This is a genomic window from Spirillospora sp. NPDC047418, from assembly GCF_040643275.1.
Classification (GTDB): Bacteria; Actinomycetota; Actinomycetes; order Streptosporangiales; family Streptosporangiaceae; genus Spirillospora.
In genome coordinates this window covers 1-57671 of sequence record NZ_JBEYTW010000037.1, presented here as the reverse complement: position 1 = coordinate 57671, position 57671 = coordinate 1, and the positions used below count along the sequence as shown (strand labels likewise).

The 57671-nt window shown below is 73.5% G+C and carries 45 protein-coding genes, 1 tRNA gene and 1 pseudogene (1 of these 47 running past the window's edge); 27 read left to right on the top strand and 20 right to left on the bottom strand.

The window, feature by feature from the left end; all coding sequences use genetic code 11:
- On the top strand, positions 1-682 hold the 3' portion of the coding sequence (locus ABZ806_RS23095) for an amidase (protein ID WP_500219425.1). It extends 434 nt beyond the left edge of the window; the window shows 682 of its 1116 coding nt (coding positions 435-1116); its start codon lies off the left edge, out of view; the stop codon is at positions 680-682.
- Here the strand turns inward: ABZ806_RS23095 and ABZ806_RS23090 are convergent.
- Together ABZ806_RS23090 and ABZ806_RS23085 are read right to left on the bottom strand one after the other, a co-directional pair.
- Complete coding sequence (locus ABZ806_RS23090) at positions 679-1170, bottom strand: MarR family winged helix-turn-helix transcriptional regulator (protein WP_500219424.1); 492 nt, start codon at positions 1168-1170, stop codon at positions 679-681. The genes ABZ806_RS23095 and ABZ806_RS23090 overlap by 4 nt on opposite strands.
- Positions 1171-1194: 24 nt before the next feature.
- A complete protein-coding gene (locus ABZ806_RS23085) occupies positions 1195-2025 on the bottom strand; it encodes a patatin-like phospholipase family protein (RefSeq protein ID WP_500219423.1) in 831 nt (276 codons plus the stop codon).
- 126 nt (positions 2026-2151) lie between these two features.
- Here ABZ806_RS23085 and ABZ806_RS23080 point away from each other — a divergent pair, with 126 nt between their 5' ends.
- Entirely contained in the window at positions 2152-2958 is an 807-nt protein-coding gene (locus tag ABZ806_RS23080; protein ID WP_500219422.1) for a trans-aconitate 2-methyltransferase, read from the top strand.
- 157 nt (positions 2959-3115) lie between these two features.
- On the opposite strand, the gene ABZ806_RS23075 is transcribed toward ABZ806_RS23080, so the two are convergent.
- Positions 3116-3862, bottom strand: coding sequence for a TetR/AcrR family transcriptional regulator (locus tag ABZ806_RS23075; protein WP_500219421.1), 747 nt, complete (start codon positions 3860-3862; stop codon positions 3116-3118).
- A gap of 53 nt (positions 3863-3915) precedes the next feature.
- Positions 3916-4872, bottom strand: coding sequence for an acyl-CoA desaturase (locus ABZ806_RS23070; protein WP_500219420.1), 957 nt, complete (start codon positions 4870-4872; stop codon positions 3916-3918).
- Between the two features lie 155 nt (positions 4873-5027).
- Between ABZ806_RS23070 and ABZ806_RS23065 the strand changes: the two are divergent.
- From ABZ806_RS23065 to ABZ806_RS23010, 12 genes and pseudogenes are all read left to right on the top strand, one after another.
- Positions 5028-5799, top strand: a pseudogene (locus ABZ806_RS23065) (ADP-ribosylglycohydrolase family protein).
- Between the two features lie 104 nt (positions 5800-5903).
- Positions 5904-5975 (top strand) — tRNA-Gln (locus ABZ806_RS23060).
- Positions 5976-6141: 166 nt separating this feature from the next.
- Positions 6142-7611 carry a bifunctional UDP-N-acetylglucosamine diphosphorylase/glucosamine-1-phosphate N-acetyltransferase GlmU gene (glmU, locus tag ABZ806_RS23055; protein ID WP_500219419.1) on the top strand — a complete coding sequence of 490 codons (1470 nt, stop codon included), beginning with the start codon at positions 6142-6144 and terminating at the stop codon, positions 7609-7611.
- A gap of 165 nt (positions 7612-7776) precedes the next feature.
- Positions 7777-8757 carry a ribose-phosphate diphosphokinase gene (locus ABZ806_RS23050; RefSeq protein ID WP_500219418.1) on the top strand — a complete coding sequence of 327 codons (981 nt, stop codon included), beginning with the start codon at positions 7777-7779 and terminating at the stop codon, positions 8755-8757.
- Positions 8758-9004: 247 nt separating this feature from the next.
- Entirely contained in the window at positions 9005-9625 is a 621-nt protein-coding gene (locus tag ABZ806_RS23045) for a 50S ribosomal protein L25/general stress protein Ctc (protein ID WP_500219417.1), read from the top strand.
- Between the two features lie 147 nt (positions 9626-9772).
- A complete protein-coding gene (gene pth / locus ABZ806_RS23040) occupies positions 9773-10348 on the top strand; it encodes an aminoacyl-tRNA hydrolase (protein WP_500219416.1) in 576 nt (191 codons plus the stop codon).
- A 254-nt stretch (positions 10349-10602) separates the two neighbouring features.
- A complete protein-coding gene (locus tag ABZ806_RS23035) occupies positions 10603-12078 on the top strand; it encodes a sugar transferase (protein WP_500219415.1) in 1476 nt (491 codons plus the stop codon).
- Between the two features lie 83 nt (positions 12079-12161).
- Positions 12162-13136, top strand: a complete 975-nt coding sequence (locus tag ABZ806_RS23030) for an inositol monophosphatase family protein (RefSeq protein ID WP_500219414.1) — start codon at positions 12162-12164, stop codon at positions 13134-13136.
- Positions 13137-13239: 103 nt separating this feature from the next.
- Positions 13240-14157: a sulfate adenylyltransferase subunit CysD gene (gene cysD / locus ABZ806_RS23025; RefSeq protein WP_500219413.1), complete on the top strand. Its 918-nt coding sequence runs from the start codon at positions 13240-13242 to the stop codon at positions 14155-14157.
- A 32-nt stretch (positions 14158-14189) separates the two neighbouring features.
- Positions 14190-15452 (top strand): sulfate adenylyltransferase subunit 1, encoded by a 1263-nt coding sequence (locus ABZ806_RS23020; protein WP_500219441.1) that lies wholly within the window; start codon positions 14190-14192, stop codon positions 15450-15452.
- Positions 15453-15539: 87 nt separating this feature from the next.
- Complete coding sequence (locus ABZ806_RS23015; protein WP_500219412.1) at positions 15540-16436, top strand: glycosyltransferase family 2 protein; 897 nt, start codon at positions 15540-15542, stop codon at positions 16434-16436.
- 93 nt (positions 16437-16529) lie between these two features.
- A complete protein-coding gene (locus ABZ806_RS23010; protein ID WP_500219411.1) occupies positions 16530-17456 on the top strand; it encodes a hypothetical protein in 927 nt (308 codons plus the stop codon).
- A gap of 29 nt (positions 17457-17485) precedes the next feature.
- Here the strand turns inward: ABZ806_RS23010 and ABZ806_RS23005 are convergent, their stop codons facing one another.
- From ABZ806_RS23005 to ABZ806_RS22970, 8 genes are all read right to left on the bottom strand, one after another.
- On the bottom strand, positions 17486-18802 hold the full coding sequence (locus ABZ806_RS23005; protein ID WP_500219410.1) for an RCC1 domain-containing protein: 1317 nt from the start codon (positions 18800-18802) through the stop codon (positions 17486-17488).
- Positions 18799-20118, bottom strand: a complete 1320-nt coding sequence (locus ABZ806_RS23000; RefSeq protein WP_500219409.1) for a ParB N-terminal domain-containing protein — start codon at positions 20116-20118, stop codon at positions 18799-18801. Before ABZ806_RS23000 ends, ABZ806_RS23005 begins: the two co-directional genes overlap by 4 nt.
- Positions 20102-21799, bottom strand: coding sequence for a lipopolysaccharide biosynthesis protein (locus ABZ806_RS22995; RefSeq protein ID WP_500219408.1), 1698 nt, complete (start codon positions 21797-21799; stop codon positions 20102-20104). Before ABZ806_RS22995 ends, ABZ806_RS23000 begins: the two co-directional genes overlap by 17 nt.
- Positions 21786-23984, bottom strand: a complete 2199-nt coding sequence (locus tag ABZ806_RS22990; RefSeq protein ID WP_500219407.1) for a polysaccharide biosynthesis tyrosine autokinase — start codon at positions 23982-23984, stop codon at positions 21786-21788. Before ABZ806_RS22990 ends, ABZ806_RS22995 begins: the two co-directional genes overlap by 14 nt.
- A gap of 89 nt (positions 23985-24073) precedes the next feature.
- Complete coding sequence (locus ABZ806_RS22985; protein ID WP_500219406.1) at positions 24074-25519, bottom strand: hypothetical protein; 1446 nt, start codon at positions 25517-25519, stop codon at positions 24074-24076.
- Between the two features lie 41 nt (positions 25520-25560).
- Positions 25561-26478 carry a sulfotransferase domain-containing protein gene (locus tag ABZ806_RS22980; protein WP_500219405.1) on the bottom strand — a complete coding sequence of 306 codons (918 nt, stop codon included), beginning with the start codon at positions 26476-26478 and terminating at the stop codon, positions 25561-25563.
- Positions 26475-27671 carry a hypothetical protein gene (locus tag ABZ806_RS22975; RefSeq protein WP_500219404.1) on the bottom strand — a complete coding sequence of 399 codons (1197 nt, stop codon included), beginning with the start codon at positions 27669-27671 and terminating at the stop codon, positions 26475-26477. Before ABZ806_RS22975 ends, ABZ806_RS22980 begins: the two co-directional genes overlap by 4 nt.
- Positions 27668-29071: a hypothetical protein gene (locus ABZ806_RS22970; protein ID WP_500219440.1), complete on the bottom strand. Its 1404-nt coding sequence runs from the start codon at positions 29069-29071 to the stop codon at positions 27668-27670. Before ABZ806_RS22970 ends, ABZ806_RS22975 begins: the two co-directional genes overlap by 4 nt.
- A 430-nt stretch (positions 29072-29501) precedes the next feature.
- Here ABZ806_RS22970 and ABZ806_RS22965 point away from each other — a divergent pair, with 430 nt between their 5' ends.
- Positions 29502-33239: a PKD domain-containing protein gene (locus ABZ806_RS22965; RefSeq protein WP_500219403.1), complete on the top strand. Its 3738-nt coding sequence runs from the start codon at positions 29502-29504 to the stop codon at positions 33237-33239.
- A 244-nt stretch (positions 33240-33483) separates the two neighbouring features.
- Here the strand turns inward: ABZ806_RS22965 and ABZ806_RS22960 are convergent, their stop codons facing one another.
- From ABZ806_RS22960 to ABZ806_RS22935, 6 genes are all read right to left on the bottom strand, one after another.
- Positions 33484-35100, bottom strand: coding sequence for a CBM96 family carbohydrate-binding protein (locus ABZ806_RS22960; protein WP_500219402.1), 1617 nt, complete (start codon positions 35098-35100; stop codon positions 33484-33486).
- A 54-nt stretch (positions 35101-35154) separates the two neighbouring features.
- A complete protein-coding gene (locus tag ABZ806_RS22955; RefSeq protein WP_500219401.1) occupies positions 35155-36429 on the bottom strand; it encodes a hypothetical protein in 1275 nt (424 codons plus the stop codon).
- A 106-nt stretch (positions 36430-36535) separates the two neighbouring features.
- Positions 36536-37327 carry a WecB/TagA/CpsF family glycosyltransferase gene (locus ABZ806_RS22950; protein ID WP_500219400.1) on the bottom strand — a complete coding sequence of 264 codons (792 nt, stop codon included), beginning with the start codon at positions 37325-37327 and terminating at the stop codon, positions 36536-36538.
- Positions 37305-38270, bottom strand: coding sequence for a sulfite exporter TauE/SafE family protein (locus ABZ806_RS22945; protein ID WP_500219399.1), 966 nt, complete (start codon positions 38268-38270; stop codon positions 37305-37307). The genes ABZ806_RS22950 and ABZ806_RS22945 overlap by 23 nt, the downstream gene beginning before the upstream one ends.
- Positions 38271-38373: 103 nt before the next feature.
- Complete coding sequence (cysC, locus tag ABZ806_RS22940; RefSeq protein WP_500219398.1) at positions 38374-39906, bottom strand: adenylyl-sulfate kinase; 1533 nt, start codon at positions 39904-39906, stop codon at positions 38374-38376.
- 110 nt (positions 39907-40016) lie between these two features.
- Positions 40017-40958 (bottom strand): class I SAM-dependent methyltransferase, encoded by a 942-nt coding sequence (locus ABZ806_RS22935; protein WP_500219397.1) that lies wholly within the window; start codon positions 40956-40958, stop codon positions 40017-40019.
- 160 nt (positions 40959-41118) lie between these two features.
- Here ABZ806_RS22935 and mfd point away from each other — a divergent pair, with 160 nt between their 5' ends.
- The 7 genes from mfd (at position 41119) to ABZ806_RS22900 (ending at position 50752) form a co-directional block, all read left to right on the top strand.
- Complete coding sequence (gene mfd / locus ABZ806_RS22930) at positions 41119-44715, top strand: transcription-repair coupling factor (protein WP_500219396.1); 3597 nt, start codon at positions 41119-41121, stop codon at positions 44713-44715.
- Between the two features lie 47 nt (positions 44716-44762).
- On the top strand, positions 44763-45419 hold the full coding sequence (locus tag ABZ806_RS22925; RefSeq protein WP_500219395.1) for a hypothetical protein: 657 nt from the start codon (positions 44763-44765) through the stop codon (positions 45417-45419).
- A gap of 6 nt (positions 45420-45425) precedes the next feature.
- The gene (gene mazG / locus ABZ806_RS22920; RefSeq protein ID WP_500219394.1) at positions 45426-46403 is read left to right on the top strand and encodes a nucleoside triphosphate pyrophosphohydrolase; all 978 of its coding nucleotides are present in this window, start codon (positions 45426-45428) and stop codon (positions 46401-46403) included.
- A 79-nt stretch (positions 46404-46482) separates the two neighbouring features.
- The gene (locus ABZ806_RS22915; protein WP_500219393.1) at positions 46483-48948 is read left to right on the top strand and encodes a penicillin-binding protein; all 2466 of its coding nucleotides are present in this window, start codon (positions 46483-46485) and stop codon (positions 48946-48948) included.
- Positions 48949-49098: 150 nt separating this feature from the next.
- Complete coding sequence (locus ABZ806_RS22910; protein WP_500219392.1) at positions 49099-50043, top strand: NADP-dependent oxidoreductase; 945 nt, start codon at positions 49099-49101, stop codon at positions 50041-50043.
- Between the two features lie 68 nt (positions 50044-50111).
- Positions 50112-50324 carry a hypothetical protein gene (locus ABZ806_RS22905; RefSeq protein ID WP_500219391.1) on the top strand — a complete coding sequence of 71 codons (213 nt, stop codon included), beginning with the start codon at positions 50112-50114 and terminating at the stop codon, positions 50322-50324.
- 71 nt (positions 50325-50395) lie between these two features.
- Entirely contained in the window at positions 50396-50752 is a 357-nt protein-coding gene (locus ABZ806_RS22900) for a tetratricopeptide repeat protein (protein WP_500219390.1), read from the top strand.
- Between the two features lie 60 nt (positions 50753-50812).
- Here the strand turns inward: ABZ806_RS22900 and ABZ806_RS22895 are convergent, their stop codons facing one another.
- Positions 50813-52273, bottom strand: a complete 1461-nt coding sequence (locus ABZ806_RS22895; protein ID WP_500219389.1) for a sensor histidine kinase — start codon at positions 52271-52273, stop codon at positions 50813-50815.
- 189 nt (positions 52274-52462) lie between these two features.
- Between ABZ806_RS22895 and eno the strand changes: the two genes are divergently transcribed.
- The 4 genes from eno (at position 52463) to ABZ806_RS22875 (ending at position 55829) form a co-directional block, all read left to right on the top strand.
- Entirely contained in the window at positions 52463-53746 is a 1284-nt protein-coding gene (gene eno / locus ABZ806_RS22890; RefSeq protein WP_500219388.1) for a phosphopyruvate hydratase, read from the top strand.
- Between the two features lie 80 nt (positions 53747-53826).
- Entirely contained in the window at positions 53827-54300 is a 474-nt protein-coding gene (locus tag ABZ806_RS22885) for an FtsB family cell division protein (protein WP_500219387.1), read from the top strand.
- Between the two features lie 18 nt (positions 54301-54318).
- Entirely contained in the window at positions 54319-54885 is a 567-nt protein-coding gene (locus ABZ806_RS22880) for a DUF501 domain-containing protein (protein ID WP_500219386.1), read from the top strand.
- Positions 54882-55829: a Ppx/GppA phosphatase family protein gene (locus ABZ806_RS22875; RefSeq protein ID WP_500219385.1), complete on the top strand. Its 948-nt coding sequence runs from the start codon at positions 54882-54884 to the stop codon at positions 55827-55829. Before ABZ806_RS22880 ends, ABZ806_RS22875 begins: the two co-directional genes overlap by 4 nt.
- Positions 55830-55847: 18 nt before the next feature.
- Here ABZ806_RS22875 and ABZ806_RS22870 read toward each other — a convergent pair whose 3' ends face one another.
- Positions 55848-56624: a DUF2510 domain-containing protein gene (locus ABZ806_RS22870; protein ID WP_500219384.1), complete on the bottom strand. Its 777-nt coding sequence runs from the start codon at positions 56622-56624 to the stop codon at positions 55848-55850.
- A 149-nt stretch (positions 56625-56773) separates the two neighbouring features.
- On the opposite strand from ABZ806_RS22870, the gene ABZ806_RS22865 reads away from it, so the two are divergent.
- Positions 56774-57595: a uracil-DNA glycosylase gene (locus ABZ806_RS22865; RefSeq protein ID WP_500219383.1), complete on the top strand. Its 822-nt coding sequence runs from the start codon at positions 56774-56776 to the stop codon at positions 57593-57595.
- Positions 57596-57671: the final 76 nt, after the last annotated feature.

The following is a 57671-nucleotide window of genomic DNA, read 5'->3' as shown; positions in this document are numbered from 1 at the left end:
CGTGTACCCGCTGTCGCCGACCCTGGACGTCGTCGGCCCGATGGGACGCGACGTCGCCGCCGTCGTCCTCGGCATGGACCTGATCGAGCCCGGGTTCACGCCCGTCCCGTACGACGCCGCCCTGCCGATCGCGCGGCTCCGGGTGCCCGGCGTCGACCCGGCGATCGACGCCGCCGTGGACGACGCGCTGCGGCGCCTCGGGCCGTTCGGCGAGGTCACGTCCGCGCAGTACGAGGAGGCGGCCACGGTCAACGGCGTCATCGTCAGCGTCGAGGGCTGGGCGCAGAACGGCCACCTGCTCGACGACCCCGACAAGCTGAGCGGACGCATCCACCGCCGCATCCAGCAGATGCGGGACGTGGCGGAGGCCGGGATGCTCGACTGGGCCCTCCGCTTCCAGAAGTCGCTCAGGGCCGAACTGGACGCGATCCTCGCCCGGCACGCCGCGATCGCCCTGCCCGTGCTGACCTGCGTCGCCCCCGAACCCGGCGAGGCGGACGAATCCGACCTCCTGCTGACCACGCTCACCGGCCAGGTCAACGTCGCCGGGCTGCCCGCGTTCGCGCTGCCCGTGCCGCTGCCGGGCTCGCACCTGCCGGCGTCCGTCCAGCTCATCGGCCCGGCCGGGGGAGAGGAGCGGCTCTGCGGGCTGGCCGCCGCGCTGGAGGCCGCGCTCGCCTAGTCCCGGTCGAACGGGATGAGCAGGGTGCGGAGCAGGTCGGCCAGGACCGCCCCCTGCTCGGGGCTGAGGCCCTCCAGGATCCCCTGCTCCCGTTCGAGCAGGTCGGCGAACGCGGCGTCGACGCGCGTCAGGCCCGCCTCGGTGAGGCGGACCTGGACGCCGCGCTTGTCCTGCGGGTCCGGGTGGCGCTCGACCAGGCCGGCCGCCGCGAGCCGGTCGATGCGGTTCGTCATCGTGCCGGACGTCACCAGCGTCGCGCGCAGCAGCCGCCCCGGGCTCAGCTGGTAGGGCGCGCCCGCCCGGCGCAGCGCGGTGAGCACGTCGAACTCCCACGACTCCAGATCGTGCGCCACGAACACCGCGCGGCGGGCGCGGTCCAGGTGCCGGGCCAGCCGGGACACGCGGCTGAGGACCTGCAGCGGCCGCACGTCCAGGTCCGGACGTTCGGTGTTCCACGCCTCGACCAGCCTGTCGACCTCATCGCGCATCCCGCCAGCCTACCTGTCTCGACATCAAGACACACGCCCCGACCGAGGCGGGCTGATGGTCGAGGGCAGGGCCGCGGTGAGGAGCCTCGCCGCCGCCGGGGCCTGCCGGTGTCCCTCCCGGTAGACCGGCGTCCAGCGCGACATGTCGCCCACGTTGCCGCCGAACGCCTCCAGCGCCCGCTCATCCGGGACGATCCGGACATCGACCCCCGCGCCGTCCGACATGTGCGCGAGCGGCTCGACCACGACGACCGTTCCGGCGCCCTCCGCCAGCTCCGGGGCGGACCGGCCGCCGAACGCGCCGTCCATGTAGCGGCGGCCGCCGATCGTCACCGGCTCGGCGAACCCCGGCGCCGCGCTGCTCGCCGCGACCGCCGCCGACAGCGGGACGCCGCTCGCCGCGTCCCACACGACCGGTTCGCCCGCCGCGACGTCCACGCCGGTGATGAGCAGCCGGCCGGTCGGCCACGCGTCCGTCCCCACCAGGAAGCGCATGCTCGCGCGGTGCCGCTCCTCCGGGAGCGCCGCCGCCTCCAGCGCGAGCCGCCCGATGCGGCGCCGCACCTCGTCCGGGGAGAGGCCGGGATCGGCGCCGATCTCGAACGCGCGCGCCATCACCGACAGGTCCGCCGGCGGGCGGGGCCCGCCGCGCGGCGGCAGCTCCGCCAACTCGGCGAGGTCGCGTCCCGCCAGGATCGCCGCGCCCGCGATCGCGCCCGCCGACGTGCCGGCGACCACATCCGCGCCGGCCGGGTCCACGCCCGCCTCCCGCAACCCGGCCGCGAGGCCGAGCAGCCATGCCGTTCCCACCGGTCCGCCCGGCCCGAGCACCAGGGCCCATCCATGCGCGGTCATGACGGCGAGCCTAGGAACGCCCGGGGCCGCGGCGCATCGGCCATCGGGCCTAGGTCCCCCGGCGGTTCCCGCGACACGCCGCAGGATTCTTGACATCAAGATAAGAGCCGGGCATGCTGTGTCTTGATGTCGAGAGAAAAGCTGGCCGAGTGGGACCCCGCGCAGTACGCGCTCTTCGGGGGCGAACGCGCGCGGCCCTTCGCCGAGCTCGTCGCGCGCGTCGGCGTGCACCTCCGCGGCGCCGAACCCGCCCGCGTCGCCGACCTCGGCTGCGGCAGCGGCGAACTCACCGCCACCCTCGCCGCCCGCTGGCCCGGCGCCGTCATCGAGGCCCTCGACAGCTCACCGCAGATGATCGCCGAGGCCCGCGAGCACGAGATCCCCGGACGGCTCGCCTTCCGCGTCGGAGACGTCACCGCCTGGAAGCCCGACGGGCCCGTCGACCTCATCGTCTCCAACGCCGTCCTGCAGTGGGTCCCCGAGCACTCCGGCCTGCTGCTCCGGTGGGCGGACGCCCTCGCACCCGGCGGCCGCCTCGCCTTCCAGGTCCCCGGCAACTTCGGCGCGCCCAGCCACGTCCTGCTGCGCGAACTCTGCCGCTCCGACCGGTGGCGCGCCAGGCTCGGCCACCTCCAGCGGGACGCGCCCGTCCTCGACCCGGCCGGCTACCTCGACCTCCTCGCCCGGCACGGCTGCGCCGTCGACGCCTGGGAGACCACCTACGCGCAGGTCCTGCACGGCGACGACCCCGTCCTCGAATGGGTCAAGGGCACCGCGCTGCGGCCCGTCCTGTCCGCGCTCGACACCGGCGAGACCGCCGAATTCCTCACCGACTACCGGGACCGGCTCCGCCGGGCCTACCCCGCCGCCCCGCACGGCACCGTGTTCCCCTTCAGGCGGATCTTCGTGATCGCCACCCGGAACACCACCTAGACGGGATGCCGCCCGTCCGCCGTGGGAGGCGACTCGTTCCCCTGCGGTGTGCCGACTTCGGACGGGAGGGCGGCGTCCGCAACTCCCGGACTCGCGACCCGAGCCCGGCGACCCCTGGCCGGTGGCCGCCCGGACGAACTCCGGCGGCCACCGGTCGTCACGTCGACGGGTCGGCGATGCCGTCCAGCTCGCGGCGCGTCCGGCGCCGCTCCCGCTCCGCCCGCGCCGCCGCCTTCTCCTCGGCCTTCTCCGCCTTCGCCGCGGCCTTCTCCGCCGCCCGCTCCCGGCGCTCCTGCTCCTTGCGGCGCCGCCGCGGATCCAGCGACGGCTTCGGCTCCAGCGCCGCCAGGCCGTTCCAGGCGAGGTTCACCACGTGCGCGGCGACCTCCTCCCGGCGCGGCTTGCGGACGTCCAGCCACCACTGGCCCGTCATCGCGACCATGCCGACCAGCATCTGCGCGTACATCGGCGCGAACTTGTCGTCGTAGTCGTGCCGGTCGAACTCCTGCGCGAGGACGTACTCGACCTCGCCCGCTATCTCGCTGAGCAGGCTGGCGTAGCTGCCGGTGCCCGTCCCGCCGTGCGAGTCGCGGACGAGGATCCGGAACCCGTCCGGATGCCCCTCGATGTACTCCAGCAGCGCCAGCGCGGCCTTCTCCAGCTTCCCGCGGTAGTGGATCGCCGAGTTCAGCGCGTCGGTGACCAGCTTCAGCAGGCGCTCGAACTCGCGGTCGACGACGACCGCGTAGAGGCCCTCCTTGCCGCCGAAGTGCTCGTACACCACGGGCTTCGACACGCCGGCCGCCGAGGCGATCTCCTCCACCGACGTGCCGTCCAGGCCGCGCTCGGCGAACAGGGAGCGGCCGATGTCGAGGAGCTGCTCGCGGCGTTCCTTGCCGGTCATCCGCTTTCTGCGCGGTCTGGGAGCGGGTTCTGTCACGGGATCAATTGTGGCGGTCAAACCGCCTGCTTCGTGCGCTTCGCGGCCAGCCTGTCGCTGTTCGGCCACCGGACGTCGTAGGCCCAGCCCGCCTTCTCGAAGCCCTGGATGATCCGGGCGCTGATGTCGACCTGCCCCTTCAGCACCCCGTGCCGCGCGCAGGTCGGGTCCGAATGGTGCAGGTTGTGCCACGACTCGCCGAGCGACGGGATCGCCAGCCACCACACGTTCCGGGACTTGTCGCGCACCTCGAAGTCCTCGCTGCCGAAGGTGTGGCAGATCGAGTTGATCGACCACGTCACGTGGTGCACCAGCGTGATCCGGACGAAGCCCGCCCAGAACAGCGCGGTGAGGAAGCCCATCCACGACATCGTCACCAGCCCGCCGATCACCGCCGGCAGCAGGAACGACACCGCCACCAGCCCGGGGAACGCCAGATGGATGCGGCGGATGTCACGGTCGTTCAGCAGGTCCTTGGCGAACCGCTGCTTGGACGTCCGGTTGGCGTCGAACAGCCAGCCGTAGTGCGCCCACACCAGCCCCTTCGCCAGCGCCTTCCAGTCGTCGCCGAACCGCCACGGCGAGTGCGGGTCGAACTCCTTGTCCGAGTGCTTGTGGTGCCTCCGGTGGTCGGCGACCCACGTGATCACCGGCCCCTCGATCGCCATGCTCCCGGCCAGCGCCATGAAGATCTTCAGGCCCCGCTTGGCCTTGAACGACCCGTGCGTGAAGTACCGGTGGTACCCGACCGTGATGCCACCCGCGGACAGCAGGTAGAACACCGCCGTGAGCACGACGTCCGTCCAGCCGAGGAACCGGCCCCAGGCCAGCGGGACCACCGCGAACAGCGCCAGGAACGGCACGCCGGTGAACAGCGCGATGAGCACCCGTTCGGCGTTGCCGCGCGCGTCCGGATTGATCTCGGCCCGCGGTTGCCGTCGAGGAGGAGTATCCACGGTTGGAGCCGTTGCCATGCGTCACCACTTCCTGTGACTAGGGGAGCCTTACCTACGCCAACGTAACCTACGCCACCGTAAGTTGGACAGAGCCGAACGGTAAATTCGGTGAGAAACTGCCCCTCCAGCCACAAACCCCTCCACCGTCCCACCACCCGCGAGACAATGCCGAAGTGCCCCTCCCTCACCGCGAACGCCTGACCCGCGCCGGCTGCTCCCTCGCCGGCCTGTCGGTCGGGGACGCGTTCGGCGACCAGTTCTTCCTGCTCGCCAACCGGCACGTCTCCGCCGAAACGGGGGTACCGCCCGCGCCCTGGGCGTGGTCGGACGACACGGAGATGGCCTGCTCCGTAATGGACGTTCTAAACCAATTCCGACAAATCAACCAGGACGCACTGGCCGCGGCCTTCGCGGACCGCATGGACCTCCGCCGCGGGTACGGCGCCGGCGCGTTCGAGCTCCTGGAGCGGATCCGGGGCGGCCCTCTCCGCCGAGGTGACCCACGCCAACCCGGAGGGCATCGCCGGTGCCGTGGCGGTGGCCGTGGCCGCCGCCTACGTGAGCGGCCGCGCCGAGGTGGCCCCCGAGTCCGTGATCGAGGCGGCTCTCGACCTGATCACAACGGGCGAATACGTCCGCCGCGGCCTGGAGCGCGCCCGTCGCCTCCTCGGCAGGGCCCCGCGAGAAGCGGCCTGGGAACTGGGCAACGGCAGCCGCATCTCCGCCCAGGACACCGTCCCCTATGTCCTGTGGGCGGCGTCCACCCGCCTGGGCGACTATGAGGCCGCCGTCCGAGCCTGCGTAATGGTGGGCGGCGATATGGACACGACGTCCGCCATGGTCGGCGGCATCGTGGCGGCTCACCTGGGCCGCCCCGCGATCCCGGAACCGTGGCTGGAGGCGCGCGAGCCGCTCCCCGCGTGGCTGGAGATCGTCCCGGGGTGAGCGCGGGCGCTCGCGACACCCGGAATCGGGTGGGTCTCCCCGCGCGGGTGTCGGTATCGTTGAGGCCGGTCGGCTCGGGTCATTGCCCGAATCGTCCGCTTTGATCCGGCGTGGTGTAATTGGCAGCACAAGGGTTTTTGGTGCCCTTAGACAAGGTTCGAGTCCTTGCGCCGGAGCTGTCCGGGAGGTCCCCTGCCGGGTGGGCGGGGTGGGGGACGGGGTGACAGGTGGGGAGCGGGCGGTATCCTGCCCGTGTTGGGTGCGTTCCGGCCTGTCGTGGTGTGATCTCGCAGGTGGGCGCGTCCTAGACCGATCCCGTCCGCGATGCCGAGGAGCCTCCTTGTGAGTGCTGCGAGCCGACCGGCCGCCGTCATCGTTCTCGCCGCGGGCGAGGGCACCCGGATGAAGTCCCGCAAGTCGAAGGTCCTGCACGAGTTGTGCGGGCGCAGCATGCTGGGGCATGTGCTGGCCGCCGCGCGGCGGCTGGAGCCCGAGCGGCTCGTCGTCGTCGTCGGGCACCGGCGCGAGCAGGTCGTCGAGCATCTCGGCGCGCACGCGCCCGATGCCGAGGCCGTCGTCCAGGAGCACCAGGGCGGGACCGGGCACGCGGTCCGCATGGCGCTGGAGGAGACCGGGGCCCTGGAGGGGACCGTGGTCGTCACCAACGGCGACCACCCGCTGCTGCGGGGCGAGACGCTGCGGGAACTCGTGCGGGTCCACGAGGGCGAGGGCAACGCCGCCACCGTGCTGACCACCGAGATGCCGGACGCCACCGGGTACGGGCGGATGGTCCGGGCCGCGGACGGCAGCGTCGAGGCGATCGTCGAGCACAAGGACGCGACGGACGCGCAGCGGGCGATCAGCGAGATCAACGTCGGCATGTACGCGTTCGACGGCGCCCTGCTGGCGGACGCCCTGAAGCGGGTGACCACCGACAACGCCGGCGGCGAGGAGTACCTCACCGACGTGGTGGCGATCGTGCGCGAGGACGGCCACCGGGCCGGTGCGCACCTGGTCGCCGACTGGGTCGAGACCCAGGGCGTGAACGACAAGGTCCAGCTCGCGCAGGCGCGCAGGCAGCTGAACGACCGGATCCTCGAGGCGCACATGCGGGCCGGGGTGACGATCGTCGATCCCGCGTCCACGTGGATCGACGCCGATGTGACCGCCGAGCAGGACGCCGAGATCCACCCGGGCACGCAGCTGCACGGGAAGACGCATCTGGCCGAGGGGGCGCGGGTCGGGCCGGGGTGCACGCTGACCGACACGACGGTCGGCGAGGGCGCCTCGGTGATCAACGCCGTGTGCGTGGCGGCGGAGATCGGGGCCGAGGCCTCGGTCGGGCCCTACGCCTATCTGCGGCCGGGGACCAGGCTGGCACGGAAGGCCAAGGTCGGAACGTACGTCGAGACCAAGAACGCCGACATCGGCGAGGGCACGAAGGTGCCGCACCTGACCTACGTGGGCGACGCCGAGATCGGCGCGGGCTCCAACATCGGCGCGAGTTCGGTGTTCGTGAACTACGACGGTGTGGACAAGCACCGCAGCGTCATCGGGTCGCACGTGAAGGTGGGCAGCGACAACATGATCGTCGCTCCGGTGACGGTGGGCGACGGCGCCTACACCGCGGCCGGGTCGGTGATCGTCCAGGACGTCCCGCCTGGGGCGATGGCGGTCGCGCGGGCGCGGCAGCGCAACGTCGAGGGCTGGGTGGAGCGCAGGCGTCCGGGCACGCCGGCGGCCGACGCGGCCCGGCGGGCGAAGGACGACGCGGCCCGGCGGGCGAAGGGCGAGGACGAGGTCGCGCCCTAGCGCGGCCCGGTGCGGACTGCCCCGCCGCCGGGCGGGGACGCGGAGGACAGCGGCGTCCTCCGGCGACAACAGAGCATCCCGTGCGCCCGGTTCTTGTGGTGCGCGGGGGAGTGGGGACGACACCCCACGGGTAAGGCACGTTCCATTGAGGGGGAGTTGTCAGAGGTGAGTGGGATCAAAGCGAGCGGTCAGAAGAAGCTGATGCTCTTCACCGGCCGAGCCCACCCGGACCTGGCCAAGGAAGTCGCCGACAACCTCCACATCGAGTTGACTCCGACGTCGGCGTACGACTTCGCCAACGGTGAGACATTCGTGCGGTTCCTTGAGTCGGTGCGCGGTTCGGACGCGTTCGTGATCCAGAGCCACACGGCTCCCATCAACCAGTGGATCATGGAGCAGCTGATCATGGTGGACGCGCTGAAGCGCGCGTCCGCCAAGCGGATCACCGTGGTGGCGCCGTTCTTCGGGTACGCCCGGCAGGACAAGAAGCACCGCGGCCGCGAGCCGATCTCGGCGCGGCTGATGGCGGACCTGTTCAAGACGGCGGGCGCGGACCGGCTGATCACGGTCGATCTGCACACGGCGCAGATACAGGGGTTCTTCGACGGCCCGGTGGACCACCTGTTCGCGCTGGACCTGCTGGCCCGGCACTTCGAGAGCCGGCTGGACACCTCGCAGGTGACGGTGGTCGCGCCGGACGCGGGCCGGGTGCGGGTGACCGAGCGCTGGTCGGACCGGCTGGGCGGCGTGCCGATGGCGATCATCCACAAGAAGCGCGACCCGGACGTGGCGAACGAGGTGAAGGTCTTCGACGTCGTCGGCGAGGTCAAGGGCCGCACCTGCGTGGTGGTCGACGACATGATCGACACCGGCGGGACGATCGTGAAGGCGGCGGAGGCGCTGTTCGAGCAGGGCGCGGCGAAGGTCGTGGTCGCGGCGACGCACGGCGTGCTGTCGGGCCCGGCGGTCGACCGGCTGAAGAACTCGCGGATCTCCGAGGTGGTGCTGACGAACACGCTGCCGATCCCGGAGGACAAGCGGTTCGACAAGCTGACCGTGCTGCCGATCGCGCCGCTGCTCGCCCGTGCGATCAACGAGGTGTTCAGCGACGGTTCGGTGACGAGCCTCTTCGGCGGCCACAGCTAGACCTGCCGGGGTGGCGGGGGTCTCGGCGGGCTCTGGCATTTCGCGGCGCGGCGATCGGCTAGACTCTTTGAATCGCGCATGCCTCCGGGTCGTTCAGTGCGGTGCCGGCACAGGGGCCGCACTCCTCGGGGGACGCAACGAATCTTTGAGGCGCCCGCCCTTAGTCGGCGTGCGTGGATCGCCACTGTCCGTAGCGGACGTCCGACGCCGGACGGCCGTGGATCGCAACAAGCAGGGAGTTTTCGCCGTGTCCGAGGTACGCATTGCCGCCGAGCCGCGCACCGAGTTCGGTAAGGGTGCCGCGCGGCGCACCCGCCGGGCCGGCAAGGTGCCCGCCGTCCTCTACGGTCACGGCACCGACCCGCAGCACATCTCGCTGCCGGGGCACGCCCTGATGCTGGCGCTCAAGACCCCGAACGTGCTGCTGACCATCGATGGTCTCGGCAACGGTTCGGAGCTGGCGCTGCCGAAGGACGTGCAGCGCGACCCGATCAAGGGTTTCCTGGAGCACGTCGACCTGCTGCTGGTGAAGCGCGGCGAGAAGGTCGTCGTCGACCTGCCGGTCAACATCATCGGCGACGTGGTCCCGGGCGGCCAGGTGGCGCAGACGGTGGTGGAGATCTCCGTGGAGACGGAGGCGACCAACATTCCGGAGTCGGTCGACCTGGACATCGCCGGCCTGGAGGTCGACTCGCAGGTGCTGGCGAAGGACCTGAAGCTGCCGTCGGGGACGACGCTCGCGGCGGACGAGGACACGCTGATCCTGCAGATCCTCGACGCTACGGCGGCGACGGAGCCGGAGGCCGCCGAGACCGCGGAGGGCGAGGGCGCCGCCGCCGAGGGCGAGGGCGAGGCCGCCGCCGAGTAGGGCGGGCGGCGTCGCGCCGCATGGTTCTCTCATGGCCCCCGCGGGTGCGTGCGCACCGGCGGGGGCCGTGTCCATGCCTGGAGAGCGTCCGTGCATGGAGGACGTTCGTGCATGCCGGAGGAGGACGTTCGTGCGTGAGGAGTTCGGGTGAGCGCGGATCTCTGGCTGGTGGTGGGGCTGGGCAATCCGGGCCCCTCGTATGCGGGGAACCGGCACAACGCGGGGTTCATGGTGCTGGACGTGCTGGCGGCGCGGGCCGGCGGCCGGTTCAAGTCGCACCGGTCGCGCGCGGACGTGCTGGAGGGCCGGCTCGCGGGGACGCGGGCGGTGCTGGCGAAGCCGCGGTCGTTCATGAACGAGTCGGGCGGGCCGGTGAAGGGCCTGTGCGACTTCTACAAGGTGCCGGTGGAGCGGCTGGTCGTCGTCCATGACGAGCTGGACATCCCGTTCGGCGCGGTGCGGCTGAAGCGGGGCGGCGGTGACAACGGTCACAACGGCCTGCGGTCGGTGACGAAGTCGCTGGGGTCGAGGGAGTACCCGCGGGTGCGGTTCGGGGTGGGCCGGCCGCCGGGGCGGATGGACGCGGCGGCGTTCGTGCTGAAGGACTTCTCCGCGGCGGAGCGCAGGGACCTGGCCCTGGAGGTGGACCGGGCGGCGGACGCGGTGGAGGCGCTGATGCTGGACGGGCTCGCCGCGGCGCAGAACGTGTTCCACGCGGGTTGACCGGATCCGGCCACGATGGGGGCTGGACAGCGGTCGATCATGCCGCTGTGGTGTTCTTTTTGCTCGGCTTCCGGCCGGTTTGGTGGCGATGCCGGGGCTGAGTGGACGTTCCGCCCGTGACCAGGGCAATGTACCCCGTAAGATGCTGCTTCCAGTGAGGTTCGAGTTGCATGTGAACCTCGGGCGACGTATAGCCGTCTTCGGTGTGGACCGTGCTGTCGGGGCGCGCGTTACAGGGGATTGGTGAGTGTTCTATGGCCGTCGTTGACAAGGTCCAGGCCGCGTCATCGACCCGCCATGAGCAGAGGCGTGCGCAGTCGCCGAACTGGAGCGGGCGGTACCGCCGGGTCGCGAAGTGGCTCGACGTCCTCAGCATGCTGATGGCCGGTGTGATCGCGTTCGTGCTCCGCTTTCCGGGCGTGCCGACCGAGCTGAACGCGCCGTACGTGGCGCTGACCGTCGTCCTGCCCGTCGTGTGGCTGCCGACGCTGATGCTGTGCCGGGCCTACCAGCCGCGCTACATCGGGGTCGGGTACGAGGAGTTCCACCGGGTGATCCGGGCCGGGTTCATCCTGACGGCGACGGTCGCGATCCTGGCGTACGCGACGAAGACCGAGGTGGCGCGCGGGTACGTGGTGATGGCGCTGCCGCTCGGCACGTTCCTCGCCCTCCTCGCGCGGTACCGGCTGCGCAAGTGGCTGCACAAGAAGCGCTGGAACGGCCAGTGCATGCGGCGCGTGGTCGCGGTGGGGCACCGGACGTCGGTGTCCGACCTGATCCGGCTGCTGCGCAAGAAGCGCTACCACGGCATGGACATCGCGGCGGTGTGCCTGCCGCCGGCGCTGGCGGCGGGCGACGACGCGGTCGCCGAGGTCGAGGGCGTCCCGGTGCTGGGCGACTTCGCGCAGGCGGCGTCGGTCGCCGAGCGGATCGGCGCGGACTCGGTGGCGGTGCTGGCCTGCCCGGAGATGGACGGGGTGGCGCTGCGCCGGCTGGCGTGGCAGATCGAGCGCGACGACATCGAGCTGGTGGTGGCGCCCGCGCTGATGGACGTGACCGGCCCGCGGATCTCGATCCGCCCGGTGGCGGGGCTGCCGCTGCTGCATGTGGAGCATCCGGAGCTGGACGGCGGCCGCAAGGTGTTCAAGGGCCTGTTCGACCGCACGGCGGCGCTCGGCGGGCTGGTGCTGCTGAGCCCGCTGATGCTGATCGTCGCGTTCCTGATCAAGGTGACGAGCGCGGGCCCGGTGATGTTCCGGCAGGTCCGGGTGGGGCGCGGCGGCCGGGAGTTCACCGTGCTGAAGTTCCGCACGATGGTGGCCGACGCCGAGTCCCGCAAGGTCGAGCTGATGGCGGCCAACGAGAACGACGGTGTGCTGTTCAAGATCCGCGAGGATCCGCGGATCACCCGGGTGGGCCGCTGGCTGCGCCGCTACTCGCTGGACGAGCTGCCGCAGCTGTTCAACGTGGCGCGCGGCGAGATGTCGCTGGTCGGCCCGCGTCCGCCGCTGCCGGAGGAGGTCGCCCAGTACGGCGGCGACGTGTACCGGCGGCTGGTGGTGAAGCCGGGGCTGACGGGCCTGTGGCAGGTGAGCGGCCGCTCCGACCTGTCGTGGGAGGAGTCGGTCCGCCTCGACCTGCGCTATGTCGACAACTGGACGCTCGCCATGGACCTGCAGATCATGTGGAAGACCTGGTCGGCCGTCTTCCGGGGCTCCGGCGCCTACTGAGCGGGACCGGGCATCGGGGCGGCTCGGGTAGGCATGAGAAAGTAGACCGAACAGACCATTCGAGTCGGGAATGTGATCAGCGGATGAGGGATGTGGACGACCACGCGCTGGCGGCGGAGCTCGCCGGTGCGGCGGGGCGGCTGCTGCTCGGCGTTCGGGACGAGGTCGGCTTCGCGGACGCGCGCGTCCTGAAGGACACCGGCGACCTGCGGGCCCACGAGTACCTGATGGCGGCGCTGGCCGAGCGCTGTCCCGGCGACGCCGTCCTGTCGGAGGAGGGTCGCTCCTCGGTGGCGGGGAAGCGGGCGGAGGGCGACGACCGCGCCCCGACCCGCAACACCGCGACCGCCGAGCGGCTCACCGCCGGCCGGGTGTGGATCGTCGACCCGCTGGACGGCACCCGCGAGTTCTCCGAGGAGGGCCGCCGCGACTGGGCCGTCCACGTGGCGCTGTGGGAGCGGGACGCGTCCGGCCGGGGCCGGCTGGCCGCCGGCGCGGTGGCGCTGCCGGCGCAGGGCCTGACGCTGCGCACGGACGCGACGGGCGGCGCCGCGCTCGTCCGGACGGACGCGGGCGCCCCCGACCCGGTGACGGCCGGCCCGGTGCGGGCGCAGCCGCGCGAGGTGCCGCTGCACGTCCCGGCGCCGGACGCGGGCAAGCTCCGCATCGCGGTGAGCCGCACCCGCCCGCCCGAGTTCGTCCGGCGGCTCGCCGGCCGGCTCGACGTGGACGTGGAACTGGTGCCGATCGGGTCGGCGGGGGCGAAGATCTCCGCGGTGCTGCTCGGCGAGGTCGACGCGTACGTGCACGCGGGCGGCCAGTACGAGTGGGATTCGGCGGCGCCGGCGGCGGTGGCGCTCGGTGCGGGGGCGCACGCGTCCCGCGTCGACGGGTCGCCGCTGGAGTACAACCGGGAGGACCCGCGGCTCCCGGATATCCTGGTGTGCCATCCCGTGTCGGCGTCGATGCTGCTGTCCGGCATCGCACCCCTCCTCACCGAGGGGTACGGGGGGTCGTCCCCCCGCGGGGAGGCGCCGAGCGGCGCACTGCCCGACTGATCCGGGAGTGAATCGCGGCGGGCCGCGGTTCGACCCGGTGGGACACCCCGTCCCGTGACCATCGGTTGCATCTGCCAGACCAGCGTGGAGAGAGCCCCAGACCATGCAGCGTTCCGATTATCTGCTGTCGCAGTTGGACGTCCTCGAAGCCGAGTCGATTCACATATTCCGGGAGGTGGCGGCCGAGTTCGAGCGGCCGGTGCTGCTGTTCTCGGGCGGCAAGGACAGCCTGGTGATGCTCCGGCTGGCCGAGAAGGCGTTCTGGCCGGCGCCGGTCCCGTTCCCGGTGATGCACGTCGACACCGGGCACAACTTCCCCGAGGTGATCGAGTTCCGCGACCGGCGGGTCGGTGAGCTCGGCGTCCGGCTGGTGGTGGCGTCGGTGCAGGACGCGATCGACAGCGGCCGGGTGGCCGAGCAGAAGGGCCGCCGCGCGTCCCGGAACCGGCTGCAGATCGTGCCGCTGCTGGACGCGATCGAGGAGCACCGGTTCGACGCGGCGTTCGGCGGGGCGCGGCGCGACGAGGAGAAGGCCCGCGCCAAGGAGCGGGTGGTGTCCTTCCGCGACGAGTTCGGCCAGTGGGACCCGAAGAACCAGCGCCCGGAGCTGTGGAACCTGTTCAACACGAGGATCGAGCAGGGCGAGCACGTCCGGGTGTTCCCGCTGTCGAACTGGACGGAGCTCGACATCTGGGACTACGTCCGCCGGGAGGGCATCGCCCTCCCCTCGATCTACTTCGCGCACACCCGCCGCGTGTTCGAGCGCGACGGGCTGCTGCTGGACGCCGAGACGGGCTTCGCGCACCGCGGCGACGACGAGCCGGAGTTCGAGGCGACGGTCCGGTACCGGACGGTCGGCGACGCGTCCTGCACGGGCGCGGTGAAGTCGGCGGCGGCGACGCTGGACGAGGTGATCGAGGAGATCGCGGCGACCCGGATCACCGAGCGCGGCCAGACCCGCGCCGATGACCGGACCAGTGAGGCCGCGATGGAGGACCGCAAGAAGGAGGGCTACTTCTGATGGCCGGGAACGAGGAGCCCGCGGGCAAGCCGATGGACCTGCTGCGGTTCGCCACCGCCGGCAGCGTCGACGACGGCAAGTCGACCCTGATCGGCCGGCTGCTGTTCGACTCCAAGTCCATCTTCGAGGACCAGCTGGAGTCGGTGGAGCGCACCAGCACCGAGCGCGGCGAGGAGTACACCAACCTCGCGCTGCTGACCGACGGCCTGCGCGCCGAGCGGGAGCAGGGCATCACGATCGACGTCGCGTACCGCTACTTCGCGACGCCGCGCCGCAAGTTCATCATCGCGGACACGCCGGGGCACATCCAGTACACCCGGAACATGGTGACGGGCGCGTCGACCGCCGACCTGGCGATCATCCTGGTGGACGCCCGCAAGGGCATCCTGGAGCAGTCGCGGCGGCACGCGTTCCTGACGACGCTGCTGCAGGTCCCGCACCTGGTCGTGGCGGTCAACAAGATGGACCTCGTCGACTACGACCGGGCCGTCTACGAGCGGATCGTGGACGAGTTCACCGCGTTCGCGTCCAAGCTGGACGTCACCGACCTGACGTTCGTGCCCATCTCCGCCCTGCACGGCGACAACGTCGTCGAGCGCAGCGTGAACATGCCGTGGTACGAGGGCTCGTCGCTGCTGCACCACCTGGAGCACGTCCACATCGCGTCCGACCGGAACCTGATCGACGTGCGGTTCCCGGTGCAGTACGTGATCCGGCCGCACGCCTCGACCGACCCCGAGCTGCACGACTACCGCGGCTACGCGGGGCAGGTCGCGGGCGGCGTGCTGAAGCCGGGCGACGAGGTCGTGCACCTGCCGTCCGGGCTGACCACGACGATCACCCACATCGACGGCCCGTCCGGTCCGGTGGCCGCGGCGTTCGCACCGATGTCGGTCACCCTGCGCCTCGCCGACGACATCGACATCTCCCGCGGCGACATGATCGCGCGGCCGAACAACCGCCCCGAGGTCGCGCAGGACCTCGACGCGATGGTCTGCTGGATGACCCCGGACCGCACCCTGGCCCCGCGCTCCAAGCTGGTCATCAAGCACACGACCCGCACCGCGAAGACGGTGGTGAAAGCCCTGCACTACCGGCTGGACGTCAACACGCTGCACCGCGACGAGCAGGCGGAGTCGCTCGGCCTGAACGAGATCGGCCGCGTCTCGCTGCGCGTCACCCATCCGCTGTTCGTGGACGACTACGCCCGCAACCGCCTCACCGGCGGCTTCATCCTGATCGACGAGGCCACCGGCAACACCGTCGCCGCCGGCATGATCCTCGGCTCGCGCTGACCGGGCGCCGCGGGGCCGCCGGGCCCCGCGGCCCCGCGGCCCCGTGCCCCTCCATCCCCTCGAATCCCGGACCAAGGCAGGCCCTCGATGCCCCCATCCGTCGGCGTCGTCCTCCCGACGCACAACCGGCCGGAGCTGCTGCGCCGCGCGCTGGAGTCGGTGCTCGCGCAGGACTACGAAGGCGAGGTGCGCGCCATCGTCGTCTTCGACCGCGCCGAACCGGACGCCTCGCTCGCCGGCGACCGCGTCGAGGTCATCGCCAACACCCGGGAGCCGGGCCTGGCCGGTGCCCGCAACTCCGGCATCCTGGCGCTGGACACCGACCTCGTCGCGTTCTGCGACGACGACGACCAGTGGCTGCCCGGCAAGCTCGCCGCGCAGGTGAAGGCGCTCGAAGGGGAGCCGGACGCGGTGCTGTGCAGCTCCGGCATCCTCATCGACTTCGACGGGCGGGAGCTGCCCCGGCTGGCCGGAACCGGACGCGTCACCTACGACGCGCTGATCCGCGACCGGATGATGAGCGTCCACTCCTCCACCTACGTGGCGCGCCGCGAGCCGCTCATCGAGATCGGCATGGTGGACGAGACGATCCCCGGCAGCCAGGGCGAGGACTGGGACCTCGCGCTGCGCGCCGCGCGCCGCCACCCCGTCGTGAACGTGGACGAGCCCTACGTCCGCGTCCTGTGGGGAGTGACGTCGTACTACGCGCAGGCGTGGGAGACGAAGGTGGCGGCGCTGGAGTGGTTCCTGGAGCACTACCCGGAGATCGGCCGGGAGCCGGGCGCCGCCGGGCGCGTGTACGGCCAGCTGGCGTTCGGCTGCGCGACGGTCGGCCGCCGCAAGGACGCCCTCCGCTGGTCGGCGCGGGCGCTGAAGGCCAACCCGGCCGAGCGCCGCGTCCCGTTCGCGCTGGCCGTCGCGTCCGGTGTCGTGTCCGGGAAGCGCGTCCTGCTGGCGCTGCACACCCGCGGCCGCGGCATCTGACGCGACCCGCGCCGAATCCTGGGCTTTCGCCACCTTTCCCCATGTCGCGCCGGTACTGTCGGGCCCGTCGCAGTGCCTAGAAGGAGCCTCTCCGTGAACATCTCTTCCCGCCGCCTCGCCGCGTCCGGGGCGCTGGCGCTGGGCCTGGCGCCGGCGCTCGCCCTGACCGCCACGCCCGCGTTCGCGGGCACCGACCTCGACGCGGTCGCCGAGGGCATCACCGAGAGCGGTTACTACGTCGACTCCGGCGCCAAGTACTACCAGTCGGACGGCGCGCAGGAGCTGCTCAGGCACGCGCAGGGCCGGTCGGTGCCGGTGTTCATCGCGATCCTCCCGCCCGGCAACGACGCGGGGCAGGTCCTGCGGCAGCTGCCCGGCCTGATGAAGCGCAAGGGCACCTACGTGGTGCTGGCCGGGAACGAGCTCCGGGCGTCGTCCAACGCGCTGCCGCAGAGCCGGGTGAAGGCCGTCTACACCCGGGCCGTGCAGGGCAGCAAGGGCAAGCCCGACCTGGCGCTGCTGAAGTTCGTCCAGACGCTGCCGGAGTCGAAGTACGCGCCGCCGGAGCCCGGCAAGCCCGGCAACAACGGCAAGCCGGCCCCGGAGTCCACGAAGCAGCAGCAGGAGCAGGAGGAGCAGACGCTCGCGCAGTCGCAGCCGACCGCGCCGGCCGCGGGCTACGAGGCCGCGCCGGAGGACGACGGCGGCTCGATGACCCCGTACCTGCTCGGCGGCGGCGGCCTGGTCGTCGTCGCCGCGGCGGCCGGAGCCGGGTTCCTCCTGTGGCGCCGCCGCTCCGCGACTCCGGCACCCGCCGGCGCCGCCGCGTCCGCCGCGCCCGCCCCCGGAACTCCCGCGCCTGGGACTCCCGCGCCCGGAGCTCCCGCGCCTGGAGGCTCCGCGTCCGGAACTCCCGCGCCCGGAGGTTCCGCGTCGGGTGCTCCCGCGCCGCAGCCGCCCGCCCAGCAGCCGCCTGCGGCGGACGGCCCCAGGCCGCCGGAGCCCCCGGCGAACGACTAGGGGCTCATCGGCAAGCCTCCGGCGAGCGGCTAGGGGCTCATCAGCAGGATGAGGTGGCGCTCGCCGGCGCCGGCCGACAGGGCCCGGTCCGGTGCGGTGCCGTGCGCCATCACCACCGTGCCGGGACGGCTGCGGGGCACCCTGTTGCCGGAGCCGAGCTGGCCGCTGCCGCCCGCGCCCCAGGTCAGCGGCGTCCCGTCGGTGAGGATCGCGGCTCCGTAGGCTTCGCCCGCGAACACCTGGGCGACGCCGCGCAGCTTCGGGCCGTGGCTGCCGGCGACCGCGACCGGGGTGGCGCGGAGCTTCACCGACCGGTCGCCGAGCTGCCCGGCCGTGTTGTTGCCCCAGGCGACGACCGTGCCGTCCTTGCGCAGCGCGTAGTTGTGCTTCTCCGCCGCGCTGATCCCCGTGACGCCGCCGAGGGCGCCCTTGCCGCCCACGCCGGACACGAGGCCGGGGGTGAGGCGGTCGCGGCGCGATCCGTCGCCGAGCTGGCCGAGGTCGTTGTGGCCCCAGGAGGCGAGCCGCCCGTCCCGCAGCAGCGCCAGGCCGTGCTGCCCGCCGATCGCGATGCGGGTCACGCCGCCCAGCCGCCGGGCGCCGTCCAGGCCGCGCACCGGCACCGGCAGGGCCCGGTCCCGGCGGGTGCCGTCGCCGACCATCCCGTAGTCGTTGGCGCCCCAGGCGAGCACCTGCCCGTTGCGGCGCAGCACCAGCTCGGTGTGGCCGTCGGCGGCGATCGCGGCGACACCGCCGAGCGGCCTGCGGCCGTCCGGCGCCCGCACGGTCGTGGGCACCCGCGGGCTGGTCCGCTTGCCGGTGCCGCGCTGCCCGGACGACCCGTCGCCCCAGGTCACGACCGTGCCGTCGGAGCGCAGCGCCATGGAGAAGTCATTGTTGGCGCTGATCGCGACGACGCCGTCCAGCGTGCCGGAGCGGCCGTCCGGCGCCCGGACGGGGACGGGGACGCGGCTGTCGTGCCGGGTGCCGTTGCCGAGCTGGCCGTGGTCGTTGGCGCCCCAGGCGACGACCTTGCCGCCGTCGAGGACGGCCAGCGAGTGCCGCCCGCCGCCGGCGACGGCGCGCACCCGGTCCAGCCGGCCCTGCCCGCCCACGCCGGTGACGGGGGCGAGCTTGAGGTCGATGGTGTCGCCGGGGCGGCCGAGCTGGCCGTGGTCGTTGAGGCCGCTCGTCCACACCACGCCGGTCTCCGTGCCCGCCGACCCGGCGGCGGGCGGCGGGGACGACGGCGGTGCCGCGTCGGCGGTCCCGGACCCGCCGCACGCGGCGGTCAGCACCGCCGGGACGGCCAGCAGCGCGGCGGCGGTGCGGCGCGCGGGCGTCATGCCGTGCGGACGCAGGCGAACAGGTGCCTGGCGTAGTTGTCCTCGTAGGGCGGGCGGGCGTCCTCGTCGGGGCCGAGGTCGATGATCTCGTCGAAGCCGGTGTTCTCGCGCAGGAACCGCGCGACGCGCGGCGGGTCCCAGCCGCGCAGCGACTCGGCGAACCAGGCCTCGTTGTCCTGCCCGGTGTCGAAGAACAGCACCCGGCCGGTGGCGCGGTCCAGGAGCCGGATCAGCTCCTCGGCGCCGACGGAGCCCCGGCCGAGGACGAAGTGGTGCAGGAGGCTGAAGCACGACACCACGTCCCAGCGGCCGGCGTCGTGGCCGCCGAGGAACTCCACGCAGTCGCCGGTGGCGATGGCGCCGTCCGGGAGCCCGTAGATCGCCTGGCCGAGCGGGACGGCGAGCGGGTCGCGCTCGATGCCCTCGGCGTCGAAGCCGCGCTCGGCCAGCTGGGCGACGAACCAGCCGTAGCAGCTCGCGACGTCCAGGTAGCGGCCGCCGGTGATGCCGCGCTCGCCGAGGAACGCGTCCATCTTGGCGAGCCGGTCGGTGCACTGCCGGACGGTCGTCCAGCCGGACCGCAGCTCGGGCGCGTCGATCGGCTGGTACAGCTCGTGGGTTCCGTCGAGCCAGCTCATCTTGAGCAGCAGGTCCTGCAGGGGAGTGGTGACGGGCAGCCACTTGGCGACGACGTTGGCGCCGTCGGCGCCGCTCATCGCGGCGATCGCGAGGCGGTGGTGGCCGTCGAGGATCTGGTACTGGTCGGAGCCGCGGACGGGCGCGACGAGGACCGGGTCCTGCGGGCCGCTCTGCTGCGGCCGGGGCGCGCCGCCGGGCGCCTCCTCGCCGCGGTGGCGGGCGATGAACGCGCGGGCCGCCGCGAGGACGCCGGCGGGGTCGGTGCCGCCGAAGTAGGTGCCGCCCGCCTCGATGCAGCGCAGCCCGAGCCGCCCGTAGCCGCTGTCGAGGATCTGCTCGTCGGCCAGGTCGCCGTGCTCGTCGGCGAGGCGGAGCAGGGCGACGTGCGGGCCGTCCAGGAACGGGGTGGACGGCCACAGCAGGTCGCCGGTCCGGTCGGCGAACTCGCGGGCGGTCCAGCCGCCCTGCGCGCCCACGAGGAGCTGGTCGAACCGGACGGGCACCTTCCACGGGCGGCGCAGCACGGCGGTGGACACCGCGACGCGCGCCGCGGCCGGGATCGGCAGGGAGCGCCCGGCGTCGACCAGCCGCCCGTACACCGGGCCGCTCGGCGCGAGGCCGCTCTTGCGCAGCACCGCGCGGGACTTGCGGCGTACTTGGTCAATTCCCGTGGGCATGCATGCTCCTGGCAGGTGTCGTGTCCGCCGGCGCTTGCGGCGGCGTCGTTTCCATCGTCGGCGTGCCGGGGGCCGGCGGCGCGGTGGCGCCCGCGGGCCCGGGTGCGGCGCGGCCTCGCCGCCCCGGCAGCAGGGAGGCGAACGCGGTGAGGGACAGCCGCTCGCGACCGACCCAGAGTAGGGCAAAGTACAGGATGGCGCCGGGCACCAGGCCGCAGGCCAGCGCGAGGGGGCTCGAGCCGGCCGCGAACCGGACGGCCAGCGGGATCGCGGCGAAGCTCAGCAGCGCCGAGCCGCCCGCCCAGAACAGCCCGGCGCTCGCCGGGGACATCCCGAGGATCCGGCGGACCTGGACGAGGGCGAGCAGCGTCCGGACGAGCAGCGCGCAGGCCCGCGCCGCCGCCGCGCCCGCGATCCCGAACGGCGGGATCAGCAGCACGTTCAGCACCAGGTTCACGCCGAGCGCGGTGCTCTGGTTGACCAGGCTCAGCCCGCTGCGGCCGGCCATCAGCAGCATCACGTCGCGGGCGCCGGTCGCGGTCGCCACCAGCATCGCCATCGCCAGGATCACGGTGACGACCTCGCCCGTCCCGCGGTAGCCGTCGCCGAACGAGCCGACGTACACCGGCGCGCCGACCGCGATGGACAGGTGCACCGGCCAGGCGAGCGCGAGGTTCCAGGACGCGCAGACGGCGAAGACGCGCTGCGCGCCGGCCCGGTCGGCGAGGGCCATCAGCCGGCTCACCGCGGGCTGCATGACGTTCTGCACCGCCTGGGTGGCGAGCTGGCTGATCACGATGAACCGGGTGGCGGCGGTGTAGACGGCCGCCTCGCGCGGCGAGCTGAGCGCGGCGACCAGCACGATGTCGGCGCGCTGGAACGCCGTCTGGCAGATCTGCGCGAACGCGCGCGGCGCGGTGAACCGCCAGAAGTCGCCCACCAGCGGACGCAGCCCGGTGGCGGGCGCGGCGGCGGGCGCGGTGGCGGGCGCGGCGGTGGGCGCGGGTGCGGCGGCGCGGCCCGCGCGGCTGATCTTCCGGTACCACAGCGCCGCCAGGACCAGGCAGGGCAGGTACGGTGCCGCCCAGGCCAGCGCGAGCCAGACCGCGTCGTCGGACAGGACCGCCGCCGCGATCACCCCGGCGACCTGCAGCGTCTGCCGCAGGATCTTGTCGACCAGGACGGTCGGCCGCATCGAGCCGTGGCCGCGCGTCGCCGCCAGCAGCGCGTCGTGCGCGCCGGCCAGCGGCAGGAACAGCGCCAGCGCCCGCACCATGTCCACGGCCTGGCCCGGGTCGTCGGCGCCGATGTGGCCCGCCGTCCACGGGGCGGTGGCGGCGAGGACGAGCGCGGCGAGCGCCGCCGTCGCCGCGACCGGGACCAGCGCGACCGGTACCGTGCGGCGCGCCGCGGCCCGGTCGCCGAGCGCGAGATAGCGGGGCAGCCAGCGCAGCAGGCCCGCGTCGGTGCCGAGGCCCGACACCGCCTGCAGGATGATGAACAGCGACGTCGCGGCGAAGAACGTGCCCGCGATGCGCTGCGAGTACAGGTGCGCGACGAGGAAGACCAGCGCGAGCCCCTGGACGCCGGCGACGGCGGCGCCCACCAGGTTGAGGGCGCCGCCTCTGGCCAGCCTGTTCAGATTGGGGCCGCCGGCCGGGGCGGGTTCAGGAGCCGGCATGCCGCCCGGCCTTGTGGGCGGCCTTGCCGTAGCGGGGCGTGACGTCGCCGGACGGCGGCGGGCCGTCGGCGGGGTCGTCCGGCAGCTCGGGCGGCATGTACTTGGAGATGTCCTCCTGGGTCCGCGTCGAGGCGGACTCCAGCGCCTGCTCCGCCTCGGTCTGCTCGGCGGCATCGGACTGCCCTGCCTGCCCGGACTGCCCGGCCGGCTCGGTTCCAGTCCCCAGCGCGGCGTCGGCCGGCGGGACGGGCTTGGGCGCGACGGGCTTGCCCGGGCCGGACGGAGGGTCCAGCGACGGCGGAGTCGGCCGCCGCGTCCCCGGCGGCAGCGCGCCGCGCCCGCCGGAGCCCGGGCGGGCCGGTGCCCGCAGGGTGTCGCCCGGCATCGGCGGCTGCTTGATCTGGGGCAGTGCCTGCGTGGTCACGGTCGAGGACTCGGCGGCGTCCTGGTCGTCCTCGTCGCGCGGCATCCCCGGCCAGTAGCCCTTGTCGTCGTCGCGGTCGGCGCGCCCGCCGTCGCCGGGCTGCTCCTCCGCCCACGCGGGGGAGCCCTCGGAGGCGGTGTGCCGCTCGCCGCTGCCGCGCGGGTCGCCGGCGCGGGACTCGACCGCGCGGGCCTCCCTGGCCCGGGGGTCGGCGGCGCGTCCCCGGCCGGCCGGCGCCGGCCCGCCGGGCTGCCGCGCCGCCGGCGGGCCCTGCCGCGGCGCGCGTCCGCCGCGCTGCTCCGGCGGCTCCAGCAGGGCGCCCAGCACGGTGACGCCGGCGCGCTCGGCCTCCACGTACGCCTGGCGGAGCTCCTCCCGGGTCGTCACGCCCTGGTTGGCGACGAGGACGACCGCGTCCACGAACGTGCACAGCGCCTGCGCGTCCGCGTCGTGCAGGCTCGCGGCGTTGACGACCACGTACTCGCTGCGGCGGCGCAGCACCTTCACGGTCTCGCGCATCCGCGGGCCGCTGAACCGGTGCGCGGCCTCCTGGGCGCGCGGGCCGCGCGGCAGCAGCCGCAGCTGCGAGTCGGTGTGGATCAGCAGTGTCGCCGGGTCGGTGCCGCTGAGCAGCGTGTCCGACAGGCCCTTGCCGCCGGGGCGGGCGCCGAACAGCGTGCTGACGTCGGCGTCCTCGGTGGTCGCGTCGATCATGATGGTCTTGGCGCCGGCGAACGCCAGCGAGACCGCGAGGTTGGCGCTGGCCAGCCGGGCGCTGCCGCCCGGGGTGGCGCTGGTGACCAGCAGTGCCACGGGGGTCTGCGGCGCCGTCGCCACGACCGCGGCGCGCAGCCGCCGGTACGCCTCGCCGACCGGGCTCTTGGGTGCGCTGACCAGGGCGAGGGTGTCGCCGGGCGGGCCGCCCGCCGGGATGGCGGACAGGGTGCGGACGCCCATCGCCTCGATCGCCTCGGCGTTGCGCAGCCGCTGGTTCAGCCGCTCGCGCAGCAGCACGACGGCGAGCCCGATGACGACGCCGCCGACCAGGCCGCCGGCCCCGAACGCCGCGGTGCGGATCTGGCCGGGGCCGTCCGGCGCGCCGGCCGGGGTGATGACCTGGCCCGGGCTGATGGGGGTGCTGCCGATGTCGTTGGCCTGCTCGTCGATCACGCCGAGCTGGTTGGTGTAGGCGGTGACGCGCTGCTGGAGGGTGGCGCGCTTGGCGCCGGCGGTGGCGGCCATCTCCCGGTTGGTCTTCAGCAGCTGCCGCTGGACCTTGTCGGCCTGCGCCTTCAGCTTGGTGAGCTGGTTGTTCACCACGTCCTGCGCGCGCTGCTGCCGGTAGGCCAGGTAGGCGTCGGCGAACGCCTGCGCGCCGGCCCGGGCGTTCGCCGAGTTCGTGGCCGTGTAGGTCAGGTTGAGCACCTGCGTGTTCGGCGGGACCGCGACCGCGATCTCGCCCTCCGGCTCGTGCCCGAGCTTCTGCGCGGCGATCTTGGCGACCCGGTCGGTGGTGACCAGCTGGGCCTCGGTCTGCAGGTTGACCAGGTCGTCGCCGCGGCCGTCCGGCGAGTACGGGTTGCCCTCCAGCGGGCTGACCAGCACGGTCGCGGTGGCCTGGTACGGCGCCGGCAGCACGAGCGCCGCGGCGACGCCGGCGGCCGCGCCGGCGACGGCGAGCAGGATCAGCAGCGGCACGTACCGCCGCAGCAGCGACAGCAGCTGCCCCTGCTGCGGGTCGGCCGTCTGGTCAGCTCCCACGACGATCCCCCTCAATGATCCGGGTCGTGCTGGACGGACAGTTGGTCACGACTTTATCCGTGCTTGGCGCGGGTCCGGTTTCGTTCATCTCAACCTCGTGGGGAGCCGGGGCCGGGACTCGCGGCCCGGCGGAGGGGGACGCCCGGGCTCTGCCTGGTCAGCACGATGCCGCGGGCCGGGTTGGCGGACTGGTCGAGCGCGAGGACGCCGCGCGCCACCTCGCGGTCCAGGGCCCGGCCGCGCTCCACCACGACCAGGGTGAGGTCGCTGGCGGCGGCCGCGCTGATCGTGTCGGCGGCGTTGATGTCGGGCGTGGTGATGACGACGATGCGGGATTCGCGGCCCGCCTTGTCGACGGCGCGGGTGAGCTGCCGGTCGTCGTCGCTGCGGACCAGCCGGACGCCGAAGGCGCGCGGCCGCGCGGCGTCCGCGGGATCGCGCTCCTCGCCGTCCCTGCGGATCCGCAGCACGGTGGTCGGCGAACCGCCCTCGGTGCACAGCTCGGCCAGTTCGTAGGCGACGGCCGTCCCGGCCTCGGCGGGGACGCCGGCGACGAGGACGGTGGTGGCCTCGGCGTCGAAGACGAGGTTGCGCAGCCGCCGGCAGATCTCGCGGTGCCCGCCGCCGAGCGCGGCCGACTCCACCATGATCGGCAGCTGGGTGTGCAGCCGGACGTCGGCGGGGCGCCGGATGCGCCGCGGCCGGCGGTCGATGAGCAGGGCGAAGGCGACCCAGCCGAGCAGGCCGACGCCGATACCGCCGGCGAGGGCGACGTCCCGGCCCGCGTCGTCGCGGCCGGCGGGCAGCTCGGCGCCGCGCAGCACCTCGCCCGGCTGCACGACCTTGCTCTCCAGCCCGGAGATCTGCTTCTGCACCTCCTTGATCTGCTTCATGATCTCCTGGCGGCGGGTGCGGGCCGTCCTGCGGTTGAGGTCGTCGTCGTCGCCGGGCAGGGCCCTGAGCTGCCGGTGCAGCAGGGTGAGGTACTTCTCCAGCGACTCGCGGTTGCGCTGCTGGACGCCGCCGAGGATCTGCTGCCGCAGATCGAGGTAGGCCTCGGCGACGGCCTGGGCCCCGGAGCGCGCCGCCTCCGGCGACCCGGCCCGCACCCCGATCGTCAGCACGTGCGTGGCGTTCGGCACCGCCAGGTCGATGCGGTCGCGCAGCTCCGCGCGCGGCGCGTGGAAGCCGGGGAACGTGGCGAGCCGGCGCAGCACCTCCTCCGACCAGACGAGCTGCGCCTCGGTGTCCATCGTGGTGTCGCGGGGCTCGCGCTCCTTCGGGTTCAGCGGCCGTCCCGGCGTGTACCCCGGGTGCAGCGACACCGGCGGCGCCAGCACCGAGATCCGCGCGGTGTACGTCGCCGGGGTCAGCGCGATCTTCGCGGCGCCGAGCGCGCCGCCGGCCAGCAGCGCGATCAGCAGCGCCGCGAAGTGCCGCCGGACCGCGCCCGCGAAGCGGGTGACCGGGATCGAGTCCGGTGCGAGCGGCGGCTCCGCCTGCACGCTGGACGGGCCGAGGGTGCGCTTCCTCATCGCGGTGCCGTGTTCATCGTCGTGCCGTGTTCATCGCCGGGTCATCGCCGTCCTTCTCGCCGCCACGCCGGTTCGGCGCCGAGGAGGGCGGCGAGCTTGTCGTCGTAGGGGGCGAAGTGGCCGGCGAGGCGGCGCTGCAGGGCGTCCGGCAGCGGGGATCCCGGCCGGGCGTTGTGCTGCTCGAACGACGCGGGCCGCCAGCGCGGCAGGCCGAGGAACTCCACGATGGAGTCGTAGCAGGTCTCGGGCTCGGCGAAGAAGTCCTCGGCGTACCGCACCAGGACCCGGTCGCGGCCGAACAGCTCGAAGAGCCGCTCGATCTGGTCGGCGTACTGGCCGCGGTCGAGGTAGGAGTGGTGCCGGTGGCCGTGGCTCACGTACGCCGGGTCGGCCCTGATCTTCTCGACCTCGCCGGCCAGCCGCTCGGCCTCCAGGTCCAGTGCCCGCTCGAACGGCTCGGTCTCGAACCCGCGCGCCAGTTCGTGCTTGTGCGCCGAGTAGGCGCGCACCACCGGGTCGCGCAGCAGCACGATGAGCTTCACGCCGGGCAGGTCGCGGGCGATACGCTCCGGCGCCAGCGGGTGGTGCATGTAGTAGCCGGCGGACTCGAACGCCATCGGCGCGGCCCCGTCCAGGCCGGCTGCGTCCAGGCCGGCCTCGGCGAGGGCGGCGGCGGCGCGGCGCTCGGCGAGCGACCGGACCGGGAAGTGCCCCCGGTACCAGGACAGCCCGCGCGGGTAGTTGACGTCGAAGTAGTGCACGCCCTTGTGGAAGTTCGGCTGGACGGTCGCCGGGTGCGCGGCCAGCGCCCGGAACAGCGAGGTCGTGCCGCCGCGCTGGGTGCCCACCATGAGGAAGTCCGGCAGCGTCCGGGCGCCGGACGTCAGCCGCCCGCCGGCGCGGGTCGCGGCCCGCCCGGCCTCCTTCACCCACTGGGGGGCGTCGCGGCGTGAGATCACGAGATCCTCCCGAGGTCGGTGTGCAGCAGGTCGAGCAGCCGGTCGGCGTCGGCGCGCAGCGGGCCGCCGATCGGCTCCTGCGCGGCCAGCAGGTAGCGGCGGCACAGCTCCAGCAGGTAGAGCCGGACGGTGGCGCCGGCGGCGACGCCGGTCAGGCCGAGCGGCCCGAGCGCGGCCGCGGCGCCGTCCGGCCAGGCCGCGTAGGGCGGCCCGGACGCGGTGCGCATCGCCTCCTGCAGCCGGTAGTGCAGCAGGTCGAAGCCGTTCGGGACGCCGCGCGCGAAGCGCTCCCAGTCCCACAGCCGCAGCACGCCGCGGTGCCAGGCCATGTTCCACGGGGTCCAGTCGCCGTGCCAGGCGCCGAAGTCGAGGGGCAGGTCGCCGTGCGCCTTCCCGACGCCCTCGACGACCTCGCCGAACACGGCGCGCCGCGACTCGTCGACGACCTCGGCGGGGCTCGCGGCCATGCCGTCCCAGTAGGCGCTGCCGCGCAGCGGCGTCCGCTCGGTGCCGCCGACCTCGAACAGCGCCCGCATCTGCGCGATGGGGGCCCGGCCGCGCGGGCGCCAGCCGAGCGCACTGGTGGGCAGCGGCTCCAGGACGAGCAGGTCGAGGTTCCGCCACGTCCCGTGGTGCAGCGCCTTCGGGACGTGCAGCCGCGCCCGGTCCAGGTGCGCGTCCAGGTAGCCGAGGGCTTCGGCCTCCCCGGCCAGCAGGCCGCGGGCCGTGCCGGTGTCGCCGACCTTCACGAACGCGACGGGCTCGCCGCGCGGCGACATGACGTGCAGGATCGGCTTGCGGTTGGCGCGCGCGCTGCCGAGGCCCACGCTGACGACGACGGGGCGGCCGAGCAGCTCGGCCAGCCGGTCCTCGACGGAGGGGCCGCCGCCGGTGATGCGGAGCCGGTCCCGCAGGGTCCGCTCGGGCAGGCCGGTGCGGACGGCCGCGGCGGTGGCGGCGCGCGAGGCGCGCTGCTTGACGCCGAGGTCGTGGCTGTAGCGGCGCAGCGCGGTGGCCGTGGCGCGGGGCAGGCCGGCCGGGACGAGCAGCCGCGGATGGCGGGCGTCCGGCAGGAACGCCAGCTCCCGGCGCGCGCCGGCGGACTCCCCGGGGCCGGCGGCCTCGACGGCCGCGCCCGGCCACAGCTCCGCGACCGCGGCGGTCCAGGCCGCGCGCGCGTCGTCCCCGCTCACTGCGCCTCCTCGACGGTCAGCGCCTGGGCGCGCGGCCGCGGGACCGGCGCGGCGTGGGCGTCCCGCCTGGCCCGCCACATCAGGGCCACCGCGATCATCACCGTGTACAGCGGAACCTCCACCATGTCGTAGGTGATCATGAAAAGGGTGCAGGCGATCAGCACGCAGCAGCCCGCCAGCGAGTAGGCGCCGCGGTCCCGCCAGTGCCGCAGGAACCGGATGGCGAAGAAGGCGCAGAACGCGATCGTCCCGACGATGCCGTTGGCGAAGATGAGCAGCCACACGTGGCCCTGGGTGCCGAGCGGCGGCGAGCCGCACGCCTTGCAGCCGACCCGGTCGCCGCCCGAGACCTGGCCGAGGTCGCCCTGCACGTTGCGGGTCGAGCCGAAGCCGACCAGCGGCGAGCCCATCAGGGCGCTGCGGGTCGTCTCCTCGGCGAGCAGCGTGCGGCGGTTGTTGCTGTGCGGGTTCTCCAGCCGGTCCTGGACGAGGCCGGGCAGCGGCGACAGCGCCACGAAGATCGCGCCGGCGGCGGCCAGCCCGGCCGTCCAGGCGATGACCCGCGGCCCGCCCACCTGCAGGAGCTTGAGGACGCCGAACAGCCCGATCGCGCCGAGCGCGCCCCACAGGCCCCGGTTCAGCGAGTACACGACCGGCCACAGCGACGCGACGAGGACGGCCAGCCCGAAGACGCGGCGCCGCATCCTGGCCCGGACGATCCACGTCAGCAGGAAGTAGGGCAGGAAGAAGGCGTAGGCGGCGCCCCAGGTGTTGGCGTAGGCGAACGGCGCCATCGGCCGCGACTGCTCGAAGCCGAGGATCGACTCGATGTCGGCGACCTTCGGGTGCACGATGTCGCGGATGAAGGAGTTGTCGGCGAGGCCCTGCGGCAGCACCATCTCCACCGGCGAGGTCAGCTGGACCGAGGGGAAGAACGAGCCGACGATCCCGCCGATCGCCGTCACGATGAACATGTAGCCGAGCAGGCGGCCGACCTTCCCGGACGGCAGCTCCCGCTCGCTCATGTTGCCGATGTAGAGCAGCACGATCGTGAACGACAGGTACCAGGCGAGCCGGTAGCCGTACACGAGCAGCCGGCTGAACCCGCCGCCGGGCTCGGCCAGCGGCGCGTCCGCCCACAGCACGAGCACGCCCAGCACGACCCAGACCAGGAAGAACAGCCAGGCGCCGAACCCGCTGGGCGCGACGAGGGTGCCGCGGCGGCGCCACAGCGTCATGGCCATCGGCACGCTGATGAGCAGCAGCACCACGTTGGCCAGGCCGAGGAGCCACCACACCGGGAACCCGAGCAGCGCGACGCTGAGCGGCCAGCCCGGCCGCAGCCGCCACGGCAGCAGCCGCGGCGGCGCGAGAGGCGTGCTCCCCGCGATCCCTCGCATCCCGGCCAATCACCGCTCCGTTCCCTGGACGCGCCGTGTTTCCTGGACGCACCGTGTTCCCCTGGACGCGCCGTGTTCCGCCGGACGCGCGGACCGCGCCGGACGCGTTGCCGCACGATGCGGGACGCACGGCCGCCCGCAGGGGGCGGCGGCGTGCCGTGGCCGGTTGCGGCCACCGATTCCGGTCGTCCGGTAAGGCCCGCGAACCGTCCTCCCGAGGTGCGCAGCGTACCCGCTGGGCGTGCCGGACGTGTCCCGCGGTGCTGCGAGGCATGACCGGACCGGCCGGACCGGATCCCGTTCGGTAGTTGAAACCGAAACGTTAGTGATCAAAGAAGCAGGTCAAACGGGGCGCCGCTACGATTGCCCGGCGCTGTACGCCGTTAGCCGCACAATACGGTTTTTACGTCTACTTGGCACGGAGGGGTCGATGGGCAGACGCAGGTGGGGGGCGCTGGCCGCGGGGGCCGCACTCGCGCTGGGCACGCTGACGGCGAGTTTCGCCGTCGCCGTCCCGGCGCACGCCGATCAGCGCGGATCCGAGCCGGGTCACGGCCGCGTCGTCAACGCCGATCCGGCGAACTACACACCGAACGTCGTGGACGGCGACGTCAAGTCGATCGTCAAGATCGGCGGCAAGATCTATGTCGGCGGGTCCTTCACCCAGGTCAAGGAAGTGGGCGCGAACAAGCCCACCCTGACCCGCAACCGGCTGTTCGCGTTCGACCCCGCCACCGGCGCGATCGACCCGAACTTCACGCCCAGCCTCAACAAGGGCGAGGCCAGCGTGCTGCTGCCCGCGCCCGACGGCCAGTCCGTCTACGTCGGCGGCAACTTCAGCGAGATCAACGGCGTCCGGCACTTCGTGCTCGCCCGGCTCAACGCCCAGACCGGTGCGCCGATCGACACCTTCGACCCGCAGCTGGACGCCCGGGTCCGCGACCTGCGCTTCGCCGGCGGCCGGCTGTACGTCGCCGGCACTTTCGCCACGGCGGGCGGCTCCCCGCGGGCCGGCCTCGCGACGCTGAACCCCACCACCGGCGCCCGCGACGACTTCGCGAACATCGACCTCTCCGGCACGCAGACCGGTGACGGCGTCACCCAGATCTACAAGATGGACATCAGCCCCGACGGCTCGAAGCTCGTCGGCGTCGGCAACTTCAGCTCCGTCCTCGGCAGCACCCGGCGCCAGATCGTCATGCTCGACCTCACCGGGCCGTCCGCGCAGCTCGCCAACTGGGACACCACCCGCTACGGCGACCAGTGCTCGCAGTCGTTCGACACCTACATGCGCGACGTCGAGTTCTCCCCTGACGGCAAGTTCTTCGTCGTCACCACCACCGGCGCCTACGGCGGCTCCGCCAAGCTGTGCGACACCCAGGCCCGCTGGGAGAGCGGCGCGACCGGCGCCGGCCAGCAGCCCACCTGGGTGAACTACACCGGCGGCGACACCACCTACGCCGTCGAGATCACCGACACCGCCGTCTACACCGGCGGCCACTTCCGCTGGGCCAACAACCCGTTCGCCGGCGACCGCCCCGGCCAGGGCGCCGTGTCCCGCGAGGGCATCGTCGCGCTCGACCCCGCCAGCGGCCTGCCGTTCAGCTGGAACCCCGGCCGCGACAAGGGCGTCGGCGTGTTCGACATGCTCGCCACCGACGAGGGCCTGTGGATCGGCAGCGACACCGACAACGTCGGCGGCGAGTTCCATCAGAAGCTCGCGCTGTTCCCGCTCGCCGGCGGCAAGGCCGTCCCGGCGTACAGCACCGGCGCGCTGCCCGGCAACGTCTACTCCGGCGGCGGCATCGGCCTCGGCGCGGAGAACTACCTGCGGCACCGCACCTTCGACGGCACCACCGCCGGCGCCGAGGTCGCCGACGACCCCGGGGGCGTCGACTGGCGGTCCGCGCGCGGCGCCTTCATGGTCAACGGTGAGCTGTTCTACGGCGGGTCCAACGGCACGTTCAACCGCCGCACGTTCGACGGCACCACGCTCGGCGCGCCCACCGCGATCGACACCGCGGACCAGCTCGTCAGCATGACGACCTGGCATTCGCAGGTCCCGAGCATCACCGGCATGTTCTTCGCCAACGGCCGGATCTACTACACCCGCGGCCAGTCCGCGCTCTACTACCGGACGTTCAACCCGGAGAGCAACGTCGTCGGCGCCCAGGAGTTCACCGCCGTGAACAACCTGCCCGGCATGTCGTGGAGCACCTCCGGCGGCATGTTCGTCAACGACGGCAGCCTCTACTACGTCAACAACGGCAACGGGCGGCTGTACCGGGTCGCGTTCTCCGACGCGGGCGTCCCCTCCGGGGCCTCCACCGAGGTCAGCAGCGCCGACTGGCGCGGCCGGACGGTGTTCCTGTTCAGCGGGACGCCGAACGCGGCGCCGCAGGCCGCGTTCACCGCCAACTGCAACAAGCTGGAATGCGCGTTCGACGCGGCAGGCTCGACCGACCCCGACGGTTCCATCGCCTCGTACGCGTGGGACTTCGGCGACGGCCAGAACGGCACCGGCGCCACGGCCCAGCACACCTACACCGAGGCCGGCGAGTACACGGTCACGCTGACGGTGACCGACGACCGCGGCGGCAAGGGCACCAAGACCCAGACGCTCACGGTGGCGCCGGACCAGGCGAGCATCGCCTACCGCGGCGGCAGCGGCGGAAACGCCAACGTCCAGACGGCGTCCGCCACGGTTCCGCCGTCGGTCCAGGCCGGCGACGGCATGATCATGGTGCTGACCTACAACAGCGGCAGCGCCTCGATGACCACGCCGCCCCCGGGCTGGACGCAGGTCGACACGCAGACCGTCGGCAGCGCCACCTCCGTCCTGTGGAAGCGGGTCGCGCAGGCCGGTGACGCCGGCACGCAGGTCGACATCGGGTTGAGCGCCTTCACCAAGGCCGACATCCGGCTGCTGGCCTACGACGGCACCAACACCACCGACCCGGTCGCCGCGGTCGCCAAGGGCGGCGACGCCGACGCGGTCACCGAGCACACCAGCCCGAACGCGCAGGTCGGCTCGGCCGGATCGTGGGCGGTCACGTACTGGGGCGACAAGTCGTCCAGCACGACGTCCTGGACGGCGCCGGCGGGCGTGGAGACGCGCGGCACGGGCATCGGTTCCGGCGGCGGGCGCATCACGAGCCTGATCGCCGACAGCAACGGCTCGGTCCCGACCGGCGCCTACGGGAGCAAGAAGGCCACCACCGACGCCGCCAGCCGCGCCGCGATGTGGACCATCATCCTGGCGCAGGGCGACTCGGCGGCGACGAACGAGGCCCCGCAGGCCGCGTTCACCCGCAGCTGCGAGAGCATGCAGTGCGCGTTCGACGGGTCGGGCTCGTCCGACCCCGACGGCTCGGTCACCGCCTACAAGTGGGACTTCGGCAACGGCGCGGCCGCCACCGGCGCCACGCCGGAGCACACCTACGCCGCGGCCGGCACCTACACGGTCAAGCTGACGGTGACCGACGACCAGGGCGCCAAGGACACCAAGGCTCAGACGGTGACGGTCGCGCCGAACCTGGCGAACATCGTCTACCGGGGCGGTGCCGGCGGAAACGCCAACGTCAAGACCGCGCACGCCACGGTCCCGGCGTCCGTCCAGGCGGGCGACGGCATGATCATGGTGCTGACCTACAACAGCAGCGACGCGTCGATGACGGCACCGCCGTCCGGCTGGACGAAGGTGGACGAGCAGAACGCGGGCAGCGTGACGTCCGTCCTGTGGAAGCGGGTCGCGCAGGCCGGTGACGCCGGCACGCAGGTCGACATCGGGTTGAGCGCCTTCACCAAGGCCGACATCCGGCTGGTGGCCTACGCGGGAACCGACACCACCGACCCGGTCGCGAAGGTCGCCAAGGACACCGACGACGACTCCGGCACCGAGCACACCAGCCCGGACACCGACGTCACCGCGGCGGGCGCCTGGGCGATCACGTACTGGGGCGACAAGTCGTCCAGCACGACGTCCTGGACGGCGCCGGCGGGAGTCGAGACCCGCGGCACGGGCATCGGTTCCGGCGGCGGGCGCATCACGAGCCTGATCGCCGACAGCAACGGCGGGGTCCCCACCGGCACCTACGGGAGCAAGAAGGCCACCACCAACGCCCCCAGCCGCGCCGCGATGTGGACCATCATCCTGAAGCGCAAGTAACCAGCACCCCCAAGTGGCCGCGGCCGCGACGCCCCCCAGGCGCCGCGCCGCGGCCACTTGCATTAACGCCGCCCGAACCACCACCCGCGCGCCATTGTCATGTACGGCCAGTCGATGCACGGCCGTGGTGCGGACCTGGAGCGGCGCCACGGGCAGGCACGCGGAGGGCGCCCTAGCGCCCGGAGCGGGCATGCCTGCGTCGCTGACGGGGGTTCCAGGGGGTCGCCCCCCTGGGCCGACACAGCTAGCACAGCTCCTTCCACGCCTTGCGGCTGTGGGTGTCCAGGAGGCGGAAGTCGCCGGTGGGCCAGTCCAGGTCGAAGTAGGCGACCCACAGGGCGTGGTGCTTCTTCAGGTAGGCGTTGGTGGCGCGGAGCCAGGCGGCGCGTTCGGTGCCGGTGTCGTCGCCGACCAGGTAGCTGCCGGTCTCGGCGACGCCGAAGGGCAGGTTCTCGGCCTTGGAGACGGCGACGACGCGGTCGTACATGGTGGGCGGCGAGTCGTAGCGGCCCTTCTTCCAGCCGAGGTTGTAGGCGTCCCAGCCGAGGACCTGGACGACGTCGCGGCCCGGGTAGTAGTCGCGCCAGTCGCGCTTGGAGAGCGGGTCGAGGCTCCAGCTCATCAGCACCAGGGTGGCGTGCAGGCGCGCGTTGCCGGCCTTGTCGGCGAGGGAGCGCAGGTGCCGCCACGCGGCGCGGTAGTCGGCGGCGGTGAACTCGCCGGCGGCGATGTTGTCCTCGGGCTCGTGGTAGTAGACCCAGTAGACGTCGCGGTCGCGGGGCGCGGTGGCGAACCAGCGGGTCATCGCCTTGTCGTACTTGCCGGCGAGGACGTCCTTCGGGGCGAGCTTGAAGGAGATGATCGGCGGCCGGTCGCCGAGGTCGGGGTTGCCCGGCCACGCGGGCGGGACGCCCCGGTAGAAGAGGCGGACGGTCTCCAGGCCGCCGTACCGGGCGTCGAGGCGGCCGAGGGCCTTCTGGAAGGTCTCGCCCGGGTTGAGCTCAAGGGAGAGGCCGCAGAGCGTCCGGCCGCCGCCGGGGGACGTCCCGGGGGACTCGGTGGGCTCGGGGGCCGCCCAGGTGGGCTCCGGGCCGGGCGCGGGCAGCGCCGCCGTCGCGGACGGTGTCGGGGTCGGCGCGGCGCTGCGGGACGGTGCGGGCGCGCCGCGGCGGGTCTTCAGCACGAGGCGGGGTCCGTCGCCGCCCTCCCGGGAATGCAGGGAGGCCGCCGACCGGGGGTCCTGGTTGGTGACGGCGAAGGCGTAGCGGCCGGGGCCGGTCACGACCGGGCCGACGTCGAAGGAGATCCGGTCCCCGGTGGACGCGGCGGTCGCGATGACCGGGCCGGCGGACGGCCGGTTGCTCCAGGACGTGCCCTGCTCGGTCCAGGCGCCGGGCAGCGTGCGCAGCTCGACCTGCCGGGGCCGGTTGCTGGGGCGGTCGAAGGCCACCTCGACGCGGGCCTCGGCGATCTGCGGGGTGCCGCGCGGCACGTCGAACGCGATGTAGGCCTCGGAGTGCCAGTCCGGCCACTGCGAGGCGGTGATCTTCTTGGCGCCGCCGAACCCCGTGCCGGGCATCTCGCGTACGACATAGGTGTCGGCGGCGGCCGGCAGGACGGTGCCGGCGAGGGCGGCGGCGGTGTGGGCGTCGCGGCTGGTGCCGGTGCCGGTCAGCGCGATCGCGCCGACGGAGCCGCCGAGCACGAGGAGGGTGCCGGCGGCGGTGAAGTAGCGGGACGGCCGCGGGCCGCGCCGCCGGGCCCGCCCGCGCCGGCGGGCCGGCGGGACGGGCTGCGAGCGGCGGGCGTCGGGTCGGTGGTGACCACCGGGGAACGGGTCGCGGGGGTCGCTGTCGTGCACGGACGGCCCCTTTCTCTCGATGGTCGTCCCTTTATCTCACACGCCCCACCGGGCTCACTGGGCCGGGAACATGCCCAGCCGGCCGTGGTACTCGTGCCCGAGCTCCTCGGTGTCGCTGCCGACGAGCAGGCCCTTGGGGTGGGCGACGAGCGTCTCGACGCCGTGGCCGAGCGTCCGCGTGGGGTTCCACGCCAGCGCCTTGCCCGTCGCCGGGTTCAGGGCGCCGATGCCGGGGCGCGACACGGAGCCGGGGCCGGGGGTGTCGTGCCCGTAGGGGTTGTCCAGCCACCGCTGGTGCCCGCCGACGTAGACGGCGGAGCCGGTCACCGAGGTGGACAGCAGCGTGTCGCCGCCCGTCCAGTTGACCCAGGTCGGCTTCTGCCGGGCGCCGGTGCGGGCCGCGTCCCAGCGTGCGGCGGAGTCGCACAGCGTGGTCCGGCCGTAGGGGCCGCCGGTGGTGACGACGACGAAGTACTTGCCGTCGGGGGAGAAGTCCATGCCGCGCATGTAGGTGTCGAACGCGTTGAGGTTGCACGCGTCGGCGTACTCCGTGGTCGACCAGGTCGACAGCTTCGCGGCGCCCGTGCCCAGGGTGATCATCGCGATCTGGGGCCGGCTCTGCCCGTCGACCCGGGTGAACGTCCCGTTGATGACCATCCGGGTGTCGGCCGGGTCGACCGCGAGCTTGTAGACCTTCAGGGTGCCCGACCGCGGATTGGTGATGCCGAAGTCGAAGTTCTTGTCGGCGGCGCCGGTCAGCGAGTCCACCCGGGCGAGGGCGGTGCGGGCCTTGCCGCCGGCCTTGGTGAACGAGCCGCCGATGTAGAGGTGCCGGGCGCGCCGGACCATCGTGGTGACCCGGTAGTTCACGTTGGGCTTGAAGCCCGCGTGGACCTGGTTGGCGTCCGTCCTGATCGCGGCGACCGTGCCGGTCTTGACCCCGTCGACGGTCTTGAACGTCCCGGCGATGTAGACCCAGGCGCCCTTCGTCCCCGGCTGGAGGGCGTGCACGGTCCCGTCGACCTTGGGGGTGAAGGCCGTGCTGATCTTGCCGGTCCGGATGTCGTAGGCGAAGAGGTTGTGCCGCTTGACGGCCTTCTTGCCGCTGCCGGCCTCGCGCACCTGGTCGAAGTTGCCGCCGACGATGACCGTGTTCCCCACGACGGTGATGGCGCGGACGGTGCCGTCCAGCACGTGCGGCGTGTTGTTCACCGGGTTGGCCGAGACCACCTTGGCCTGGGCGATGTCGGCGCTCGCCGCGCCCGCCGCGGCGGGCACCGCGAACGCCGCGAGGGAGGTGGCCGTGAGGCAGGCGATGAAGGGTCGCATGAAGGTGCTCCGGAAGCGGCCGGGGTGGATGATGGCTTCTTGTCCTACCACATGGCGGATTGCCGGGCAGCGGTTCCGCGGAACCCGGTCCGGCGGGGCGATCCGGTCACCCGGCGGGCGCCTTGCCGTGGCGGATCCGGTGCACGACGACCCGCCCCAGGTAGGCGCCCAGTTCGACGGTGTAGCGGCGCCACAGGCGGCGGGGCTCGCGGGCCAGCCGGTAGAGGAATCCGACGCGCAGCTTGAGCACCCAGCCCGGGTAGTAGTCACGCCGCTCGGCGAGGTGCTCGAAGTAGGCGCCGCAGGTGATGATGACGGGCGCGGTGAGCCGGTCGCGGTACTCGGTGACGAACCGCTGCTGCAGCGGGGTGCCGAGGCCGACGTGCAGGATGTCGGGGGCGGCGTCGTTGATTTCGGCGACGAGCCGTTCGGCCGTCTCGGCGGGGAGGCGGCCCTGGTCGTCGGCCCAGTGGCCGTGCTGGGTGCCGGCGATGGCCAGGCCCGGGTACCACCGGCGGACGTTCTCGGCGGCGGCCTCGGCGACGCCCGGGGCGTTGCCGAACAGGAAGACCCGCCAGCCCTGCTCGGCGGGCTGCCCGAACAGGTCGTCGGTGAGGTCGTCGTTGGCCATCCGGCCGGGGACCGGGCGTCCGAAGATCTTCGCGGCGAGCACCACGCCCCAGCCGTCCGGCAGGTCGAGGTCGAAGCCGTTCATGAGGTCGCGCAGCCCGGCGTCCTTCTGCGCCTTGAGGACGTAGTCCGGGTTGGCGAACGTGACGGTCAGCTTCCTGCGCTCCTTGACGGCCGCCGCCACGAACGACCGGAGCTGCGCGACGTCGGTGCGGCTGACCCGCACGCCGAGGACGTCGACGGTGTCATGCGGCCATCGTTGGTCCACGCTTGCTCTGCTCTCCTGGTGCGCCGGCTCGGCCGGCTGCCGGGACGGGAGAGGGCAGCGTATCCCGGTTCCGGCCGGCGCGGTGGCGCTGGACGAGCCAGGTCAGGATGGTGGCGGCGGTCAGGGCGAGCAGCGTCCAGGCGAGAGGGAGCGTGCCGAGGCCGAACATCTTCAGCGAGGACGCGACCAGGACGAGCGCGAGGACGCGGCGGATGAGCCCGCCGGGGGCGCGCGAGGAGATCTTGGAGCCGAGGTAGACGCCGGGGACGGAGCCGACGAGCAGGGCGGCGGTGACCTCCATCCGGAAGTCGCCGAACAGCAGGTGGCCGAGGGCGGCGGCGAACACCAGCGGGACGGCCTGGAGCAGGTCGGTGCCGACGAGCTGGTTGGCCTTCAGCGCCGGGTACAGGGCGAGCAGCGCGACGATGATGAGGGAGCCGGAGCCGACCGAGGTGATGCCGACGACGAGGCCGCCGACCGCGCCGACCAGCACGGTCGGCAGCGGGCGCACGTGGATCTCGGGCGTTTTCCCGTCGTCTCCGGAGCCGGCCCCGCCGCGGCGGGCCAGCCGGGCGCGCAGCACGAGCCCGGCGGCCGCGATCATCAGCGCGACGCCCATCGCGATGCTGATGAAGTCCTCGATCGAGTCGCCGTGCCCGAGGGCCCTGGCCAGCAGGACGCCGGAGAACGCGGCGGGCACCGAGCCGGCGCACAGCCAGCCGACCAGCCGCATGTCGATCGTGCCCTGCCGGTAGTGGACGGCGCTGCCGACGGGCTTCATGACGGCGGCGGCGACCAGGTCGCTGGACACGGCGGCGAGCGGGCTCACGCCGAAGTAGGTCACGAGCATCGGCGTCATCAGCGCGCCGCCGCCCATGCCGGTCAGCCCGACGATGATGGCGACGAGGAACGAGCCGAACGCCATCGTCCAATCGAAGTCCATCGGCATGACCTACCTGTCATGTAGGAAAACTCGCGTACTACCCTAGGGGACGCCCCTCGGATCGGTCTAACCCGGGTACCGAGGGACAAACGAGGCAGAAGTTCTATTCGGGACGGACCCAGCCGCCGGCCACCAGCAGGTCGAGCACCCTGCCGACCGCCTCGTCCGGCGTCATCCGCGCGGTGTCGAGCGTGAGGTCGGCGTCGTCCGGCACCTCGTAGGGGTCGGAGATGCCGGTGAACTCCGGGATCTGGCCCGCGCGGGCCTTGGCGTACAGGCCCTTGCGGTCGCGCCGCTCGCACTCCTCCAGCGGTGTCGCGACGTGGACGAGGATGAAGTCGCCCACGGCCGACACCATCCGCCGGACCTCGGCGCGGGTCGCCGCGTACGGGGCGATCGGCGCGCAGATCGCGGTGCCGCCGTGCCGGGTGATCTCGGCGGCGACGAACCCGATCCGCCGGATGTTGAGGTCGCGGTCGGCGCGGGAGAACGTCAGCCCGGCCGACAGCATCCGCCGGACGACGTCGCCGTCCAGCAGGGTGACGGTCCGGCCGCCGCGCTCGATCAGCGCGTCGGACAGGCCCCGCGCGACCGTGGACTTCCCGGATCCCGACAGCCCGGTGAAGAACACCGTGATGCCCCGCGCGTGCTTCGGCGGGCGCGCCCGCACCAGCTCGGCGGCGACGGCCGGCGGGGTGAACCAGTCGGGGACGGGCTCGCCCGCGTCCAGCAGCTCGTCCAGCCGCTCGGCGGTCAGCTCCGCCTGGACGTGGTCGGGTTCGATGCGCGCGACCGGCCGCCAGACCTCCACGTCGGCGTCGTAGGCCCACGGCTCCGGGACGACCAGCGGGATCGCGGTGCCGTCCAGCCCGGCGTCGGCGAGCAGGTGGGTGGCGCCGTACGCGGCGGCGACGTGCGCGCGGAGCAGGACGTCGCGCTCCTCGCGGTCCGCGCCGGCACCGCGCGCGGGCAGCGGCACCGGGACGATCCGGGCGCCGTCCGGCAGGTCCTTGCGGACGCCCAGCAGCGCCCGGACGAGGGACTCGTCGTGCTCGCCGCCGAGCAGCGGCAGCACCAGCACCCGCGCGCCGAGCCGCTCGGCGACCTGGCGGAGCTGGCCGAGCTGCTTGCGGTGCAGCGGCCGCCGGGTGGCCACCGCGAGCATGTTGCCGGGGGGTGCGGGGGGGCGCTCCCCCTCGGGGGACTGGGCGAGGAGGGGCCCCTCGGCGGGGGCGAGTTCGTCCGGGCGGCGGCGCAGCGCGTGGAACGGTCCGTGCGCGGGCGCGCGCAGCGCCTCCAGCGGCCCCGCGAGCCGCCAGTCCTGGGTGGCCGGGTCCTGCCACGCCTCGGCGACCTCCAGCACGGCGAGCGGCACGCCCTCCGGGTCCTGCAGGACGACCCGCTCCTGCCCGGTCAGCTCCTTCGGGACGGTCAGCGTGACCGGGACCGGCCACGGGGTGCCGTCGGCGAGCCTGCCGCCGGCGACCACCATCGCGGTGTCGTAGGAGCCGAGGAATCCGGCCAGCGGCCGGTACACCCCGGCGAGGAGGAGCTCCAGATCGGCGAGCTCCACCGGGTCAGGGGTCCATGCGGGCAGGTCCCGCAGCGTGTCGGGAAGGCCGGCGTCGGCGGTCACCGCGATCTCCGATCCCGCCCGGCGGCGGGGAACCGGGCTCGTCCGTGTCAGTGGGAGTTTCCGCAGGAAAAATACTGCGTCGGCCCAGGGCCCGTGCACACCCGCCCCGGTCAGATGACCCTGGCGAAACGGTTCTCGGGCTTGCGGATGACCAGCGTGATCTCGCTGTGGTCGGCGGTCAGGCGCCCGCGGGTGGCCGCCGACACCACCCGGCACAGCAGGTCGGCGAGGCCGGTTCCGGCCCCGAGCGCGTCGATGGCCTGCCGGGACGTGTACTCCTCGGCCACCACCAGCCCGCGCATCACGCAGTACCAGCGCATGCCCGACTGGGACGCGACCCTGCTGTAGAGCGCGGGCGGCGGGCTCGTCCGGACCACCGGCACCGGCCGGGACGCGGGCTCCGGCCGGTGCTCGGGCGGCGCCGCCGAGGGCTCCAGCGAGGCGGGCGCGGCGGCCCCGGTGTGCACGGTGGGCACGGTGGCTCCGGCGGGCACGGTCCCGGTGGCGGCGACCCGCTCGCCCCCGGGGTACGGGACGCGCGCGTGGACGCCGCGCTGCCCGCGTCCCGGACGCGGCCCGGTCGCCGGGCGCGCCCGCCGGCCGCGCCCGGACGTGCGCAGCCACCGGGGCAGCGTGCGGTCCAGGAAGCCGAACGCGGTGTTGCGGTCGCGCAGGTGCACCAGCAGCAGCCCGCCGGGTTTCAGCGCGGCCACGAACCGGTCGAGCACCAGTTCGGCGTGCGGCACCCGCTCGATCAGGTACGCGGCGTGCACGATGTCGAAGGCGCGCGGCGGCAGCGGCACGGTGCGCAGGTCGCCGAGGTGCCAGGTGTCGAGGTCGGGCCGCTCGCAGGTGTAGGCGCGCAGCTCCGGCGACTCCAGGTCGACGCCCGTGACGTGGTGCTCGCGGCCGCCGAGGTCCAGTCCCGTGCCCCAGCCGCAGCCCGCCTCCAGGATGTGGATCCGCTGCAGGGGCTTCTCTAGGGCGTACTGACGGGCGCGTTCTGAGAAGAGATCGCCGTCGCTGACCGGCGGCGTACGCAGATCGGTCACAGTCTCGCAGCGTAATCGCCCGACTGCGTTCCGTCGGCTATTTGCGCATTCTTGAGCGCGGCGGTGTCGCGTACCCTGGTACGCGGTACCGGGGTCCCGTGGGATTCCGGGGCTTCGGGCTGCCCTGCCACGGGGTTTTTCGGCGATTGTGCGGGCGAAAATGACGCTTTCCGGACTTGTTGACCTTGCGTGCACCGACGCGGTGCTGGCGCGTGCTCTCCAGCGGGCGCGCGCGGACCAGGAGGTCGTGGCGCCGGCCGCGCTGTGGCCGGTGCTCGCCGCCGCGCTGAGCCGCGCCCTGCGCGCCGGCGGGGACGCCGGCGGCGCCGGCACGGTGCTCGCGGTGACCGCGACCGGCCGGGAGGCCGAGGATCTGACCGCCGCCCTGTCCAGCCTGCTGGACCCGGCCCGGGTGGCGCACTTCCCGGCGTGGGAGACGCTCCCGCACGAGAAGCTGTCGCCGCGCTCGGACACGGTCGGGCAGCGGCTCGCGGTGCTGCGCCGCCTCGCCCACCCGGACGCGGCCCAGCCCGGGGCGGACGGCAAGGGCGGCGCGCTGGACGTGGTCGTGACGCCGGTCCGGGCCGTCCTGCAGCCGATCGTGGCCGGGCTCGCCGACCTGGAGCCGGTGCGGCTCGCCTCCGGCGCGGACGCCGACATGGACGAGGCCGTCCGCAGCCTGGTCGACGCCGGGTACCACCGCGTCGACCTGGTGGAGAAGCGCGGCGAGATCGCGGTGCGCGGCGGGATCCTGGACGTGTTCCCGCCGACCGAGGAGCACCCGCTGCGGGTGGAGTTCTGGGGCGACACCGTCGAGGAGATCCGCTACTTCAAGGCGGCCGACCAGCGGTCGCTGGAGGTCGCGCCGGGCGGGCTGTGGGCGCCGCCGTGCCGCGAGCTGCCGCTGACCGAGCAGGTGCGCGAGCGCGCGAAGCTGCTCGCCGGGGAGCATCCGGCGCTGGCGGAGATCCTCACCCGGATCGCCGACGGCGACACCGTCGAGGGGATGGAGGCGTTCTCGCCCGTCCTCGCCGACCGGATGGAGCTGCTGACCGACCTGCTGCCGGACGGCTCGGCGCTGCTGGTGTGCGAGCCGGAGCGGATCCGCACCCGGTCGGTGGAGCTGGTCCGGACGAGCCAGGAGTTCCTGGAGGCGAGCTGGGTCAACGCCGCCGCCGGGGGAGCGGCGCCGATCGACCTCGGCGCCGCCGCGTTCCGCTCGCTGGAGGAGGTCCGCGAGCACAGCGACGAGCTGGGGCTGCCGCGCTGGAGCGTGACAGCGCTCAACCCGTTGACGGCGGGCGAAGCGGGCGCGGGGGGTACCGGGGAGGCGTCCCCGCTGGACGGCGAGGGCGGTGCCCTGAGCCTGGGCGTCCGGCAGGCGGAGGCGTACCGGGGCGACACCTCCCGCGTCGTCGGCGACCTGAAGGGGTGGATCGACGCCGGCTGGCGCGTGGTGATGGTGACCGCCGGGCACGGGCCCGCCGAGCGGCTCGTCCAGCTCGTCGGGGAGGAGGGCCTCGGCGCGCGCCGCGCCGACCTCGCCGAGCCGCCCGGCCCCGCGGTGGTGACGGTGGCGACCGGGCTGCTGGAGAACGGGTTCGTCTGGGAGTCGGTCAAGCTCGCGGTGCTGACCGAGACCGACCTGTCGGGGCAGAAGTCGTCCACCAAGGACGCCCGGCGGATGCCGTCGCGGCGGCGGGGCGGCATCGACCCGCTGCAGCTCAAGGCCGGCGACTACGTGGTGCACGAGCAGCACGGCGTCGGCCGGTACGTGGAGATGGTCAGCCGGACGGTGCAGGGCGCCACCCGCGAGTACCTGATCCTGGAGTACGCCAAGAGCGACCGGCTGTTCGTCCCGACCGACCAGTTGGAGGAGCTGACCCGCTACGTCGGCGGGGAGGCGCCCAGCCTGCACCGGCTCGGCGGCGCCGACTGGCAGAAGGCCAAGTCCCGCGCCCGCAAGGCGGTCAAGCAGATCGCCGGGGAGCTGATCCGGCTGTACTCGGCGCGGATGGCGAGCCCCGGGCACGCGTTCGCGCCCGACACCCCGTGGCAGCGGGAGCTGGAGGACGCGTTCCCCTACAACGAGACGCCCGACCAGCTCGCCGCCATCGACGAGGTGAAGGTCGACATGGAGAAGGCCGTCCCGATGGACCGGCTGATCTGCGGGGACGTTGGCTACGGCAAGACCGAGATCGCGGTGCGCGCCGCGTTCAAGGCCGTCCAGGACGGCCGGCAGGTCGCGGTGCTGGTGCCGACGACGCTGCTCGTCCAGCAGCACCTGTCGACGTTCGCCGAGCGGTTCGCCGCGTTCCCGGTCGTGGTGAAGCCGATCAGCCGGTTCCAGACCGACGCGGAGATCAACGAGACGCTGCGCGGCCTGTCCGAGGGCACCGTGGACGTCATCGTCGGCACGCACCGCATCCTGTCGTCGCAGACCCGGTTCAAGAACCTCGGCCTCGTGATCATCGACGAGGAGCAGCGGTTCGGCGTCGAGCACAAGGAGGAGCTGAAGCGCCTGCGCACGCAGGTGGACGTCCTCGCCATGTCCGCGACGCCGATCCCGCGCACGCTGGAGATGGGGCTGACCGGCATCCGGGAGATGTCGACGATCCTCACCCCGCCGGAGGAGCGGCACCCCGTGCTGACGTTCGTCGGGCCGTACGAGGAGAAGCAGATCGCCGCGGCGATCCGCCGCGAGCTGCTGCGCGAGGGCCAGGTGTTCTTCGTGCACAACCGGGTCCGCTCGATCAACAAGGTCGCGGCGAACCTGGCGCACCTCGTCCCGGAGGCGCGGATCGGCATCGCGCACGGCCAGATGAACGAGAACGAGCTCGAGAAGGTCATGGTCGACTTCTGGGAGAAGAACTACGACGTCCTCGTCGCGACCACGATCGTCGAGTCCGGGCTGGACGTGCCGAACGCCAACACCCTCATCGTCGACCGCGCCGACATGTACGGGCTGTCGCAGCTCCACCAGCTGCGCGGCCGCGTCGGCCGCGGCCGGGAGCGCGCCTACGCCTACTTCCTGTACCAGCCGGAGCAGCCGCTGACCGAGACCGCGCACGAGCGGCTCGCGACCCTCGCCCAGCACACCGAGGTGGGCGCCGGCATGTACGTCGCGATGAAGGACCTGGAGATCCGCGGCGCGGGCAACATCCTCGGCGCCGAGCAGTCCGGGCACGTCGCGGGCGTCGGGTTCGACCTGTACGTCCGGATGGTCGGCGAGGCCGTCCGGGACCTGAAGGACGGCGGCGCCGGCGCGGCCGAGGCCGTCGAGACGAAGGTCGAGCTGCCCGTCGACGCGCACCTGCCGCACGAGTACGTGCCGGGCGAGCGGCTCCGGCTGGACGCCTACCGCCGCATCGCCGCGATCACGTCCGACGACGAGATCGGCGCCGTGCACGACGAGCTGAAGGACCGGTTCGGCCCGCTGCCCGTCCCGGTGCTGAACCTGCTGGAGGTGGCGCGGTTCCGGGCGAAGGCGCGCCTCGCGGGGCTCACCGACGTCACCCTCCAGGGCAACTTCGTGAAGTTCACGCCGGTGCGGCTGCCCGACTCCAAGCAGGTCAGGCTGCAGCGGCTGTACCCGAAGAGCATCCTGAAGCCGGCGACCGACACCCTGCTCGTGCCGGCGCCCAAGACCGCGGCGATCGGCGGCCGGCCGCTGCGCGACCAGGAGCTGCTGAGGTGGGCGACCGACCTGGTCGAGGCCCTGTTCCTGGAATCCGCGACCGCCGCCGCCAAGCGGTAGCCTGGGCCCGCCCCCGACCCGAAGACCCATGACGAGACGAGGATTCCGTGCCTGGTAAGTCCGTGAAGGCGGCGGTGGCGGTCGTGCTGGCGGCCGGCGCGCTGGCCGGCTGCGGCGGCTCCCCGAAGGTCGGCACCGCCGCCCTCGTCGGCGACGACCGCATCACCGTCACCGAGCTCAGCCAGACCGTCCGCGACTGGCGCACCCAGTTCCGCGCGGACCCGGCCGCCAACGAGCTGCGCGCGAACCCCGCCAACCCGGCGCCGCGGCTCGCCGGCGACTCCGAGTCGGACCTGCAGGGCGCGCTCACCCTCCTGATCAACTTCCAGGTCGCCGGCAAGGTCGCCGACCGGGCGGGCGTCCGGGTCACCGGCGGCGAGGTCGACACCGCGGTGCAGGCGCTGGACCGGCAGGGCGGCGCCGAGTCGATCACGCTGGCCAGCGGGCTGCCCCGCGACCACGCCCGCGACCTCGCGCGCCTCGTCGCGACGCAGGCCGCGGTGATGCGGCGGTTCGGCGCCGATCTGAACAACCGGCTGAGCCCGGCGACGCAGCAGGCGGGCCGGCAGTGGAACGAGCTGTTCAAGCGCACCGCCGACGGCCTGCACATCGAGGTCAACCCCCGCTACGGGACCTACAACCCGGACAAGTTCGAGATCGGGCCGATCACCTACCGGCTGTCCAGCCCCGATTCGGGTATCTGAGGCGCCATGGGCCTGACACTGCTGGCGACCACGCACCGGGTCGCGCCCGGCCTGCTGACCTGGCGGGCCTGGGACGCGCTGCGGACGGCGGCCGCCGTCCGGCTGCGCGCCGGCCATCCGCTGCTGCCCTCGCTCCGCGACGCCGGGATCGCCGCGGAGACGGTCGACGAGCCCGACGCCGCCCGCCTGGTCGCGGACGCGCGGCGGGCCGGCCCGGACGGGACCGTCGTGTGGGTCGCCGCGCCCGAGGGCGACGAGGGCCTGATGCGCGAGGTCGGGACGCTCGTCGTCACCGACCCGCTGGACGTCGAGGTGCTGCACGGCTCCTACGACCTGCCCGGCGCGCGGCTGCTCGACCTCGTGTCGGTGATGGACACGCTGCGCCGCGAATGCCCGTGGGACCGCAAGCAGACGCACACCACGCTCGTCCCGTACCTGCTGGAGGAGGCGTACGAGGTCCTCGACACGATCGAGTCCGGCGACCTCGGCGGGCTCCGCGAGGAGCTGGGCGACGTGCTGATGCAGGTGGCGTTCCACTCGGTGGTGGCCGCCGAGCGCGACGACGAGACGGCGTTCACGATCGACGACGTCGCCGGCGCGATCGTGGAGAAGCTCGTCCGCCGCCATCCGCACGTGTTCGGGGACGTGACCGTCTCCGGCGCCGACGAGGTCAAGGCCAACTGGGAGCAGATCAAGGCGGCCGAGCGGGCGGCCAAGAGCGGCGCCGAGGCGTCCGCGCTCGACGGCGTCCCGCTGGGGCAGCCGGCGCTGTCGCTGGCCGCGCAGCTCCAGCGGCGCGCGGCGCGGATGCAGGCCCCGGCCGGCCTCGCGGACGACCTGCCCGCCGAGGGGAACGACGTGGGTACGCGGCTTTTCGCGCTCGTCCGGGAGGCGACGGAGCGGGGAGCCGACCCGGAGGCCGAGTTGCGCGCCGTTTCCCGGGTATTCCGCGATCGTGTCCGAGCGTGGGAACGAGGGCGGTAGCGCGCCTGATTCGCGGGGATTCCTCCGGAACATCGTTGACGGGGTGGTCCGGCCGCGACGACCCGTTTACCCTAGGCGCGTGCCTGCCGGGGCGGAGGGTGACGCGGGGCATCGCGCCCGAGGGGGCGGTGCCTCTGGTTCGCCGCGCCGCCGCCGGGTCCTCACCTCGTCCACGACCAGCGCCGAGAAGGCCCGCGCGCTGCGCGGGCTCGGCGCGCTCGGCGGCCTCGCCGGGCTCCTCGTCGCGCTGATGCTGCTGCCGACCGCCTGCACGGCCGGGGTCGGCGCCCGCGACACCGCCCGCTGGTTCGACAGCGAGCCGGTGGACCTGACGACGACCGGTGTCCCGCAGCGCTCCACGATCCTCGCCGCGGACGGCTCGACGATCGCGACGTTCTTCTACCAGAACCGGGTGGACGTCCCGCTCGACAAGATCGCGCCGGTGATGCGCCAGGCCGTCGTGGCGATCGAGGACAGCCGGTTCTACGAGCACGGCGCCATCGACCCGCAGGGCACGCTGCGGGCGCTCGCCAGCAACCTCAGCAGCGGGGAGGTGACGCAGGGCGGCTCCGGCATCACCCAGCAGTACGTGAAGAACCTGCTGCTCACCCAGGCCGACAACAACGAGGAGCGGGAGGCGGCCACCGCGATCACCGCCGCCCGCAAGATCCGCGAGCTGCGGTACGCGGTCGCGGTGGAGGAGAAGTTCGGCAAGGACGAGATCCTGCGCCGCTACCTCAACATCGCCTACTACGGCGACGGGGCCTACGGCGTCGAGGCCGCGTCCCGGCACTACTTCTCCAAGCACGCGTCCGAGCTGGACCTGCCGGAGGCCGCGCTGCTCGCCGGCGTCATCCGCTACCCCTACGCCTACGACCCGATCCGGCACCCCGGCGAGGCCCGGCAGCGCCGCGACACCGTCCTGGACCGGATGCTCCGGCTCGGCTGGCTCGACCCGGCGAAGGCGGCGGCGGCCAAGAGCAGGCCCATCCGGCTGGACATCGACAACGTCCGGAGCGGCTGCGTGTCCAGCAGGGCGCCGTTCTTCTGCGACTACGTGCAGCGCGAGATCCTCACCAACCAGGTGTTCGGCAAGACCGCCAAGGACCGCGAGAAGCTGCTGAAACGCGGCGGCCTCACGATCCGCACCACCATGGACCGGCAGGCGCAGAAGGCCGCGCAGCGCGCCGTCGACAAGCACGTCCCGCCGAAGAACTCGGCGCACAAGGCCGCCGCCGAGGCGATGGTCGAGCCCGGCACCGGCGAGATCAAGGCGATGGTCGTCGACCGCGCGCTCGGGCCGGACAAGAAGCGCGGCAAGACCTGGATCAACTTCGCCGCGGACGCCAGTCACGGTTCCAGCATCGGCATGCAGGCCGGGTCGACGTTCAAGGCGTTCACGCTGGCCGCCGCGCTGGACGAGGGCATGCCGTTCGGCACCCGGCTGATGGCGCCGCGCGAGTTCACCCCCGTCGGCTTCCGCAACTGCGACGGCCAGAAGGTCGGCGACCCCAGCGCGTCCCTGCGCAACGCCGCCGACGGCGAGGGCGGCAAGCAGTTCAGCCTCGTCACCGGCACGCACCACTCCGTCAACACCTTCTTCCTCGAACTGGAGAAGAAGGTCGGCCTCTGCGACACCGTCAAGATGGCCGAACGCCTCGGGATGAAGCAGGCGAACGGCAAGCCGCTGGAGGAGTACCCGTCCTTCACGCTCGGCTTCAACCCGGTGTCCCCGCTGCGGCTCGCCGCCGCCTACGCCGCGTTCGCGGCGCGCGGCGAGTACTGCGCGCCGGTCGCGATCACCTCCATCAAGGACGCGGCCGGGCACAAGCTGAAGGTGCCGGGACGCGACTGCGAGCAGGCGATCGACGAGGGCGTCGCGGACGCCGTCAACTACGTGCTGCAGGGCGTCCTCACCAAGGGCACGGCGCGCGGCATGGGCCTCGGCCGTCCCGCCGCCGGCAAGACCGGCACCGTCGACAACTTCTCCGCCGCCTGGTTCGCCGGGTACACCCCGGACCTCGCGGCGGCCGTCTGGGTCGGCGACCCGCGCGGCGGCTACAAGCACCCGATGGAGAACCTCTGCATGGACGGCACCTGCTACGGGGCCGTGTTCGGCGCGACGATCCCCGCGCCGATCTGGCAGCAGAGCATGAGCGGGGCGCTGCGCGGCACGGACGCGTCGTCGTTCCGCCGCCCGCCGTCGCTCTACTTCAGCAAGGGCTCCGGCGAGGACCGGGTGAAGGTCCCCGACGTGCGCGGCATGGAACTCGGCGAGGCGGTCGCCAAGCTCCGCGACGCCGGCTTCACGACCAACGTCAGCACGCCGGTCGAGTCCCGCCGGTACGAGAAGGGGACGGTCGCCGAGATGTCCCCCGGCCCCGGCTCGGCCGAGCCCGGGTCGACGATCACGCTGCGGGTCAGCAAGGGCTCGAAGAAGCGCGACGACGGCGGCGGCCCGGGGCCGGGCGGGCCGCCCGTCCCGCCGCCGCCGGTGACGATCCCGCCGCTGCCCGGCGACCCCGCACAGCAGGCGCCCGCCTGACGACCGCGGCCGCCGTGGCCCGTCCCGGCGGCCGATGTGACCCGTCCTACCTGCGGATCCGTGTGATCGCCGGAATGATCGGGTAGGGGACCCGTAGCTGATCATGGGGGGCGCTCGACGCCCCGGGGGATCGATCGGGGGACGATCGTCATGCGAGCCATCGCCGTGTCCGAATACGGCGCCACACCGGCGCCGACGCACCTGCCGCGCCCGGAACCGGGCCCGGGGGAGATCCTCGTCAAGATGATCGCGGCCGGGCTCAACCCGATGGACTGGAAGATCGCCGACGGGCTGCTCAAGGACTCCGTCGACGCGACGTTCCCGCTGATCCTCGGCCAGGACGGCGCGGGCGTGGTGGAGGCGGTCGGCGACGGCGTCACCCGGCTGCGGCACGGCGAGCAGGTCTACGGGACGTTCGGCGCGCCCGAGCAGGGGCGCGGCAGCTACGCCGAGTACGCGATCGCCCGCGACGACGGGCCGGTCGCGAAGATGCCGGAGGGCATGATCTACACGCAGGCGGCGGCGGTGCCGACCGCGAGCATGAGCGCGCTGGCGATGGTGGAGCAGGCCCGCGTCGACACCGGGCACACCGTCCTCGTCGTCGGCGCGACCGGCGGCACCGGGCAGGGCGCGGTGCAGCTCGCGGCCCTGGCGGGCGCCAAGGTCATCGCGACCGCCCGCGACGACATGGCCGGTACGATGCGGCGCCTCGGCGCGGACGAGACCGTCGACCACTCCAAGGGCGACCTCAACGGGCAGGTGCTCGCCGTCCACTCCGACGGGATCGACGCCGTCCTCGACATGGCGAGCGACACCGGCGCCGTCGAGCACCTCGCGCAGCTGCTGCGCCCCGGCGGGACCTACGTGAGCACGCTCTGGTCGGTGAACCCGGACGCCATGGCGGCCCGGGAACTGCGCGGGATCAACCTCGAGGCCGAGCCCTCGGCCGCGCTGCTGGACCGGCTGTCCGGCCTCATCGACGCGGGCGAGCTCCGCGTCCGGGTGGAGCGCGAGGTGCCGTTCGCCGAGGCCGCCGGCGCGCTGGCCGACAACCGGGCCGGCGGCGCCCGGGGCAAGACGGTGATCCGCATCTGACCCGGGGCGCGAGGAGTGTCCGGGCCGACCCTGGGCATGCAGAGTCCGTACCCGACGGGGAGGATGAGATGACCCAGCCCGAGGACGAGCGCAGCGCCCGGCTCAGCGAGATCGAGGAGTCCCTCGACCGGCTCCGCGCGGACCTTCCCGCGCCGTCCGGCGACGCCGGCGACTTCGTCGACTCGGCGCAGTACCTCGCCCAGCGGGAGGAGCTGCAGGGCCAGATCGAGCTCCTGGAAGCCGAACGCGAACGCCTCCGCGACTCCCTCGGCCTCGGCTGAACCGGCCCGGGACCGCGCGGGAACAAAGCCGGCCCGCTATCGGTTGCGTCAAGCAACTGAAGGGAGCCGGGATGACCACCTACGAGGAGTTCGAGCGCGCGACGCTGTTCTTCGACGCCAAGGACTACGCGGGCGCGGCGCGCCTGCTGGCCCCCATCGCCGAGGACGACCCCGGCAACCGCGCCGTCGCCGAGCTGCTGGGCCGCGCCTACTTCCACAGCGCGCAGCTCGGCCGCGCCGAGGCGGCGTTCCGCCGGCTCGTCGAGCTGGACCCCTGCAGCGGCTGGGCGCACGAGGCGCTGGCGCGCACCCTGGAGCGGCGCGGCCGCGCGGACGAGGCGGTCGCCTTCCGCAGGCTCGCCGGCGCGATGGGCGTCGACCCGGCACCGGGCACCGAAGTCTCGGTAACCGCCGCCGACCTGCACTGACGAACCGAGAACGGTCGGGTCGGGAACGGGCCGGACGGGGAACGGGCGGGCCGGGGCGGGTCAGGTGCGGGGGAGGCGCAGGACGAAGCGGGCACCGGTCCGGCCGTCCGCGCGGTCGGTGAGGACCAGTGTCCCGCCGTGCGCCTGCGCGATGTCCCGGGAGATCGCGAGGCCGAGGCCGGTGCCGCCCGCGTCGCGGTGCCGGCCCTCGGCGAGCCGGGTGAACCGCTCGAACACCCGCTCCCGGTCCGCCGGCGCGACCCCCGGGCCGTCGTCGATCACCTCGACGACGGCCGTGCCGGGCGGCTCCGCGCGCAGGATCATCGTCACCTCGGCCGCCGCGTGCCGGTCGGCGTTGTCGAGCAGGTTCGTCAGCAGCCGCGCCAGCTCGGTGCGGCCCCCGCGCACCGTCACCGACCCCTCCGCGAGGACGGTCACCTGGGTGCGGCGCGGGCGGCGCAGCACCTCGGCGTCCGCCAGCTCGGTCAGGTCCACCGCCTCGCGCTCGAAGCCGCGGTCGGCCTCCAGCCGGGCCAGCGCCAGCAGGTCGTCCACCACCGCGGACAGCCGGTCGACGTTGATCAGGACGGCCTGCAGCGTCTCCGCCACGTCGCTGTCCTCCGGCGCCGCGACCGCGAGCTCCACCTCCATCCGCAGCGCGGTGAGCGGGCTGCGCAGCTCGTGGGACACGTCGGAGACGAACGCCCGCTGCCGCGCCACCGCCTGCTCCAGCCGGTCGAGGGTCGCGTTGACGCTCGCGGCGAGCAGGCCCACCTCGTCCATGCGGCCGGGCACCGGGACGCGGCGCTCCAGGTCCGTCGCGGTGATCTCGTCCAGCTCCCGGCGGATCTCGTCGACCGGCCGCATCGTCCGGCTCGCCGAATGCCACGTCCCGTAGCCGACCAGGCCGGTGATGAGCGGGATGGTCAGCGCGAGCAGCGCCGCCGTCGCCGGACGCGGCATCAATCCCGGTTTCGGGCCCAGCGCGATGATGAAGAGCGCGTTCGGCCCGAGACCCACCTGGTACTCGACCGCCGTAAAGCAGCCGCCTTCCGACGGGTCGACGTCGCAGACGGTGCCGGTGCGGCGTGTCTCGTCCTGGGGCGGCGGAGGGAAGTCCACCGCGGGGCGCCCCTGCAGCAAGGGCGTGGCCGCGACCACCCGCCTCCGGCGGTCGATGACCTGGATCCGGTCGCTCGGTGCCGCCGCCAGCGGGTTGTTCAACCGCCCGGCCTGGATGACGAACGCGACCCTGTTCGCCTGGCGGCCCAGCGTCTGCCTGGTCGCGTCGAGCTCGTCCTGCCTGATCAGGACGAGCAGGGCCGCCCACAGCCCGGCCGACAACAGCAGGGCCAGCAGGACCGACGCCAGCGTGACCCGGGTCCTGATCTGCGGGTGACGCGGGACGGCCCGCCAGATCCAGCGGCTCAGTCCCGTGGACGGCCGGCGGAAGCGGACGCGTATGGCGACCTCCCGGGGTCTTCCTGTCAGTACGCGGGAATTCTTGCCTGAACGCGGCAAACGCCACCGTGGCGGACGGGTAAAACCCGGTCATGGCGTGGCCACGCCCCCGGCGCCGCCGCCCGGTTCGTCCGCGATCGGGCGCCCCGGCCCGGACCTCGGTCCCGGCGAGCCAGTTGGTCCCCGCGGGGCCCGCGCGGATAGGCTCGGTGACCGCACCAGACATTCCGCATCCCCAGGGGGTTCCCCGTGTCGTCGATCGAGGCCGTACTCGCCCGGGAGATCCTTGACTCCCGCGGCAATCCGACCGTCGAGGTCGAGGTCCTGCTCGCCGATGGGACCGAGGCGCACGCCGCCGTGCCGAGCGGCGCGTCCACCGGGCAGTTCGAGGCCGTGGAGCTGCGCGACGGCGGGGAGCGCTACGGCGGCAAGGGCGTCCGCAACGCGGTGAAGGCCGTCAACGAGACCATCGACGAGAAGCTCGTCGGCTACCCGGCGTCCGACCAGCGGCTGATCGACCAGCTGCTGATCGACCTGGACGGCACCCCGGCCAAGTCGGCGCTCGGGGCGAACGCGATCCTCGGCGTCAGCCTCGCGGTCGCCAAGGCCGCCGCCGACTCCGCCGGGCTGCCGCTGTTCCGCTACGTGGGCGGCCCGAACGCGCACCTGCTGCCCGTCCCGATGATGAACATCCTGAACGGCGGCGCGCACGCCGACAGCAACGTCGACATCCAGGAGTTCATGATCGCGCCGATCGGCGCGGCCACCTTCGCCGAGGCGCTGCGCTGGGGCGCCGAGACCTACCACGCGCTGAAGTCGGTGCTGAAGTCCAAGGGCCTGAACACCGGCCTCGGCGACGAGGGCGGCTTCGCCCCCGACCTGCCGAGCAACCGGGACGCGCTCGACCTCATCGTCGAGGCGATCGGCAAGGCCGGCTTCACCCCCGGCCGCGACATCGCGCTCGCCCTGGACGTCGCCGCCACCGAGTTCCACGCCGACGGCCGGTACGCGTTCGAGGGCACCAAGCGGTCCGCCGACGACATGGCCGCCTACTACGGCGAGCTGCTCGGCAACTACCCGCTCGTCTCCATCGAGGACCCCCTCGACGAGGAGGACTGGGCCGGCTGGGAGGGCCTCACCGCCGCCGTCGGCGACCGCGTCCAGATCGTCGGCGACGACCTGTTCGTCACCAACCCCGAGCGGCTCGCCCGGGGCGTGGAGTCCCGCGCCGCGAACGCGCTGCTGGTCAAGGTGAACCAGATCGGCACGCTCAGCGAGACCCTCGACGCCGTCTCGCTCGCGCAGACCAGCGGCTTCAAGTGCATGATGAGCCACCGGTCCGGCGAGACCGAGGACACCACGATCGCCGACCTGGCCGTCGCGACCAACTGCGGCCAGATCAAGACCGGCGCCCCGGCCCGCAGCGACCGCGTCGCCAAGTACAACCAGCTGCTGCGCATCGAGGAGCTGCTGGACGACGCCGCGCGCTACGCCGGCGCCGCCGCGTTCCCGCGCTTCGACGCGCGGGGTTGAGCAGGAGCCCGCGACCCGGCGGGCGGGGCCGCGTCCCGCCCGCCGGGCCCCGGGCGGCCGAGCCGGAGGCAGGGGGCACGATGGCGAAGCGCGACGATCGCGCGACCGACGCGGGCGACCACGGCCCGGACGATCCGATGGACGACCCCGCGGACGGCCCCGCGGACGGCGGGCGCCGCGGGAATCCGGCGCTGACCAGCCGCGCCGCGATCCTCGCGGTCGTGGTGTGCGCGATCGCGCTGAGCCTCGCCTACCCCGTGCGCGAGTACATCGCCCAGCGCAAGGAGATCGCCGACCTGCGGCACAAGGAGGCGGTGGCGCGCGGGCAGGTCGGGGAACTCCTCCAGCGCAAGCAACAACTGGGTGATAAGTCGTACATTGAGCGCGAGGCCACACGAAGGCTTCATTACTGCCGTCCTGACGTAAAGTGCTACATCGTGCTGGACGGCAGCGGCGGCGAGGGCCGGCAGGCGCAGCAGGGCGGGCCGACGAGCAGGCCGCCCTGGTACGAGACGCTGTGGCGATCGGTGGAGGCCGCCGACCGGACGCGCTGAATCGCCGGGTGGGGACAGATGATCGAAGCAGGTGACACGGCCGCCGTCGCGGCCCAGCTGGGGCGGGAGCCGCGCGGGGTCCGCGCGGTGGCGAGCCGCTGCCCGTGCGGGCTGCCCGCGGTGATCGAGACGGCGCCGCGGCTGCCGGACGGGACGCCGTTCCCCACGCTGTTCTACCTGACGTGCCCGAAGGCCGCGTCGGCCATCGGCACGCTGGAGGGCGGCGGCATCATGCGGGACATGCAGGCCAGGCTGGCCGCCGACCCGTCGCTCCAGGCGAAGTACACCGCCGCCCACGAGGACTACCTGCGACGCAGGGCCGAGGCCGCCCGCGAGGACGGCATCGAGCCGCTGCCCGCCGGTATGCAGAGCGCGGGCGGCATGCCCGAGCGCGTCAAGTGCCTGCACGCCCTCGTCGCGCACGAGCTGGCGGTGCCCGGCGTGAACCCGTTCGGCCGCGAGGCGCTGGATGCGCTGCCGGAATGGTGGCGCTCCGGGCCGTGCGTCCAGACCGGCTGCGTGCAGGGCGAGGACGTGCGGGGCGCCGACACCGGCGTCGACGCCGAACCAGGGGAGGACGAGTGACAAGGGTCGCGGCCATCGACTGCGGGACGAACTCCGTCCGCCTGCTGATCGCCGACATCGAGCCCGGCGAGGACGGCGGCCGGCTCACCGACGTCGAGCGCCGGATGGAGATCGTCCGGCTGGGCGAGGGCGTCGACGAGACCGGGCGGCTCTCGCCCGCCGCGCTGGAGCGCACGTTCACCGCGATGCACGGCTACGCCGAGCTGATCGAGCGGCACGGCAGCCGCGCCGGGCACGGCCCGATCAAGACCCGGGTGGTGGCGACCAGCGCGACCCGCGACGCCGCGAACCGGAGCGACTTCGTCCGCGGGGTCGTCGAGATCTTCGGCGTCGTCCCCGAGGTGATCAGCGGGGACGAGGAGGCCGAGCTGTCCTTCCTGGGCGCCACCCGCGAGCTGGCCGAGCTGCGCCCCGCCCGCCCCTACCTGGTGGTCGACATCGGCGGCGGCTCCACCGAGTTCGTGCTCGGCAGCTCCACGGCCGGCGCGTCCCGCTCGATCGACATCGGCTGCGTGCGGATGACCGAGCGGCACCTGAAGGACGACCCGCCCTCGCCGGAGCAGATCTCCAACGCCGCCGGCGACATCGACGCCGCGCTCGCCACCGTCCGGGAGCGGGTCCCGGTGGACGAGGCGCGCACGCTCGTCGGCCTGGCGGGCTCGGTCACCACGGTCGCCGGGATCGCCCTCGACCTGCCGGAGTACGACGCGTCCCGCATCCACCTGTCCCGCATCACCGCCACCCAGGTGCACGAGGTGACGCGGCGGCTGCTGCACGCGACCCGCGCCGAGCGCGCCGAGTTCGGCGTCATGCACCCGGGCCGCGTCGACGTGATCGGCGCGGGCGCGCTGATCCTGGACCGGATCATGCGGGAGTACGGGTTCGGCGCCGTCGTCGTCAGCGAGCACGACATCCTGGACGGCATCGCCTGGTCGCTGCTGTGACCGCGCCGGCCCGCGCGCTCAGCGCTTGAGCAGGGCCAGCAGCGCCGGGATCAGCACCGCGTTCGGGTTCTGCTGCGGGACGTAGAGGACCGGCGAGCCGCCGGCGGCCTGCTGGATCCAGACCCGGCCCCGATCGACGGTCGCACCGGAGATCGACGACCAGCTCAGCGACACCCGGTTGCCGCGCACGCCGCCCGGATGGACGGTCAGGCCCTGCGCCACGTCGACCGACTCCCCGGCCCGGACGTGCTGCGCCAGCTCCGCGACCAGCCGCTGCTCGGCATGCTCCTGGCAGAGCTGGATCAGCCGCCCCCAGATCTGCCCGGGCTCGGCGTCCAGGCCCGGCACGGCGGCCGGCTCGATCACCACCTCGACGCGAGGGCCGCCGCGGAACGGGAACCGGCCCGCCTGGAAGATCCACTGCCGTGCGCCGGAGCGCTGGCCGGAACCGGCCGGGCGCTCGGCCGCCCAGTACGCCACCCACTCCACCCGCGGCCAGGTGAGCGAGGCGTCCCCGTAGGCGACGAGCTGGTCGTCGGCGTACAGGTTCAGCCCGTGCACGGTCACGTCCAGGGCCCGCACGGACGGGGCGCTCTCCCAGGTCGGCCGCTGCGCGTGCGGCGCGGCGTAGGGCGACGCCGCCTCCTCGCGGGCCGGCTCGCGGGCCGGTCGCGGCGGGGGCAGGCGCGGCGGCCGGTCCGGCTCGGGGTTCAGGCGCTCGGTCCAGGTCCGGCCGTCCCACCAGCGCAGGCTCCCGGTGCCGTACGGATCGGGGTACCAGCCCGGTTGCGACACTCCTGCCTCCCGCTTGGCCCATGGCGGCGCCGGACACCCGCCTCCCCGACCGGCGAACGCATCGTACCGACCGGGCACGGTCCGCACCCGCCATGGGCGGAACCCGGCCACCGCGTCGCGACGCGGCCCGGCGTGGGACGATCGGTGGTATGCCGACCGCCAACGCTCCCTTCGTGCCGCCCGGATCCGGGTGGCCGGAGGACCCCGCGACACCGGACACCCCCGTCGCCCACGGCACCGGCGAGGTCGTCGAGCTGGCCGCGAAGGCCCCCGGTCTGGACGAGCTGTCCGCCCGCCAGTCGGTGTGCCGCGCCTGCGACCGGCTCGTGGCGTGGCGGGAGAAGGTCGCCGTGCAGCGGCGCCGCGCGTTCGCGGACGAGGAGTACTGGGGGCGCCCGATCGCCGGATGGGGCGACCCGGAGCCGCGCATCCTGATCGTCGGGCTGGCCCCGGCGGCGCACGGCGGCAACCGCACCGGGCGCATCTTCACCGGCGACCGGTCCGGCGACTGGCTGTTCGCGTCCCTGTACCGGGTGGGTCTCGCCGCGCAGCCGACCAGCGTCCACGCGGGCGACGGGCAGCGGCTCATCGGCGCGCGGATGGCGGCGACCGTCCGCTGCGCGCCGCCCGACAACAAGCCGACGCCGCTGGAGCGCACCACCTGCCTGCCGTGGCTGGCCCGCGAGGTCGAGCTGGTCGCGCCGAGCGTCCGCTGCGTGCTGTGCCTCGGCGGGTTCGCCTGGCAGGGCGTGTGGCCCGCGCTCAAGCAGGCGGGATACGGGGTGCCGCGCCCCCGGCCGAAGTTCGGCCACGGCGCGGAGGCGGAACTGGTGCCGCCGCCCTCGGTGACCCGGCGCGACCCCGTCCTGCTGCTGGGCTGCTACCACCCGAGCCAGCAGAACACCTTCACCGGCCGTGTCACCGAGGAAATGCTGGACGCAGTCCTAACCCGCGCCCGCGACTACGCCTAACGCGCCCCACAAACACCACCCGCCCCCCCAACGTTGACCTGCGGCGTGTTGTTGTTATGAGAGCGCTCATAACAAC

Excerpts from the sequence above, each read along its gene's own strand:
- ABZ806_RS22865 (WP_500219383.1), top strand. The coding sequence starts at position 56,774 with ATGCCGACCGCCAACGCTCCCTTCGTGCCGCCCGGATCCGGGTGGCCG.
- ABZ806_RS23035 (WP_500219415.1), top strand. The coding sequence starts at position 10,603 with ATGGCCGTCGTTGACAAGGTCCAGGCCGCGTCATCGACCCGCCATGAG.
- ABZ806_RS22945 (WP_500219399.1), bottom strand. The coding sequence starts at position 38,270 with ATGGACTTCGATTGGACGATGGCGTTCGGCTCGTTCCTCGTCGCCATC.
- ABZ806_RS23085 (WP_500219423.1), bottom strand. The coding sequence starts at position 2,025 with ATGACCGCGCATGGATGGGCCCTGGTGCTCGGGCCGGGCGGACCGGTG.
- ABZ806_RS22900 (WP_500219390.1), top strand. The coding sequence starts at position 50,396 with ATGACCACCTACGAGGAGTTCGAGCGCGCGACGCTGTTCTTCGACGCC.
- ABZ806_RS23070 (WP_500219420.1), bottom strand. The coding sequence starts at position 4,872 with ATGGCAACGGCTCCAACCGTGGATACTCCTCCTCGACGGCAACCGCGG.
- ABZ806_RS23090 (WP_500219424.1), bottom strand. The coding sequence starts at position 1,170 with ATGCGCGATGAGGTCGACAGGCTGGTCGAGGCGTGGAACACCGAACGT.
- ABZ806_RS23080 (WP_500219422.1), top strand. The coding sequence starts at position 2,152 with ATGTCGAGAGAAAAGCTGGCCGAGTGGGACCCCGCGCAGTACGCGCTC.
- ABZ806_RS22885 (WP_500219387.1), top strand. The coding sequence starts at position 53,827 with ATGGCGAAGCGCGACGATCGCGCGACCGACGCGGGCGACCACGGCCCG.
- ABZ806_RS23020 (WP_500219441.1), top strand. The coding sequence starts at position 14,190 with ATGGACCTGCTGCGGTTCGCCACCGCCGGCAGCGTCGACGACGGCAAG.
- ABZ806_RS22910 (WP_500219392.1), top strand. The coding sequence starts at position 49,099 with ATGCGAGCCATCGCCGTGTCCGAATACGGCGCCACACCGGCGCCGACG.
- cysD (WP_500219413.1), top strand. The coding sequence starts at position 13,240 with ATGCAGCGTTCCGATTATCTGCTGTCGCAGTTGGACGTCCTCGAAGCC.
- ABZ806_RS22965 (WP_500219403.1), top strand. The coding sequence starts at position 29,502 with ATGGGCAGACGCAGGTGGGGGGCGCTGGCCGCGGGGGCCGCACTCGCG.
- mazG (WP_500219394.1), top strand. The coding sequence starts at position 45,426 with ATGGGCCTGACACTGCTGGCGACCACGCACCGGGTCGCGCCCGGCCTG.
- ABZ806_RS22970 (WP_500219440.1), bottom strand. The coding sequence starts at position 29,071 with ATGCGAGGGATCGCGGGGAGCACGCCTCTCGCGCCGCCGCGGCTGCTG.
- ABZ806_RS23075 (WP_500219421.1), bottom strand. The coding sequence starts at position 3,862 with ATGACCGGCAAGGAACGCCGCGAGCAGCTCCTCGACATCGGCCGCTCC.
- ABZ806_RS23000 (WP_500219409.1), bottom strand. The coding sequence starts at position 20,118 with ATGCCCACGGGAATTGACCAAGTACGCCGCAAGTCCCGCGCGGTGCTG.
- ABZ806_RS22995 (WP_500219408.1), bottom strand. The coding sequence starts at position 21,799 with ATGCCGGCTCCTGAACCCGCCCCGGCCGGCGGCCCCAATCTGAACAGG.
- ABZ806_RS23005 (WP_500219410.1), bottom strand. The coding sequence starts at position 18,802 with ATGACGCCCGCGCGCCGCACCGCCGCCGCGCTGCTGGCCGTCCCGGCG.
- mfd (WP_500219396.1), top strand. The coding sequence starts at position 41,119 with ATGACGCTTTCCGGACTTGTTGACCTTGCGTGCACCGACGCGGTGCTG.
- ABZ806_RS23015 (WP_500219412.1), top strand. The coding sequence starts at position 15,540 with ATGCCCCCATCCGTCGGCGTCGTCCTCCCGACGCACAACCGGCCGGAG.
- ABZ806_RS23030 (WP_500219414.1), top strand. The coding sequence starts at position 12,162 with ATGAGGGATGTGGACGACCACGCGCTGGCGGCGGAGCTCGCCGGTGCG.
- ABZ806_RS22985 (WP_500219406.1), bottom strand. The coding sequence starts at position 25,519 with ATGAGGAAGCGCACCCTCGGCCCGTCCAGCGTGCAGGCGGAGCCGCCG.
- ABZ806_RS22880 (WP_500219386.1), top strand. The coding sequence starts at position 54,319 with ATGATCGAAGCAGGTGACACGGCCGCCGTCGCGGCCCAGCTGGGGCGG.
- ABZ806_RS22955 (WP_500219401.1), bottom strand. The coding sequence starts at position 36,429 with ATGCGACCCTTCATCGCCTGCCTCACGGCCACCTCCCTCGCGGCGTTC.
- ABZ806_RS22905 (WP_500219391.1), top strand. The coding sequence starts at position 50,112 with ATGACCCAGCCCGAGGACGAGCGCAGCGCCCGGCTCAGCGAGATCGAG.